Source organism: Nitrospira marina, from assembly GCF_059568365.1.
On the sequence record NZ_JCANTH010000001.1, the window covers coordinates 2,825,903 to 2,883,573 of the forward strand.

The following is a 57,671-nucleotide window of genomic DNA, read 5'->3' on the forward strand; positions in this document are numbered from 1 at the left end:
ACCTGAGGAAATGGACTTTTGACAGGGAGATTGTATTATGGCGTTGCCGACAGAACCTCGTCCTAAAATTGATATCTTCGCGAATTCCCAGACCCCCCATACACCATTTCGCTATACGCGTGGGATGACAAAAAGCTAGTTCGAAGTGATAAAATGGGCCCATTGTGAACAGCATAGGCCTTGTATGAAACCGTGTACGGTGCATTCCTGCTGTCGTATAAACCAGGGATGGAGCTCGAGGATCTCTGCCTCACAAAAGGTCGAAGTCTCTGTGCGCACTGCTGTCACCGTAATGTGGTTCAATTTGACACCTCATGGTCTTATCAATGAAATGACACCGGTCCCTATCCCGGATGAAATAAATGATCGACCCTGGCCCTTGAATCAGATTTTTCCGACAAGATCCAAGCCTGGTTTCAAAGTCTTATTTCCGGGGGACCAGCTGGCGGGACATACTTCGCCTTTTCCTTCTCTGACATGGACAGCAGCCTGGAGTTTACGTAAGAGCTCCCGACCATTTCGTCCAATGCTATTATCGTGTATTTCTCCCACTTTTAGCACACCATCCGGATCGATAAGAAAGCTCCCGCGTAACGAGACCCCTTCCTCCTCCAAGTAGGTTCCGAACTCCCGGCTTAGCCGTCCCGTCGTATCAGCTACCATGGGGAACTGAATATTTTTTATGGCAGGCGAGGTGTCGTGCCAGGCCTTATGCACAAAGACCGAATCGGTGCTGATGCTAAGAACCTCAGCCCCGAGTTTTTGAAATTCCGGATACAACTCCCCCAGTTCTTGTAATTCGGTCGGACAAATAAACGTGAAATCTCCCGGATAAAACACCAGTACCAACCACTTTCCCTGGCATTCCGACAAGGTAAGTGAACGGATTTGTTCTTTGTGGAAGGCCTGGTATGTGCCATCCGTGATCGTCTGTCCAATCTGCTTCATCATGCGTTTCGACCTCCTTTAGGGAACCGGGTTGTAATGGTTAAGCACACGTGTTTCAGAGCAGATAATCGGGCGCGTGTATCTGAACTCCAACTCTCAAGTCACTTAAACAAATCTTATCCCGGAATGCAAAAAGTTGTGACTGCCATGAACCCTTGTGTGAAACTCTCCTATTTCCCATAACAGTTTTTGAAGTTTCTCACCAGGGTTTCTCACAGTGTGGCCTTTTCAATTGATTCGATATGATGAGGAGTTTAGCGTCATATGTTTACCCATTTATTCATCACGAAATTATCCATGAGAAGGAGCGATTCGCATGGCCAAAAAGCAACCCACTAAATCTTCTCCTACTTCCACCCGCAAAACCGCGAAATATGCAGACCAAGCTGTCGAGATCGGCACAGGAGGGGAAGTGCACCAGACCAGCGGAAAAACCAATCCGACATTAACCACTCAGCAAGGTATTCCTGTCGCGGATGACCAAAACTCGTTGAAAATCGGAGCGCGGGGTCCAAGCGCATTGGAAGACTTTCACTTTCGGGAGAAGATGTTTCACTTTGACCATGAACGGATCCCAGAACGGGTTGTGCATGCCCGAGGGTTCGGTGCTCATGGGTATTTTGAAAACTACGAATCTCTGGCAGATATCACCAAGGCCGACCTCTTTCAACGACCACGTGATAAAACTCCTGCGTTCGTCCGCTTTTCTACCGTAGCGGGAAATAAGGGCTCCTTCGATTTGGCAAGAGACGTCCGGGGATTCGCCGTGAAGTTGTATACCAAAGAGGGGAATTGGGATCTCGTGGGCAACAATATGCCCGTGTTCTTTATTCAGGACGCCATGAAATTTCCAGACCTCGTTCACGCAGCCAAAGCGGAACCGGATCGTGGCTTTCCACAGGCGCAAACCGCGCATGATAATTTCTGGGACTTTATCTCTCTGACCCCCGAAAGTATGCATATGATCATGTGGACCATGTCCGACAGGGCTATCCCCCGTTCCTTTCGTTTCATGGAAGGGTTTGGCGTTCACACCTTCCGGCTTATCAATGGTCAGGGAAAATCGACGTTCGTAAAATTTCACTGGAAACCCAAATTGGGGATGCAATCCGTGGTGTGGAACGAAGCCGTGAAAATTAATGGAGCCGATCCGGACTTCCATCGCCGGGATTTATGGAGTGCCATTCAGCAGGGTGATTATCCGGAATGGGAACTGGGTCTCCAGCTTTTTGATGATGATTTTGCTCAACAATTTGATTTTGATGTGCTCGATGCGACCAAACTTATTCCAGAGGAAATTCTACCGATTCGACGCGTGGGCCGGCTCGTTCTGGATCGCTGTGTGGACAATTTCTTTGCTGAGACCGAACAGGTCGCCTTTTGTACGCAAAATATTGTCCCGGGTATGGATTTTTCAAATGATCCCCTGCTGCAAGGGCGGAATTTTTCCTACCTCGACACTCAGGTCAAACGGCTTGGCGGTCCGAATTTCACTCACATCCCCATCAACGCGCCCAAATGCCCGTTCAGCCATTTTCAACAGGACGGCCATATGGCCATGCAGAATCCGAAAGGCCGAGCCAACTATGAACCGAATTCCTGGCCCGGCGAAGCGGGAGGTCCCCGGGAATCCCCGGAGAAGGGATTTACCTCATACCCTGCCGATGAAGAAGGCCCAAAAGTACGAGTTCGGTCCGAAACTTTTGCCGATCATTACAGCCAGGCTCGTCAATTTTATATCAGCCAGACCGAAGTCGAACAAGCACACATCGCGAATGCCTTAGTCTTTGAATTAAGCAAAGTGGAACATCCTGAAATACGGACTCGTATGGTTTCTCATCTGCTGAATATTCACCAGGATTTGGCTAAACAAGTGGCCAAGGGTCTGCGCCTGAAGGACATGCCCAAGCCTGCGGATGCCGCAAAACCAACACGAGAGGATCTTGACCAATCACCCGCGCTCAGCATTCTTCTCAATAGTCCCAATACCTTCAAAGGGCGAAAGCTCGGAGTGCTCATCACCGACGGTGTGGATATAAAATTATTTAAATCACTCAAAGCCGCCGTCAAGTCGGAAGGGGCGATCATGGAGATTGTGGCCCCCGGCGTGGGCGGAGTGGAAGCCAGCGACGGGACGTGGATTGAAGCGGACCAAAAAATTGATGGTGGGCCGTCCGTGCTGTATGACGCCGTGGCACTTTTACCTTCCGAGGAAGGAGGGGTGGCCTTGGCCAAGGTTCCTGCCGCCAGAGATTTTGTGGCTGATGCCTTTGCTCACATGAAGTTTATTGGTTACGTCGAAGCCGTCACCCCCCTTTTTCAGAAGGCCGGAGTGCAGGAAAATCGAGACGCTGGGTTTATTGCGCTTGATAAGGGGAAGGGATCAACTCAATTGCTTGAGGCGTGCCGGAAACTTCGTTTCTGGGATCGCGCAGCGCCCTCTTCATGAATCAGTCGCGTAATGATCGCCAGGAAAAGTTTTGGTAATGACATCCTGGCTGGATAAGCCCTTCATATTTCAGGGTAAACTATGGGCTATTCAGGGGTTTATGCTAGTTAGCTGTCTTCTGAATCTCCTTCATAATTCCCCAAGGGTAACGAAAGTTTTCTAGATTTTCGTGAAGTCATCGCATTTAAAAAAAAGGGGGGAAAATCATGAAGGTATTAAAGACAGTGCTAGGAGTGTTTATGGTGGTCTTGCAACTGTTGGAGGTCATTGGCATGGTAAGCCGATTCGTTTTAGTAATCTGAACCCACAATTGAAAATGGGAACGAAGCTATCCCTCAATTAAGGCTTCGTCCCTTTTTCAATTACAGAAGTAAGAATGTGACATGAACATGTTTGAGAGCACTCCACCGTTCCCGCTATTCATCAAAATCCGGATTTTTTAGGTTATTGCATTTAAATTCCCTAACGACGCCAATACCCCGTCTAGATTCATTGTCCCGATTCCTCCTTCCGTTTAAGGTCTGATGCTGATAGGTAGATGCATTCTTTGATACAGCATGACTATGGTGAGTTGGATGTGCGCCAGGATTAAAAACCGCACTCTTACTACTGAAAATCAGGAAATTGAAAACCCAGACGGCCCTGGGCACAACCAACGTTTGCCACAGGTCAAATCCGCCATTGGACTAACGTAGGTATAAACTTCCAACCCTTCGGCATCCCCCTTTCTTCTCATAATCCGGGTCCCTCTGGACGATCAAATTCGTTTCGGGAGCGGCATGAAAATAGCACAATAAAAATTTGGTCTGACTTTCCACATGATTGGGAATGTCACTCCCCCTCTTTTACTGTGGTGAGTGTGAGATTTTGATTAGGGCATGCGTATACATATCCTCACACTCTGTTGAGAATTTGTCTGTCCACATATTTAACGAAGAGAAGGTAGGATTTAAGACAACAGCGGTTGCCTAAAACATGGGGCCCAGAGCCATCCTTGTTTCACAGGTTTAAAGAGGTTTACACAAAGGCATCCCCCGTTCTTTATTTCAGTTTCACAAGGAGGAAGGTATTTCATCACTTTAAGGAGGAGGTTGCGATCATGAACAATTTCTCGTCAAAATTTTCGGTTCACACATTTTCCAGTGTATTGCTGACGGCAGGTATGATGATTCTGCCCTTAACCGCAATGGCCGGCCAGGGTATGGGATCGACTCCTTCGGAATCGGGGGCACAAGGCTCGGTCCCAGAAGTACAATCAAACCCGAGTTCGGGCGCGGACGTGCAATGGAGTGATCAGTTAAAAAAAGAGCGGGATCAAGCAAAACAAAGCCGGGATCAAGCCCAACAGGATCGTGACACGGCCAAACAGGCACGCGACCAGGCTCTGCAGGCCAACAAGGGCTCCCAGGATTCTGCCTCCGGCATGAAATCCATTCAAGGTCAAAGTAGCAGCGCCTCGACACACGATGGATCAGGAAATCAGGAGACCGATGGTTTCCTGCAAGAACGTGACAAGTACCTACAGGAGCGCGATGCCCTTCAAAAGGAAACCTCCGATCTCAGAAAAGAACGCGATCGCGCCATGCGTTCGATCGCCGGCGGGTCGGCTCTAGATGCCGTTGACCGTACCATGCCTGTGACTCCCGGACATTGAAAACCTCAGTTTTCTAGTCTGAATGCCATTCACCCGGCGCTTGTTGTCGGGCTTCCGCTCAATTTCGTAGCAGGTAGTCCGGCAATCGGTGCTTTGTAAACTATTACTACCCGAAAGGAGGACGTATGTTACTTTCCATAAAACAAGCCCCAGGCTGGAAATCCACTGTGGTTCTCGCATTATTTGTGTACCTCGTGGTGGGGATTGCGGCCGCGTCAGAAGGGGAAAAAGACTCTACCGATACATCCAACCATCAGGCCACAATGAACCACGGCAACAAGGATGGCGAGTCACACCACCAGTTTACCCTGCTTCCCGGGCATCGGGTTATCACCGGTGTGGTGGAAGGAGTGGCAGCAGATCAAGCTAAAGTCAATTCCGGGGATTCCGGAGAAATTAGTCCGAGATATCTCTCCCTTGAACGAGCGAATGAAAAAGGATTCACGCTGAAACAGGGCGATAAGGTCACTATTGTGGTAAACGCCAAGAATCACGTTGTCGATTATCACCTCTCGAAAGAGAAAAGCCAGAGTCACCACAAAGTCATCAAAGGCAGACTTGCGCAGCCGCTGAAGGTCGGGCAGGATCATGCGGTGATTAAAACCGAAGAGGGCAAAGAACAATCATTTCCGGTACGCCCGCTGGCCAGAAGTGAGGTCGCGGCGATTCCATTCGATACGGATGGATTATTTCTCATCGATGAAACCAATAAAATTGCGAGTGCGACGTTGACCAACGATGTGATCGCCGAAGACGATTGGGCGCGCTCCAGCGCTTATAATGTGTACCGCCATATTCAAGGAGTGGTACAGGACGAGCCGAAGAAACATTCATTGACTATTCAAACCAAGGACAAGGAATCTCTCACATTACCTGTCTGGGACTATTTACAAGGAGATATGACAGAAATTGGCAAGGGCACGCCGGTAACAGTATTGGTAGATAGTGATGATAAAATTGTAGATATTGCCCATCTTCCTCAAAGCGGGAAATAATTTCCCGCAGGGCACATGCTTAGAGAATGGAAGCCGAATCTCCGTCCCTTTCCACAATAGCTCCTTATGGCGTTTGGAGAGGTAAGGCGGCGGAGTATTCGTGAGTGATCATAGTCAGATGTTCAGCTCGGATAGACTGCAGGCCTCCGACTTATTTAAGAATCTCAACGGACGTGGTGGGGCCCTCAAACCAATTTAAATTTATCTCGAGGCGCACCCCCACCACGAGGGCATTCCGCACTGTGGGATCGGTTGATGGATTGACAATGTATTGCAAGTCAGGCTGAATGACGAGTTCTGGCCGAACATTGATGGCATAGGACAATTCCAAAGCGATTTCTGCATCTTCGACTGACGATCCCGCTCTCTTCTGAGATTTTTTATAATGACTGCCGTTGACGGCTACAGCGACCCCTACTCCTATCAGGTCTTCATTCCGACCGGGGATTAACCCCTGATAGACCATCCCGCTTCCATAATATTGAGAGAGGCGATGCACACGAGGATCCGCCCAACCGGCACGAGCAAATACCGTCAGTCCCTGCTCACGATCTTCTTTTTCGTGGTAGACAAACTGTTCAGCTAAGCCGTAAACACCCCATGTGGCATCTCGAGTCATGGGTTTTCCTGATGAATCCAACGCGCTGAGATCTTCCTGATTTCTGGTAGAACCCCAGAATCCCACAGCATATTTCCCGAGATACTCGATTGGCGCCGCCCGCCCCACACGTTGAAAAACGAGACGGAGTGGACGTTTCCCAATGACTTTCCGGGCGTCTCTTTTTCGGCGTTCTCGTTGGTCATAATACGCCAGCTCCGTTCCGATAAACACCCCGTCTTGCTTACGTAAGATCACAGCCGTACCGGGATCATCGGGGTCACCAGGGACTCCATCGGCCACCACGGCACGGATGGCGACCGCATCGCCCAGTATCGCTTGACCACGAACTGCCAGGGAGGTGTTGGGGAAAGTGGACAATCCCCCTCCCCCGCTCGCAGCGAATTCTGCTCCGGTTCCGAACGAACTATTCACGAAGAGCTCCGATGAGGACCGGATCACATCAAACTCAGAAGTCACATCATATAACCCCGCGAGCAGTGAGTACCGCTCTTGGGAGGAATTTACTTGGTACCACGCCTCAAACAGTTTCCAGGTATTGGGGGCGGCGATGTTACTGATGCCCTGGATGTCGCCGGCATTACGGCCCGGATCATTTCCATACAGGCCCAATCCGTAGACGAAAAACGTCGAATTTTTCCAATTCAATAGTCGTTCACCGTCCAGGGTGAGCAATAAATCCAAGTCACCAGCCACCCCGGTTTTATGACGAACGCCGCCAGCTACCGTTGACAAAATACCGAGTGTGTTAATGGTTTGGAAGAGGACGCCATGATCGTTCATGGCAGATTGAAAGGATTCCCATTGATCCAGAACCGTCGACTTCGGGATTTGAGAGACCTCTTCGGATCGGACGGATACGGCATTAATCCCTACAAAGCCGAACAGGCAACAAATGGCGAAAAATAACCGGTTCCAGCCGTATCTCCTGAAAAGCCTTGGCCGTTCCATATTAGGAAATCGTAAACTCACTTCCTGCCACGGTACCCTTCCATTAACGCCAAGGGAAATATCAAATACGCTGGCTCTGAGGAGGATTTCTTATCGTAACGGAATAAATAAAAAAAGTGCACCTACTCGTGTTTGACCTATAGAGACTGGGAAACAGGAGGCCATGACCCGGTTAGGTCCTTTTCCAAAATCGTTGTCAGGCGGCAGTGAAGGATCTGGGCCTAATCCGACCGGTGCAAGGCATCATCAGTTGGTACGCGCGGATCAGCGTGATAACTACTGACCGGAACGGGATGGGAGTGCCAGCCCTTTCCACCCCGTTCCATATTTCCACATCAGTGAAGGCAGGTGGGAGATTATCGAACCCAATGGACTCTTCCAAGGCATGACGACTGAAATCCAAGCAAACTGTACGTCTCTGAACAGTCATGTAGAAATTTGTCCATTCCATGAACAAATGATGATGTGTAGCCTGAGAACACGTGCGGAATTCGTGGGATTGGATTAAGGTTCTTGACTATGCCTTACAGAACCCATCCTCGTACGAACTACCTTTCCCCGCATGAAATCGGCCTTCCTCACCAGGGGTGGGTAAATTCCTCACATCTCAACTTTCACACTTGGAGGTTCACAATGGCGTTTTCATCAAAACTTATGGTTTCGACAGGTGCACTTATCATGGGGTTAAGCGGCATGGCGTATGCTGCGGGAGACCACCAACAATCCGGGAATACTCAATCTCAAGCCGGGCAGCAGTCACAGGAGTTTGCGACAATCGAAGGGGAGATTCAGAAAATTGATGGGAATGCGTATACCATTAAGGACGGACATGGGGGGCAAGTGCGTTTGCACATGGAGGAGAGCGCACTTCAAGGAAAGTCCTTAAAGGAGGGAGATAAGGTCAAAGCCAAAATTAAGAAAGGGGACGAAACCTATACGGTCCTTTCTACCAAAAAGGCAGGCCAATCATCCATGCAATCTCAATCCCAGTCCCAGTTGGGGGGGATGCACTCGGACCAACCAACTTCATCTCAAGGTCAAACCCCTCAACAAGACGGGACATTCACGAAAACAGTCCGCGGTGAAGTAAAAAATATTGAGGGAAATGTCTATTACGTTCAAGACCCTTCAGGGAAAGAAGTCCGCCTTCGCATCGATCAATCAACGGAAAACCAAGAGGATATTCAAAAGGGAGATACCATTGAAGCATTGGTGACGATGGAAAAAGAATATCACGTCATTTCCGCCGAGGCATCCGGAAGCAAATAGACCTTGACGCTTTTTTCAGAAGTTTTGCGTAATGTAATGGCGTCGGTTCTCGTTTACCACGTCCAGGAACCTTTAATCATGGATCCAAGCAGTCACCCAGGCCGATGAAATGCACAATAGAGACGTTGATTCATGGAAGTTGAAGAGGACACGTGGGTGATTTTAAAAAGAATGCCATACATTCTCCAAAAATCGATGTCATTTAAGTTGAAGATGATTAATGACCGATTCGACCCCCCTCACACGGCCGGCGGCTCTCTCTGCCGCCTGCCGTTGGGACTCTTTTTCAACGAATCCCCCCAAGGTCACCACGCCCTTGTGGGCTTTGACATCAATAGGAGCGGCGTTCAATCCGGCTTCTTGAAGCAGCGCCACTTTTACCTCAGCGGCCATCTGCTCATTCCGGTCGGAAACCTCTGCGTCTGCACCGAGATGAGTGCCGCATCCGGCCGCAATAAATGTGAAGAACAGCACACACACAAAGGCGATGGAACGCCATCGATCTCGGCAGGAAGGTCGTGACCGGTTCATAAGTGGACACATGGAAGAGATGTTTATCATATTGAACCTTTTAAAGGGCTATAAGGTTGTTCGGGGCCTCTGGCCATCCACGATCATGCATTTTCAGACCATGGGATGAGATCACGAGAACTTTCGGATATTGGTAAACGGTCATACACGGAATCCCCATCATGGTTTTTGTTGCCCTGAGCTCTCTCGGAATCTTACCTTACTTCACAACCTATTCTGAAAGAAATACTGGTGACATCCTGTGAAGTGAGCGGAAAAACAGCCTATGTGGATTCGTAAAATTCTTCTGTCGATTGTTGTCCTGGTTTTCATCCTTGTCATCCTGGTGGCGGTGGGTATTGCCGCGCTGAACTCTCAATGGTTTCTTCATTTCGCTGAAGCCAAGGCAACGGAATTAGCTGGTCGACAGGTCACGATCGGCGCAATTGCCCTGGACTTCGGCCGAATTTCCCGTTTACGAGTCGAGAATCTATCAATCGCAAACCCATCGTGGGCATCAGATCACTCCCTCGCATCCGTTGATCGGTTAGAGGTGGGGATCGACATTCTCCCGCTCTTGAAAGGTGACCTGGTCATTCCTGATGTGCAAGCGACAGCGCCAGTGGTCCATCTGGAACGATCTGGTCGTGGAACAACCAATTGGACAATAGCAGATAAGGGAAATTCCTCCCCCAGTGACCAACCCACTGAAGAGTCGGGCGAAAAGGACCCGGCTCTCAATCTGCCTCGTATTGAATCAGTGACTGTCAATGGCGGGCGCCTCACATATCTGGATCCGCAACAGGATATTTTTCTTGCCCTTTCGATCCTTGCCACCAGGGGGGAATCACAGACGGACCAAGAGCGTGTTGTTGCTAAAGGCGGAGGACATATCGCTGGAGAGCCAGTGACGATCGGACTGTCCGCAGGAACGGAATTCCCACAGCCACACTCACGGGAAAACCCCATCCACGTAGAATTAAAGGTGAACACCGTCGAAACCAATCTGGCCATTGAAGGGACTGTTGATGCGTTGCTCTCACCCGAGACGGCAAATCTGCATTTTCAATTGGAAGGACGCAACCCTTCACGATGGAATGAGGTGTTGGCCATTGAGCTCCCTGCCCTCCCCGAGTATCACCTGACCGGGACGCTTGCCCTGGCGGATGACATCTGGTCGATTGATCCCATGAAAGCGATTGTCGCAAACAGCGATCTTGCGGGGACGATTCGAGTGATATCCGAAGCCGATCTTATTCGCATAGAAGGAGAGGTCTATTCAACACGACTGGATGTGGCACAGTTACAGGGTTTTATACCTCGACAACAAGATCGCGATCCCTTAGCGGTCAAGGCAGGGAATCTTCTGGATGTGATCGCCCATGGCGGCTGGGAGGCCGGCCTCACCTACCGTGCAAATGTGATTGGCACCGGTGAAATTCCAGTTCACCATGTCAACATCGCCATGCGCCTGCAAGATGACATGCTCACAATCGAGTCATTATCCGGAGACGTGGCCGGGACCCATCTCACGATCGGGGCACAGGTGTCCGTGAAAGGGAGGACAGCGGAAAGTCGCCTGTCCCTGCAAGCTGAAAACATGAAATCGCCTGCTAGTGCACCCGACGAAGTGATCCCCGAATCCGGGACGAATGCTACAGAAGCATTTTCTGGAACACTCGGAATGGAACTGGCTCTGAATATTCACACGATTCGTGGATCGGATCAGAAGAACAATTCACGTGAATCTTCCGGCCCGCGAGATTCCATTCATTCCGTTGAATGGAGCACGCTCGATATCGAGAATCTTAATATCCGGTATGATGATCCCTCCTTAAACACGCACGTCCAGATGCAGATCGACGAAAATAGTCCGGAGAGATTGATCGTCAAAGCCAAAGGTCTGTATCGCAAGGAACGCATTGACATGACCGTGACGGGTCCTGCAATAAAATCGTTTTCCGATCTCCCTCCCGACAGTCAATCCCGGAAACATCTGTCGGCCGAAATCAATCTGGCGGAAACCACGGTCTCGCTTTCTGCCATGGTCGAACCCGTCTGGCCGCCAATGTGGCTTGACCTTGCCTTCTCAGTGAGCAGTGAATCTCCGGATACCCTTGCCGCCATATTCGATGTTGAACTCCCTGCTTTAGACACATTGGCCCTCAACGGATCACTCTCCAAACGAACACACCTTTGGAGTCTCCAAAAGTTTGTCGCCATCATCGGTGAGAGCGACATTTCCGGACAAGCCACCATCGATACGGCCGACGAATTGCGCTTTAAGGGAAACCTGCGGTCGAATACCCTGAATATTCCATCGCTGATGCCGGCGAACGGAAAGGACACCCCGACGGCACAAGCCGTGGCATCAATTCCTGAATCCTCGTGGCAGGATACCGACCAAGGCCATTCGCCGGAAAGGCTTCTCCCACCCTGGCTGAACGATCTCCAAGGCCTACTCGGCCTGCAGGTCGAACACCTAGTGTTGCCCGGCGCGACGCTGAAGGATGTGACGGTTCGAACGACCCTCGACAATGGACTCCTTCGCATTTCGCCCCTGAACATTGACCTTGGCGGTGGCACCATCAAAACTACCGCACAACTGAACCTCCGCAAACCATCATGGTCAGGTCATCTTCAGACCGACATCCGGGAAGTTGATCTCAACAAGGCCATGCAGACCCTAGGCCGCGAGGCCGGAGAATTGGGTCAGATCAGTGGCCGTCTCGCTTTGAGTCTTCCCGCGGCCCATCAGACCCCGAAACATCTTCTCAATACCGACGCCTTACTTGATCAATTGCGCATCGATGAAGTGCGTCTGCGTTACGACGATCCAGCCTTACAGGCTAAGACGGATTTGCGCCTCATGGCAGATAGTGTCGCATCCGGAATTCAGGTTACAGGCACGGTTGTATATCGGGAAAACCCTGTAGAGGTGTCCATTACTACGGGTTCCATACGCCAGGCCTTGCAAGACTATGGTGCAATGCCGGTAAATGCGACCTTTACGACACAAGAAACCACTCTTACGCTTGAAGGTAATGTCGGTGAGTTGTTCCCGGTAGCGAAATTTAAGGGGACAGTCGGGATGAAAGGCCCCGATCCCGCTCGTCTGGGCGAAGCTATTGGCATTCCTCTTCCGCACCTTCCCCCGTACCGATTAAGCGCACACGTTCATCGCGAGCAAGAGGCTGAGAGCCAACAGATTTTTAACTTGAGCGACCTAGACGGCACCATCGGCGACAGTGACGTTGCAGGCAAATTACGTGTGACGATCGGCGGCGAGCGTCCGATGATATTTGCGCGATTGAAGTCACGTACACTCGATCTCGATGACCTGGCCGGCCTCATCGGCGCACCACCGGATCCGGACGAGGCCGCTTCGCCAAAACAGGAAGCGCAAGCCGAGGCGGCCGAAAAGCGGAAAACCCTTTTGCCGAACAAACCTATCGACTTCACTCAACTTCGTAAATTGGACGCTGATGTCGAATACCGCGCCAAGGGAGTCATGGCCCCCGATCTCCCCCTGAATGATTTTGTGCTGAATGTGGTTCTTCAGGACGGACACATGCGGATGGATCGCCTGGATTTTGGTGTGGCCAGGGGGACAGTGGCCATGCAACTTGAGGTCAATGCCCATGAATCACCAGCACAAGCCAAGCTTCACACTAATTTCGATCACATCAATTTAAGTCAATTGCTTGCCCGCTTCGAGGTGGCGGATGACTCTTTTGGCGATATTGGAGGACGTGCCACACTTTGGATGCAAGGAGAATCCTTGGCGAATTGGTTCGCCTCGGCCGATGGGGGTCTGTACTTAACGATGACCGGAGGAAAAATCGATGCCTTGTTGGTGGAATTGGCCGGATTAGATTTCACCGAATCAGCAGCAGTCCTTTTAAGCACAGACACAGGTGTCGCCATTGAATGCGCCTATACCGACTTGCAGGCCCGCAGTGGCATCGTGACCATCCACCCCTTCTTACTGGATACCACAGACACCAAATTCAAAGGTCATGGATCGATCGACCTTCGTCAAGAAAAGATGAAGCTGACCATAGAGCCCTATCCTCAGGATTTTACCATCCTGAGTTCCCGCGGCCCCTTGCACGTCACCGGCACATTTTCAAATCCGGAATTTTCAGTCGAACCTTCTTTTCCCTCTCCTGAGTTTGGGATGGCTGACGATAGCGCCCGCTGTACGGGCATGGTGGACGCACTTCGAAAAGCCAGAAAGGATCAATTGGCAGACAACAACTGATGTTTCCGTGGCATTCACCACCTGCAACACCTGCAGGTGAAGTGTGAAATTCCACCATGCCCCACAAACCTAAACGTCAGGTGATGAAGAGAAAAGATTTCAGGGAAATTAACAGGTTTCTACTCAGATTTTACGTGTTACGTTGAAACGTAAATAGATGCAACCGCACCTCTGAGCCATCGAAAGGGTGACCATGTCAATCACAACACAGGATCTACAGGATCTCCTTGAACAGAAAAAAAGTCCATGCGTGTCCTTATTCATGCCGACCCATCCCGCAGGACCGGAAACACGACAGGACCCGATACGCTTGAACAACCTGCTCAAAGAGACTGAACAGCAATTGACGGAACAGGGCATCAGGAGCGCAGACGCTCGAACCTGGCTGGACCCTCTCTCGAAACTCCTGGAGAATGAGCAATTCTGGCAGCATCAGGATCAGGGGCTGGCCATGTACGTGGCGAAGGATTGGCATCGGGTCTTTCGTCTTCCTCTCAGTCTTCCCGAACTCACGATGGTGGAATCCGGGTTTTATCTGAAGCCCATCCTGCCCGTGTTCATGTATGGAGGAACGTTTTATCTTCTCGCGCTCAGTCAGAACCATATCCGGTTTTTTCAGGGTTCACAGGATGGTCTGCAGGAATTGCACATACCGGACATTCCCCGCAGTATGAAGGAAGCCAATCTAGCGGGAGCGGGCGAGCAATCGTTGCAATGGCATACCAAAGCTCCCAATGCAGGCGGCCAGCGGGCCGCCATGTATCATGGACAGGGCGGTGGGGATGACGAAGCAAAATCCCGCATTTCCCAATTTTTCCAACAGGTGGCAAAAGGTCTACACCAGTTCCTGCACGATGTGCAGGCCCCGTTATATCTGACGGGGGTAGAATACTTGATTCCGATTTACAAAGACGTCAATACCTACCCTCATACTAAAGAAGAAGGGGTCACGGGCAATGCTGATGAAAAAAGCCTTCATGAATTGCACCGCCAGGTCTGGCCGGTCGTGAAAGCGGATGCCGATCACGGCATAGAAGAGGCCAAGATCAGGTGTGAAGAGTTTTTGGGTACGTCCAAAGCTTCCCACGATCTGGAAACCGTGATTCTGGCAGCCCATGAGGGAAAAATCGATACACTATTCGTCGCCCGGAACATTCAACAATGGGGGCGTATCGACGTCATGCAAAACCGGGTGGAAACGGAACCCACAAAGTCCGCCGAATCCCTGGAGATTTTAGATGTTGCGGTGGTGCAGACGTTACTTAAAAAAGGCACGGTTTATGCTCTCCCCCAGGAAAAAATGCCAGGCCGTAGGTCATTGGCAGCCATTTTTCGTTATTAATTCCGCCGTTTCATACCCTCAATTTTGTTTTTTGAAACACAAACCACAAGGGTAAGCTGTTGCCTTTGCCCTGCGACCGTATTCTCGCTTAGTCGGCCCCAGTCTTCACAATTCTCCTTCGAGGGTCCTGAGGGCCGCACGCATGACGCAGCCAGATACCCTGGCATGGGTGCCCTTGATATTTCGCGGAAATTAAGGGTTGTTGACAGTTCACGATTTTCTTCCCTTTGTTTATAAGTAATCAGGACGGCTGCAATTGCCAGTTGGAATTCATCATTTGAGAGAACTTTCTATTTAATGGAGGGAGACTCGTATGGCCAATGACATGAGAGAAAAAGCGGAAGAGATCGGAAAACAAGTTCAAGAAAAAGCGAGTGAAGTTGGAGAGCAGGTCCGCCAGCAGGGCTCCGAATTGGCGAAACAGGCACAAGGGAAAGTCAAAAGCACGCTGGAAACCCAGAAAAAAAAGGGGGTCGGAGAACTCAGCGGGCTGGCCGAAGCCGTGCGTCAAACGAGTCAAACTTTGCGGGAACAGGATAAAGAAAGCGTCGCCAACTATGCCGAGCGGGCGGCGGAACAAATGGATCGCATGGTGCAATATTTCGATTCCCGGAATGTTGGGGAATTGCTGAACGAGACTGAAATGTTTGCCCGCCGTCATCCGGAAGCGTTTTTAGGCGGGGCCTTTATGCTGGGGCTTGTGGCCGGAAGATTTTTAAAGAGTTCCAGAGATCGAAAGATAGACGAATCCTCTTCCTATGGACGGCAGGAATCGTACCGGAGGGAAGAACCTACGGCGACAAAGACGCCAGCCGCGCCAACCATGTAACGGGAAATCCTTTTTCATATTAATGTGAACATAGAAGGAGGGTGTTATGAGTGTATATCAGGAAGAACGACCACTAAGTGATCTCTTCCGTGACCTGATGAACGAAGCAAAAATCCTCATTCAGCAGGAAATGCAGCTATTAAAGCTTGAAATGTCCCAAAAGGCTAAACAGGCCGGCAAAGATGTGGGATTTATTGCGGTAGGAGGAGCGCTGGCCTATGCAGGATTGCTGGTTCTCCTGTATGCGGCCATTCTCGCCCTGGCATTAATCATCCCAGCCTGGGCTTCGGCGCTGATTGTCGGACTGGCCGTGGTGGGGATCGGCTACGCATTGATTCAAAAAGGTATCAGTGATTTGAAAACCATGGATCCCGCCCCGCAAAAAACCATTGACAGTTTAAAGGAGACCAAACAGTGGACGACCAACGTACTCAATTAAATGCGCAAGCATCGAAAAATATTGAAGATCCTGCCCGGCTTAGAGAACAAATTCGAGTAACCAGAGCGGAATTGGATGGGACGGTTCATACACTTCAACAACGTCTATCTCCGGATACCATCAAGGAACAGGTCAAAACCGCAGCTATGGATAAAGTCGAAACGGCAAAAGAACATGCCCGTGTGAAAGTGAACCAATGGCAATCTATCCTGGTGGAACGGGTTCTGAACAATCCCCTACCTGCGGCCCTGATTGGCGTGGGTCTCCTATGGATGATGAAGGAGGCCGGCAATTCCTCCTCAGCCCGAGGCAGATTTGGAAGGGACCGATATGGCCATGACTATTCCCTTGATCCCCATGAAGAGTGGCCGGATTATGCTCCCGAAATTGAAGCCGGGCGGATTCCCCGTCAACGATCCCGTCGGGGAAGCTCCCTGGACGCCATAAAGGCAAGAGCACAGGCCTCGGGGCAACAGGCACGAGAACAGATTTCGGAATGGACAGACCAGGCACAAGAATCATTGGAAGATTGGAAAGAAAAGGCGTCGCACCGGTCAGATGAAATCCGAGAGCGCACACGCGAGGGTGGCGAACGCATGAAGGATGAATTATTCCGGTATATGCAGGAGAGCCCGCTGACCATCGGGGCCATAACATTAGCCATTGGAACGGCTATCGGCCTTTCCCTGCCTCGGTCTGAAAAGGAAGATCAATGGATGGGTGAAACCCGCGACCGTTTGCTGGAGGAAGCGAAAGCAACCGCCAAGGAGATCATGCCGAAGGCCAAAGAAGCCGCTGCTGAGGCTCAGCGGGTGGCGGCAGAGACCATCAAAGAACAAGTCGGCATGAATTGAAGAAGTGAAAAAACGCCATAACAGTCGCATGAGCAGGGCCACCAGCTGACAGTTTTGATGATTAGTGTGGATAAGTGAATGACTGGCTAAGATATTCGGCTCCGGTTCTTATCATTAAGGAAGTTTTTCCTGTCGGACAAAAGTTTTACACCTAGAGGATATATTATGCCCCAAAACAACTCAGCTGAAAAGAAGTCCGGCACAAGAGGCCGGAATGCGACTCAGCCCAGTCAAATCCCCCATGCAGGGTGGTGGGATATCCTCCTGCGCGTGAAGGATCAAATTTCACAGGATAACGTTTCGATTGTCGCTGCAGGAGTGGCATTTTATGCCGTCCTCGCGCTTTTTCCGGCGCTGGCCGCCATTGTCTCGCTGTATGGACTGTTTACCGAAGCCTCTGATATCCAGCAACAGATTACTTCGCTCAGTTCCTTTCTCCCGCTAGACACCCAAACCTTGATCCAGGAGCAGCTGACAACTATTTCAACCAGCGGGCAATCGGCTTTAAGTTTTGGAGCGATCGGGGGATTGCTTTTCGCGATCTGGAGCGCGTCCAAAGGTATGTCTGCAATGATCACATCTTTGAACATTGCCTACAATGAAGAAGAGGAACGGAGTTTCATCAAAGTTACCGCGCTGGCCTTAGGATTAACGGTTGGAGGTCTTATTTTTGTCATCCTGACTCTCTTTCTCATTACCCTGCTGCCGGCAGTATTGGAAGCACTGGGATTCGGCCAGAAAATGCAAACGATTCTCTCTCTCAGTCGTTGGCCGCTTTTGGCTATGATTGTCATGGGGGGATTGGCCATTCTGTACCGGTATGCACCCTGCCGGAATTACCCGAGATGGCAATGGGTGTCATGGGGTGCCGGAATCGCCACACTGATGTGGATAGTGGGATCGTCGGCGTTTGCTATCTATGCGAATGATTACAGTAGTTACAACCAGACGTACGGGTCACTCGGCGCGGCAGTCATTTTGCTGATGTGGTTCTGGTTGACCGCATTCATCGTCATGGTCGGAGCCGAAATAAATTCGGAAATGGAACGACAGACGCGGGTAGACACGACGGAGGGTGAGCCCGAACCCATGGGCCAACGCGAAGCCTACTCGGCCGATACACTGGGTCGGACAGCTGAAACCCACCCTCATTCGATAAAAACCTAAGCGCGTTTTGGTTAATGAGGGTTTTTGACAGTTGTGCGTATTCGCGGCTCATTCTATCTTGATAGTTCACTTCGGTTCTTTTTTCTCACACACAAGGAGGTAGTGTTATGAATCCTGTTTGGAAAATGGCCGCACCGACTTTTGTCCTTACCCTGGGTTTCGCCGCCACCCTTCACGCTGCCGGCGATCAGATGCAACAACAATCGCACCGAGCCAGTCAGGACCAAAATCAGATGGCGACGGTGAAAGGCACGGTGGAAAAAGTCGAAGGCGACGTGTTCACCATCAAAAATGATAAAGGTGAGACGATCCGGCTTCACCTTGATGAGAAGGCATTTCAAGGGAAACAACCCAAAGAAGGTGACAAAATTCAAGCCCAGATCCCCCACGGGGAAGAAACGTATGATGTGGTTTCGGTCAAAAAGGAGGGAAGTCCCTCTGCCGCTTCCGCACAAGAAGGTGGAGAATCCATGCATGCGCAATCTTCTTCGCAATCATCATCCTCGCAGGCCGGAGAATTCACAAGAACCATTCAAGGAGAGATTTCCAAAATCGATGGGAATGTATACTACGTTCAGGATACTTCCGGCAAAGAAATTCGTCTCCGGCTGGACCAATCCGCCGAACATTCAGACGAATTAAAGAAGGGCGATAAAATTGAAGCGTTGGTGACACAGAAGAAAGAATTTCACGTCATCTCGGCTGAAACCATACAATAACCTGGTCGGCGCGCCTTCCGGACGGTGATTTCCTAACGCAAATCCCCGTCCGGATATTCGCGTGACGGTGTTCTGTGGCACCATTGACCAACCCCGCAAAACGTATCGATGTTGGCCAATGGTTTCATTATGAAGCCTATCAGGATGTCGAACAGGCCAATAAGCTCATCTGCGAAATGAGCCTCCGCTGCTTTCGGACAGGAATTTCCATACGTATGGCCAGCGCCAGCAGGGTGGCCAGAGCTTCGACAGTGGCATGGGAGGCGCGGCCTCTGTCGCCGGACTCCGCCCAAAAGACCTGCCGTCCGGACACAGAAGGTTATCACCAATGGCAGAAGAATATTTGTGTATCCTGATTCACCACGAAGGGCATCGGTATAACGAGGTTTCCCAGTTTTTCGGAACACACTTTGAGAATTTCTACCCGCTCTCAGTTTCGAGCATACAGGTAAAAAACTGATTTTCTTTTCGGCGCTGTCAAAAACAAGGAGGTCTTCATGCCAAGAGGAGACAAATCCAAATACACCGGAAAACAAAAACGTCAGGCAGAAAAAATTGAGGAAGGATATGAAAAGCGGGGCGTCTCGGAGGACGAAGCGGAACGACGTGCATGGGCTACCGTGAACAAGATGACCGGTGGTGGAAAGAAACCAGGGGGATCCGGCCGAGGAAAAGGGATGAATACAGCTCCTGCTAAAAAGGGCGGGGAAAAAGGCGGAAAAGCCTCGGCCTCCCGGTCGGCATCCGCCAAATCCGCCTCTGCCAAGAAAGCCGCTGAGACTCGTGCTCGAAAGAAAAAATGAACGGCATCGGAGAGGACTCTTCCCGCAAGTGCATGAACCCGTTTTGGTAAAAATCAGACAAGGGATCGGGAGAGTGTCTGCCGAAGATCAAAAAATCCGTTCCAGGGATCTGCCCGAAGAGTGTGGAGTCGTTGAGGAAGGGTGGTCAGCGTAAAGACCTGGGAGCCGGAGATTGAAAAGAGTTCATCCCAACTCACAGGAGTTGAAACAGGCGCTCCGGGGAGGGCTCTGGTGCCATAGGTGGCTATAGAAGTGGCCCCAAAACTGTTACGAAGGTAATCAATAAATATTTTCCCTTTTCGTTTGGCTTTGCTCATTGTGGCCACAAATCCCGAGGGATGCGCTTGGGCGATTTCCATGGCCAGTCTCCGAGTATACTGCTTTAACTGGTCCCAGGTGGCACGGCGAGTCAGGGGGGCCACGACATGTAATCCCTTTCCTCCTGAAGTTTTTACAAAACTTTCTATACCATCTCCCGAGAGCCGATTTTTTAACAGTTGGGCCCCATCAACTAGCTGTTCCCATTTCACACCGGGACCGGGGTCCATGTCGAGGACCAGCCGATCAGGTCGATCCGTCCGATCCTTCCGGCATCCCCACGGATGGATTTCCAATACGCCCATCTGCACCAATGCGATCAGCCCTTTCACGTCGTCAATCACCAGATAGGTGTTCTTTGTTTTCGTTTCTTTTTCCCGGATCAGAATACGGTGCACGGAGTCCGGAAGAGATCCCGAGGCATGTTTTTGGTAGAAACATTTTTGTTGAGATCCATGAGGGCACCGCACCAGCGTCAGCGGCCGGCCAGCCACATGAGGCAACACCCACTTCGCGATCTGTTGATAAAATTCCGCCAGATTCCGTTTCGTGATGCCCTGCTGAGGATACAGGATTTTTTCAGGATGCGTAAGCGCAAGTTCCGGCTGTTCCGTAGAGATATCTGGCGAGGCATTGGATCGCCCGCTGGAAGCTTTAAGTTTTTCGGAAATAATAATGTTCACAGGGTGTGGAGTCTCTTTGATGATTTCTTTTGCCGGTTTATCCTCACGGAGAGCGACAAACGATGGATGGCGCAGTATCCCGTCACGTGTCCATTCAAGAAATTCTACCTCGGCGACAAGGTCGGGATGTACCCAATGCACGTCCCGAATGTTCCTATCGGAAGGCAACCGGGCAAATGGAGGATGGGACCGAGGACGCTTGGCCAAAAGCGCATAAATGCGTGAAAGGCGTTGGTGGGTGAATCCGGTGCCCACCCGGCCCGCATATTGTAAGTGTCCCTGCTTATCATAATAGCCTAATAGCAGTGCTCCGAAAAATTTTCTGGATCCCGAAGGGGTGGTATACCCGCCGATGACAAACTCCTGCCGATCATGACATTTGACTTTGACCCATTGCTTTGACCGAGCCTGGCGATATGGACTCATGGCATATTTGCTGATAATACCTTCCAAAGCCCATCGACAGGCCTGCTCAAATGCACGTTTTCCATAACCGTGAATATGATCGCTATAACGGACGTGAACGGCCGCCCCCTTCGGCATAGATTTGATGTATTCCCATAACAGTTCTTTTCGCCTGAGGAGCGGGGTCCGACACAGATTATACCCTTCGCAGTAGGGCAGATCGAAGACAAAGTAAACCAGGGGATCGGAGGCTTCACCCTTCAAGACATTTTGCAAGGCCTGAAAGTCGGAGGTGCCGTTCGATCGAAGCACGACGACCTCCCCGTCAAGGATGCCCTGTTGAACCGGCAATGCCTTCAGCGCTTCGGCAATGTCGGGGAATTTTTTGGTCCAATTTTTTCCGTTTCTGGTCAACAGGTGAATTATTCCGTTTTTAACAATGCTGACAATACGATACCCATCGAACTTGATCTCGTGCAGCCAATCCTCCCCGTCGGGGGAAGTTTTGACCAAAGTCGCCAACTGGGGATGAAAGGTTGCGGGTTGGGAAGAGGACACGGCAGAAGGAAGGCCTGACGGATCGGGGACGCGGGGAGTTCCAGAGTTGATATTCTTCCGTGAAGGAGTACGGGAGGAACGGCTTTTTGTAAAACTGTTTTTCGACTTCCGTTGGGAAACCGGTTTCTGCCTGCTTCTTTCCTGATTCACCTCGGCAATCTCTTCCAATGATCGTCCGGTGGCAACACTCCCGGGGGCCATGTCAATAATGTCGGAATGTTTCCCTCGGAGGGCTTCCGAATCCTTTTCTTTAATCAGTAACCAGTTTTTTTCTTCTTTGGATTTTGCCCCTCCCATTCGAACCAGGCTCCATCCTCCTTTCAACTTTTGGCCTTTTAACAGAAACTTCAATCGTCCCCGGTCGTAGGAATGCTGCGGATTTCCTTGAGGTACCCATTGACCCCGATCCCATACCATGACCGTCCCACCGCCATATTCTTCTTTGGGGATGGTTCCTTCGAAGGATCCATATTCGACGGGGTGATCCTCAACATGAACGGCCAGACGCTTGAGGGAAGGAAATAAACTGGGACCTTTCGGAACGGCCCAACTTTTTAACACGCCGTCCAGCTCAAGCCTGAAATCGTAATGCAACCGGCTTGCCGCATGCTTATGGACAACAAACGAAGAGCTGTTTTTCCGGAAGGTCGTCCCTCGGGGTTCCGGGGTTTTCCCAAATTGACGTTTACCCTGATATTCCTTTAATCCCATGTTTGTGACTTCCTGCGAGCAGCCTCGAGTGTCTGAGTCCTGAAACAAAGACCCTTCTACTCAGTCAGGCCGGCAAATCACGGTGAATGCTATGTTAACTGGCCTTGCGGGATTTTCGAGGGGAGGTGGATTTGCGTTTTTTGGCTCGGCCGGAGGGTTGGGCCTTTTGAACGCTTTTCTTTAATAAGGACATGATATCAACGACTTTTCCTGAACGGGTTTTCTCTTCTTTTGCGACAGGGGGGACGGATGTTCGTGATCGGGCACTTTTCGATTTCTTTTCGATCCATTTCAACAAAGCATCACGGTAATCATCATGGAAGCGCTGGGGTTCCCACTTGGTGCTCATGGATTCCACTAACTGTTCGGCCAAAGTCAATTCTTTTTCCGAAATTTTGTAGGATTTCACACTCGCTTCAGGCACATCCAATTCTTTCACATTGCGGATTTCTTGATGAAATCGCAGGAGCTCCAGCACCAGAACATGTCCTTGAGGAATCAGAGCGGCTAAATACTGGCGTGTTCGGATGACGACTTTGGCAATCCCGACTTTGCCACTCCGACGAAGCACTTCCCGTAACAGCACATATACTTTATCACCCTTTTTATCGGGAACAAGATAATAGGGCTTATCAAAATACTCGTAGCCGATATCCTTTCCGTTGACAAAGGCTTCGATTTCAACTGATTTATTCACTTCAATGGCAACTTTTTCAAAATCGGCATCATTTAACAGAACATACCGACCCTCTTCATATTCAAACCCTTTGACAATGTCCTGCCATGGAACCTCTTCACCCGTCTCCTCGTTCACACGTTCATACCGGACTCTGGCTTGATTCCGGCTATCCAATAACCGGAAATGTAGGTCAAACTGTTTTTCCGCTGAATGAACGACAACAGGAATGGTGACAAGACCAAAGGTGATGTGCCCTTTCCAAATTGGCCTGGTCATATCACTAAATCCTTTTCTCGTCCCGTCATCGATGGTGAAAAAATAATACGGGAATATTCCCTATCAACCTAAATACCGTTCCTTATGATAGACAAAACCGTTGACCCTAAGCTCATTAGGGTTCTCTGGATATTTGCTCACGGGACACCACTCGGATAATGCTTTCCCGTTGATCGATAAAGGGGCAAATAGGAGTTCTTCTCATGACTCGATCAACCTTCTGACTCATGGAAGTGAGCTACTAATGGGCGATTGGAGGGTCCACTGGTCACGATAATTTTCCCGCCAAAACCTCTGGCACGCGTCTCTTGCAGGAGGGTTTGTCCATTGGAATCGGCAATGAACATGTCCAGAACAATGACCTCCGGGTCATGTTTCTCCCCAACGGGTTTCACATCCTGTCTATGTTCCGGGACTAATCCCCTTCAAGCCTCCTGCTAGGCGGGAGGTCTTTTTCCCGTAAAAAAGCTCAAGGCAAAAATTATCAGAAATACGACAAATAATACCCAGGCAATGTTGGTCGCTGTACCGGCTACGCCGGTTAAGCCGACCACTCCTGCAATGAGAGCAATGACTAAAAATGTAATGGCCCAACTTAACATACGTAATTCTCCTTTGTTCCCTTCCAAGAAGGGCGGAATGGTTTGTTCATCGGGAATGACATAATCTGCACATTAATTGATGGTGCGTGCATTCCCCGTTTCGACTTCCGGATCCATTATGGCGAATAATCTTCGCTTTATTCTTGTAAGGTTGTTGGTAATTTACCACCTTATTTGGGGCCTTAATTTGGATATGACCCGTGTCCCCCACTTTGATTTTTTCCTCTCGGGACTACTTAAATTCAGGTATCGGGGGCTAACTCTCCACCCTCACCCGCATTCACCCGAAACGTATTTTCGTTCACTTCCTCTACCACCCCTTGAATAGGGGGATGACCTTCATCCAATTGAGGGTCTTCCGTCTTCGATTTGTCGCCGAACTCTCATGTTTAGGTACATGGCCTATGAGAGATCGCTACCAAAAGCCAATCCAGTAACCCCCATTAGGACAGTCGTGGATTTCCCGCTCCACCCCATAGAACTACGACCAACGTTTGTCCTTGAAGCATTCGTGCCATTAACCGCCGTGCCCACATCCGGAATGTCCGCATTGACATTTTCCGCCTTTAGAAGGTTGGGAAGATGAGCAATTTTCGGAGCAAAACTCCTTCCCTGGAGGGGCTTCGCATGAACAGGCAGGGTGAGCACATTTTTTAGCATTGGCAGTGGTCATCATTTCTCCTTTCCGTCAGGTTCAAAGAAAAATTTCTGTAGTTCGATTACCTAATGCTTCTCCCAAAGACAATGACCGATTTTCATTTTCAGTGTTGCCCTTTCAAGACGTTTCCCACAATGGACAAAACTTCTTTTTAATGCGGAAAAAAGGAGACAATGGTTCCCTCGTCTGTTAGTAGGAGATTTTTAATTGGCCGAATCCTGTATATTTTCTCCGGCCTGTTCCATCTTTTCTCCTGCTTCTTCCATAGATTCATCTACCCTTTCGCCTGCTCGTTCCGCAGGACCTTCTTGTTCACATCCCAGGGCACCGAATAGAGATCCTGAAAAGCACAGAACTAAAAAAATTCTTTTGGCATAAGAAGTCATAAGTTTCCTTTCGTCCGACTGCATAGGATGTTTCCGTTAAGAAAGATTTCCTGCATTTTCCGATAATACCTTTTCCGCAACTTGACCGGTTTTCTGTTTCACTTCATCCACGGTCGATACCACGCTGGACTTAACCGCCTTCATCACCCTGTCCCGCGAATTTCCCATCCATTGGTCTTCTTGCCGACTTGCCGGTATGGCGGCTGCCACGGCCGTGCCTAACGCCACCATCACGGCTCCCACCGCCAGTGGATTAGTGTTCAAAAGGTGATTGATTTCTCCTCGCACAACTGCCCCTTGCTCTTGAAGATATCCCTTGACATCTTCCATTTTCTGCCCTGCCCCCTCTTTCCATTCTCTAGCCTGTTGACTGGCTTGTTCTTTCAATTCATGAGCCTGGTGACTCGCCTCATCCTTCCACTCCGACACTTGGCCCTGAACGGCATCCTTCGCTGTTCGGAGTTTTTCTGTCACCTGTTCTTCCACTGGAGGTTGAAGTTCTCTGTCACTGTTGCGCCAAGGAGTATTGTCACTTCTATAACGTCTTATAATTTCGTGAGAGGGTTCAGCCCCATCCTTAAACAACCAGTACAATCCCAATCCGATAAGTACGGTGGGAACAGGATTTTGGGTAAGCGTATTCAACATGGACTCCCTCCTTTTGTAAGTGCTCAAAGGCCGATTTATGCAATTCATTTCCCAGTCTGGTAATACGATTGTTTCATCACAATACAATTTTGGTCGTTCCTCTTTGCGATATCTCATAGACAAAGGCGTTCAATAGATATTCAGGGGATGAAGATGATCGACCAGATAATTGCGCCTTTAAAAACAGATTTTTAATTGTCGACTATTTTTCAATCCAATCATGGGGTTTCCCATAAAAATCATACATACGAACTTCATATTCTCTATTTATGGGTTTGTTCGGGTCATACTCAGGACTTCCCTCGATGGTTTCTCGGGTCATGGCAACCTCAACAGTTTGTTTATTCCAATCAACAGTATTGACCCACTTGAAAGAGATAAGAACCTTTTTCCCTGGCAACCAATTGTGGGTATCTACAACCAGATATCGAATGGCCCATGTAGTATCCTCCACAATAAAGTCATCCACATGGCCGATCTCTCCGTCTCGGGCTCTGATGTAATATCCTTGGATTTCATTGGCGGACCGCAAATGTGGATTTCCATTCAATTTGTCAGAGGAGTTCATGCCGTCCTTGAGGGAAAGTTCAATGGCTTCCCCTCCAGGGACACTCATTGGTGTGAACCCGGCAGGCTGGATGAAACCATCCTCGTCCCAATATTCTCTCCATTTGAAGAATAGTCGTAATTGTTTTTCCTTTTGGAGGGAAAATGGCAAGTCGGATTCTATGCCCGGGCTATCTTCGATTTCTGCCGACGTCAGCTTAACGGGAAAGACTTTATTTTCCCCATCAGGCCGTTCCAGGGCTTCTTGTCCGATAAGGACGCTTCTTCCCGGGAGCCAATTTCCGGTATCCGCCACCAAGTAACGGATTCTCCACAACCGGTCGTCAAAATAAAAATCATCCACGCTCCCGAGATCTTTATCAATGGCCCGTAACCCATATCCTCGCATTTCCAATAAAGTTTTCAACATAATCTTCCTTCTAAATTAATGTGTATTAAGGAATGGATCGGTCCCCTGATTTCGAATAAGCATAAGTGGAATTTTTCCTATGGATTCATTAACCACTTTCTGAGGTTTCTAAGACAATGTACAAAAATTTTATCAGCCTCCTTGAAAAGTCAAACACCTCCCTCAGAACGAGCGTTTCCAGTCATGTAATGCTCTGGGTGACAGAGGAGAGAACGTATCCTGGCAACTTTCCAAACTTTACAGAAAAACCATGCAGGGAAATCCGACAGTCTTAATCGACCAATTATGAAGCGGAGGGCTAAAACGGGCCAAATCAATGGTCCCAGGAGCAAAAGTAAAAGGCACCGTTAGGAAAGGATATGCAACATTTTGTCCATCAAAAGGGAACTCCGGCTTTCTCCCATACTTAACGAGGCCATGACCTGGCGGCACCGATCCTCCACGCCCTCTAAATCATTTTTTTCTTGAATGGATTCCCGGCTCCCTCTTTGGACCATTTCGACATGACGAAGGATTGCCCCACGATCCTCATTTCGATTTACGTTTTCACCTATTCTCCCCAAACCTTCCAACAGACAGATCAGCACCGCCACATTGCCTTTTGCGTGTTGTCGGATTTGATTAAAAGCCGCATTCATGACGCCTTCAAAGTTGACAGACGGAGCAATCACACGAAGGACTCCCTCAGGATCGTACCGGAAAGGTGAAGGAAACTCTCTTCGCGCAAGCTGGCATAAAATCGCGCTGAGATGATCAATACAATTTATGCAAGTGAAGGGGTCATTAATTCCTGGCGAAAGTGCCCTCACGGCCACTTCCACAAGTTGAAGCACGGAAAACTCAATATCTTGTTCCTGAGTGCGGTTGGTTCCACAGATCAATTGCTTATTGATCTGTGGGGATACGACATCTGCCATAGGCCCAAGTGCGAGTACTTTGGCTAATGATGCTCCCTTGGCGATAAAGTGCCCTGGCCGATAATGAAGAAATATCACTAAATTCTGGTCACGGGCGATTTCCATAAGTGCATCATTTTCAATTGCCTGAAGGTAACCCCCAATTTCGGCCTTAATTGCCATTCCCTCTTTTTCTATCCTGGACATAATAGGAGGAATTTGGGTTTTGTTTGCCTCATTCTCATCGGCCAGTCCCAAACGCTCTGGAAAAAGTCGGGTCAGGTCTTCCTCCAATTCCTCATATACCGCAGCGATCAAATTAGGGGCTTGTATGGAAACAGCAATATGATGCATGAAATAAATCAATACCCCTAGGCTGCACACGGCCAAAATAAGGCCCACCAAAGTTCCCCAATAGGGCGTAGAGCCATTAGGATCCACATGGATGGTTCGCAAGACGAGCAGACAATAAAGGAATGTCGCCACAAACGTTCCCAGTACTATTTGATTACCTCGATCCCGCAGAAAATTTCCTAACAGACGTGGGCCGAATTGTCCCGAAGCCAGGGTGAGGGCCACGATCGTAATGGAAAACACGACACCGGCAATAGTAATCATGGAACCGGCAATGGTCGAAAGGAGAGTCATCGCTCCTTCCGGTCCCATATTGCTTAGCCATTGAAGAAAATCAATATTCCCGGGAGAAAAAAATTTATCAAGATACGGTACGGCCAACGAGAGGAGAATGGCGGCAATGGTCATGCAAGTGGGTATGAGCCAGAGACTCGCACGGAGTTTATTCAACCAATTTGATACCCAAGCCGGCATGAGTTACTTACCTTGCAGCGAGATCATTGAAATTATCATTCCGCCTGAACCCGAGTAGACAGAAGGTTTGCCCTACCCATTGTAAACTTAACGACTTAAAAATTCTCCAATGGAATTGAATGGTTCAATTTGATCACAGATAATCTTAAGAGACGCGACAAAAGGGACCGCCAGCAAGGCCCCAACGGCACCCCATAACCAGCCCCAGAATAAGACACTCACTAATATTATGACGGGATTCAATGTCAGCTTTCGTCCTAATAAATGGGGTGTAATAAAATTCCCTTCCATAGCGGTCAAAAACAAATACGTTCCGGACACCAAGGCCACCATGTTCATATGTTCAAATGTGATAGCCGCAGCCAACGTCACCGCTCCCAAACCAATAATGCTTCCCACATAAGGAATAAAATTTAGAATACCCGCCATGGCGCCCCATAAAAACGGGTTCGGCATGCCGAGCAGGTACATGGCAAGACTGGTTGCCAGCGCAAGGCCGACATTCACACTGGTCACCGTGACGAGGTAACTGGAGATGTTATTTTCTATTCCACGGACAATTTCCACTGCCCGTCGTTTATCCGAAAATCGTGGAAGGACTTTCACAAGTTTTTCCAAAAACAAATCCCCGGAGGCAAGAAAAAAATAGAGTAAAATCATCGTTGAGACCAGCCCCAGAATAAATTCCGTGGTCCAACCGATCAACAGGCCTCCTAAACTATCTGTTTTCACTTCGATTCTTCGCGCTTTACGAGATTCCGAAAGACTCGCCACATGCTCCAGAGCCTGGGTCGCTTTCCCCATTTCAAGGACCGAACTTTTGATGGTCCGGATTTTACGTTCTACCTGTTGTAAAGCTTCCGGGGCCCGGTCCAGCCAGAGAGAAGCGGGATTAGACAGCTGAACAATTCCAAAAGTAAAGGTACTGATCAAAACGAGAAGAATCCCCCCGGCCGCAAGCGGGGGGGGAATATGAATTTTTTCAACTCCCCGGACAAGAGGAGCTAACAGGAGATTCAAGAATAGGGCCACGAACACAGGAAGCATGATGGCTTTGGCGACATACATCACCATGAGAGATGCATAAATAAACAGTCCAGTGAGGGCAATGGACCGGATATTGATGGGCCCCTGAAATAATTGAGATAGATAACCAGCTTCGAGTTGGGATGAAGGAGGTGAAGAGGAAGCCTCACGTTCGAATTCTGAGGTATCCTTCTGGTGAATTTCAGGCATCGGAGGGAGCCATGCTCGGCAAAAGAAATGGGGGCACCGAACTTACGCATGTATTACAGGAACCATTAACACACCTCCTGATCCTTTCGTTCTGTAAGATTAGATAACTATACTTCAGCATGAGCTACCTCGTAAAAGTTTCCCTCACCACTACCGGACCGGTTGGAGAATGGCCCTTGCCGGAGCACCATTTCCGTTCGGAATTTTTAAGGGTAAACAGATGAGCATATACTCACCCGGTTTCACTCGGGAAAATTCGAGTCCTTCAATAATGACAATTCCGGCTTGAATAAGCATGCGAGCAATCTCTTTTCCATTTTCGTGCTTCCCTCCAATCAACAGTGCATCAATTCCGACGGTGCTCACCCGCCGTTCAGCAAGCCATGCCGCGGCAGTTCGATCAAGAAAAATAGTTTCTTCAGGACGGTGTGTAGAGTACGGGTCAGAAGCGGAATTCCGTGTTTTCAGGAGAATCCGATCATGCGAATAGATGCGGTGTTTTTTTAATTCTTCCGCTTTTACAGAATTCCTATCTTGGATCTCAATCACTTTAGCCAGACCTATTGTCGCTGAAAACTCTGTTTGTTCATTGTCTTGATAAGGACTTCCACATTTCACCGGAGCGCCGATGTGCGTTCCGGCATGAGAACTCATTGATATTTTGGAGACATGAACCTTATCCCCATTTTTTCTATCCGTCACCGGTTCCATCTGAAATGGTGGGTCATCTGGTCTTTGAACCATTCCCGGATATAGAGGCATTGATATGTCAATCCAATTAGATATCATGACCTGGTTCATCACTTCTCAATCGTTACTCTTCAAAAACCACGAGGTAGGCCAGGCCAGCTTTTCCTAGGACGCCTTGTTCCGGACCCCGGCATTTGGATGATACCATCGAAAGATTATGGTTACTTCATTCCTTCGCTCAATAGACCTTTTTTCAAGGGCCTCTTGCGATTTGTCTACACCCTGTGTCCGAACACACGGTCTAAACTGTCAACAGTGAAGGTCCTAATTTGAGAGGTGCACTGTTCATCCATAAACCATTAGATGAAATTGATTTAAATGAAGGTGAATTCTACATGCCACTGAATTTGGCCATCATTTACGGATCGGTGAGAAGCGACCGGCAGGGTATCAAGGCCGCCCGTTTTATGCTGAACACCTGCCATTCCCGCGGCCATGCCGCAACACTCATCGATCCTCTTCTTTACCCCCTTCCCCTGTTGGATAAAATGTATAAGGAATTCAAGCCCGGTCAGGCACCTCGGACTCTCCAAGAGGTGGCTGAGCTGATTATTCCGGCTGACGGCTACATTATTGTGTCGGGCGAGTATAATCACACCATTCCTCCTGCCCTTTCGAACGTATTAGACCATTTCCTTGAGGAATACTTTCGAAAACCTTCCGCAATCGTATGTTATTCGGCAGGTGGGTTTGGCGGAGTTCGTGCGGCAATGACCCTCAGGGCCATGTTAGCTGAACTGGGAATGTCCAGTATTCCATCTCTGTTCCCCATCTCTCATGTACAGGACGTCTTCCAGGAAGATGGCACGCCTACCGATCAAAATATCCATCAAAAGGCCCTAGAGTTTTTTGAAGAACTGGAATGGTATGCGTATGCCCTGAAGCAGGCCAGGACCCATCCTTGTCCTCGAAGTGAGAGTTCAACACGATCGCATACCTGAGTGTGCCAGGCTTGATCGAACATAGCATTTCCAGAACTTTTTGAGAGAAGAGTTTGAGAGACTACTCAGAAGAAGACTGACGCGCGAGCATCTCTGATGCTCCTGATAGTGACTTGATTGAGCTGCATTATTATTTGGTTGCAGCCGATATGGCTCCGCCACACATGATGACAGGGGAAGTTTCCCTCAATTGGCACCGGAAATCAGATTCTCTTAAGCTGGCCAAATGATTGAAGGGTACACCCTCAGTAAAAACAGGCAGGGAGAATTCAGCCGATACTCCATAGGATTCATTTTTCACATGGTTGTTTGAATTATCCCATTAGTGGTGGACCTTCGTGATCTTCTCCGGTCAGAACTTCCGCTTCTGTTTCTTCCAAGCTTTCCATTTCACTGACCATTCCCAATAACACCTGTCGTCTTTGCTGGAGAGACTTTTGTAAAAGATCACGGGAGGTCGGTTCTTGAGCAGACTCAGGAAGATTGACCAAAGCTTCGGCTTCTGCCATGGTGGCAAAATTATAGGCAGCCATTTTCCCTTCTCTTCCGTCTACCCGTTTCAATATCTCCTCAGTTTCACGATCAAACTGGTCCAACGCTTTGGGATTTACCTGTGTGGTACTCAGGTTCTCCAACTTTTCCAATTGCTGTTTCAGTTGATCTACCCGGGAAAAGGCCGAAAATGATGCATTGGTGTTAGGCATAACAACATACTCCCTTCGATTAGACCCGATTTTTTACAATATGAATTTTTTTCGTCCTCAAGTCCTACGTTTAAAAGTTTTCTGCCTCATGACCAGGACTCTCCCTGCCTGTGTGCCGAGGAATAACACAGATCCATATTCAGATGCTCTTGGGCAATTCGGATAGCGCCCACTACCCGATTGACGGCCAGAGGACGACCGGCGGTTTGAATCGCACCAAATCGAGAGACCTCAGGAACGAAGGGTGTAGAAGATCCGTCTCCCAACACAATAGTTTGGCCTTTATACCCCGAGGCTTTAAGATCCTTTAAAATTTCTATCGCATCAATATGAGGACAATTCCCATCCAGAATGATGATATCGGGAGAGGTTTGCCGGAGGCGCATCCACAAATCTTTACTATGGGTAATTCCCATCGCACTTTTTCCCATCTTTCGCAATCGGCCCGTCATCGATTCCAAAAATTTTTGATTCTCTGTCACAAGGAAAATCATTTGCGCCTCCCTTATGCATTTATTTTGACGGATTCAACCTAGGGCTTTTTAGCGAACTTCGATGGTATCCGCCACTATCAAAAACCCTTGAATGTGCAAATTTCGTGATGCCTTCATAATCCATCTGTCTAAGGGTGAGGGGGTCTTGAGAAAAACGGTAGACAAAATGCTGATGGACTATTCCAATTTATCTATTTTAGAGAGTGAGATAGAGAACTACATTGAAGAAATCAGCTCTCCCGTAAGTGAATTTTAGTAGGAAGGCAATATGAATCAACGGCAATATGGAGATCTATATGCCACGACCCTTTCTAAGGATGTTTTTCGGTTTCATCCTGTTCCTGGCGCCCTGTTCAGAGACTGTAGCCATTTCTCCAATCCAGGGCTCCTACAAGGCCAGTGAGCTGGTTGGAAAATCCGTCAAGAATTTGCAAGGCGAAGATATTGGGCAGATTGAGGAATTGGTTATTGGAAGCAATGGTGAAGTCGGGTATGCCGTTTTATCCTTTGGAGGATTTTTAGGTGTGGGAGATAAGCTCTTTGCTGTGCCCTGGGCCTCGCTGGCCCACCAACCGGATCGCGAATATTTGACTTTGGATATTCAGCCGAAAAAATTAGAAAAGGCACCCGGCTTTGATAAAAATGATTGGCCGGACATGAAGGATGAAAAGTGGAAACTCCTCATAAGGGAATTCTACTCAACGCCGGACCAAATCCCTCAGATTTTCAAGGCCCGGTAGGCCTGTGTGAGCAATGGACCGACGAGGAAAGAATGAAGGGGCATCAACCATAAATCACTCAACGTACTCACACTTGGACAAGAATGAAGTCTGGAAGAATAAGGGGAGTCATCTTGGCGTTGGTAGCTGCGGGTGTTGCCATAGGGATCGGTGCACTGTATTCCATCGGAAGTGCCGACCTGCCTGTTCAAGATCAGCAACCTGTACGTTTTAGTCATCAACAACATGCGGGAACTTTGAATATTCATTGTCAATTTTGTCATCGGTATGCCACGCAATCTTCAGTGGCCGGTGTGCCATCCATGGCCTTGTGCCAGACGTGCCATGCGTCGCTTCCTGAAACGACACCGGATATGAAAATACTGCAGATCTATTGGAAAGAAAAACGGCCGGTCCCATGGGTCAGACTGCAGCGTCTTCCGGATCATGTCTACTTCACGCATGAAATGCATCTGTTCGCGGGCCTGTCCTGCACTTCATGCCATGGAAATGTTGCCCGCATGTCGAGCACCCCGAGAGCGCCCACCTATGAAATGGGCTGGTGTTTAACCTGCCATGAACAACGGGGAGCCTCTCACGATTGTTGGACCTGTCACAAGTAAAAGGACACGGCCATGGACCTAAATCGCCGGACCCTATTGAAGATTCTTGGACTGACAGCAGCCGGATCATCCCTGCCGGGATGTGAGCGAGAGGTGCATAACCTCGTGCCCTATCTGTTGCCAGACGACCATATCGTTCCCGGAGTAGCGAATTGGTATGCGTCCACATGTCAGGAATGCGAAGCCGGTTGCGGGACCATAGTTCGTGTCATGGAAGGGCGGGCCAAAAAAATTGAAGGCAATCCCAGACATCCGGTTAATGAGGGGAAACTCTGTGCCCGGGGACAAGCCGCTCTTCAAGGTCTGTACAATCCCGACCGCCTTCAAGGTCCTCTAAGACGTGAAGGTCAAAGAGGCCAAGGCCGATTCCGGCCGATTACCTGGGAAGAAGGACTGGCAGAATGGGTGGAGCAACTACGAACGCATGCCGGAAAGTCGGCCATGGTTACCCGTCCGGTGTCAGGCACATTATGCAGCCTGTTGACAACATTGATGGATTCCCTATCCGGTCGTCTCGTGATGTACGAATCCACGGGAGAACAGACTCTCAGAACAGCCAACCATCTCAGCTTTGGAACCCATGACCTTCCTTTCTATGACCTGGCAAATGCCGATTACCTCTTGTCATTCGGTGCGCCATTCCTTGAACACTGGCTCTCACCGGTGTCCTTTGGTGTGGCCTATGGAAAATTCCGTCAGGGCCGCCCGTTGGTTCGAGGTCGTTTTATTCAGGTGGAGCCGCGCCTGTCCCTCACCGCCTCGAATGCGGATCAATGGATTCCTCTTAAGCCGGGAACAGAAGGATTACTGGCGATGGGTATTGGACAGGTCTTATTACGGGATGGCCTGACTGGGCTTTCTTCTTCTCACCGGACATCTTTTCACCAAACCTTTTCTGCTTTCTCATTGGAAGATATTTCGGCCAATACCGAAGTCTCGGAAGAGGTGATCACCCAACTGGCGCATGAACTGACATCAGCGAATGCTCCGCTAATTCTGGGTGGGGGTCCGGCTGCGGCCCAGACCAACGGGACAACGACTCTTATCCTCATTAATGCACTCAACGTGATGATCGGCGCTATCGGGCGGCGCGGCGGACTCCAGTGGATGGAACCTCAAAGCTCCCCGGTGGATCTTGCTCGACCCGGGTTGGCCAGTGAGCGGACGCTCATGGATTTGGTCCGGGAATTTGAACAAGGATCCCGCACGCTGCTTCATTTGTATCGCGCCGATCCTCTGTTCACCCTTCCACCGTCACTGGAATTTGAGCGGGTGTTCGACCATGCGCAGTTCATCGTGAGCTTCAGTTCCTTCCTTGATGACTCGACTATGATGGCTGATCTGATTCTGCCGGATCATGACCCGCTGGAATCATGGGGGGAGGTTGTTCAACAGGATACGAACCCCGTGCCGGTCTGGAGTGTATCGCAACCTGTGGTGCGTGTTCTCTATGACACAAGGCCCATTGGTGATGTGTGGTTGGACGCGGCTCATCGATTGGGGGAACCTCTCCGTGAACAGGTTCCCTGGAACACCCTTCACGATATGTTGAAGAGCCGATGGCAGACTCTCCTAAGGAAGGATGACTCTCCACAATCATTTGAGACCCGCTGGAGAGAGACTCTGCAGGAGGGCGGGTTGTGGCCTTCCAACATCCCCATGCGCCAGATGAACCCGGTCATACCCTCCGTCACCTATGAACCGCCGCAATTCCTGGGGAACTCCTCCGACTACCCTCTGTATTGTTATCCCTATCTGTCCCTGGGGTTGCATGATGGGCGTGGGGCCAATCGTCCCTGGCTCCAAGAATTACCGGATCCTCTGACCACCGGCATGTGGGGAAGTTGGATTGAACTCAATCCAACCACGGCCCAGGCATTAGGAATACATCCTGGCGACCGGGTTCGAGTCACGTCGGATTATGGGTCGATCGAAGCGTCAGCCATGGTGTTTCCCGGCCTGCATCCCGACATGATTGCCGTTCCCATAGGCCAGGGGCACCGTGCGTACGGACGATATGCCAAGGGGCGTGGAGTGAATCCCATGGTCTTGCTCGGTCCAAGTTTTGATGGTCAATCGGGTTCTCTGGCCACAGGAGGGACGCGGGTTCGTGTTGAGCGTATCAAAAGCGGATCGCGGTTGCCGATGTTGGAGCAATCCGGAAAAAACCCTGCCTTCGGGCGTATACAGGAAACGGGAGGTTTGTAATGAGTCAAGATCCTCAAGCAACGGAAGAGTATTCAAAAACGGCCGCATCACCCTATAAATGGGAAATGGTCGTCGATCTGGACCGGTGCTCCGGATGTGAAGCCTGTGTCGTGGCGTGTCATGCCGAAAATAATATTCGCATTTCCGGGGAGGAGGAAGCAGCCGAAGGGCGAGCGATCAATTGGATTCGCATTGAGCGATATTGGGAAGGAGACTATCCCAACGTCAAAGCCAAATTCCTTCCGGTCATGTGCCAGCATTGTGACGATGCTCCCTGTGAACCCGTCTGCCCCGTCTATGCTTCGTATCACACCCCGGAGGGGTTGAATGCTCAGGTCTATAATCGTTGTATCGGTGTTCGATACTGCGGGAATAACTGTCCCTATGTCGCCCGTCAATTTAATTGGTTCGATCCCCATTGGGACGAGCCGTTGGCGGAGCAGTTGAATCCGGATGTGTCCGTCCGATCCGGCGGTGTGATGGAAAAATGCACATTTTGCGTGCAGCGAATTCGAAGTGGAAAGGAAGCAGCTCACAAAGAAGGTCGGCGGGTCAGAGATGGAGAAATCACACCCGCCTGTGTGCAATCCTGTCCCACATCCGCCCTGATTTTTGGTGATCGGAATGATCCCGACAGCCGGGTGTCTCACTTGAAGAAGAGCCGGAGAGGATTTCATCTTATGGAATCTCTGGGTACGCATCCGGCCGTGACGTATTTGCGGAGGCTGTCGGAATGACCGACCGGCCAACGGTTTGGGAGGAAATGCCCAAGATCAATCGGGACCTTCTCTCGCCGCTCCAGACGACCACCTGGACGTATTATCTCTGGGTAGGCGTGTTGTCCTGCTTTGTCGCAGCGGGTGCGGGAGCGTGGACTTACCAAATTCAAACCGGGATCGGACAAACCAATTTGCATCATCCCATTTTCTGGGGGTCCTATATTGCCTCGTTCGTTTTCTGGATCGGCGTCAGCCATTCCGGAACGTTTATTTCCGGTGTTTTGCGGTTAACGAATGCCGAATGGCGTCGACCTGTCACGCGGATAGCTGAGCTCATGACCGTTGTGGCCCTTCTCGTCACCGCATTATTCGTCTTCTATCACCTGGGTCGGGTCTGGCGGTTTTATTACCTGATTCCATACCCCAATCAACGGGAACTCTGGCCGAACTTTCGTTCTCCGCTGATGTGGGATGCTACAGCCATTTTCACGTATGCGACCGCAAGCACCATCTATATTTACCTGCCCCTAATTCCCGATTTTGCGCTGGCCCGGGATCGAATCCAGGGATGGAGAAAAACCGTGTATCGCTGGCTGGCGATAGGATGGCATGGATCTCAAGCGCAGTGGCGCACATTGGAAATGGCCATACGCATTATCACACCCTTGATCGTGATGGTCATGATCTCGGTGCATTCCATTGTCGGATTTGATTTCAGCATGGCTCTTGTGCCGGCATGGCATTCGACTATTTTCGCTCCCTATTTTGTGGTCGGCGCGGTGCACTCAGGCTTAGGGATGGTGATGATTGGTCTCTACGTTCTGCGTAAGGTGTATCAGTTGCAAAATTATGTTCGAACTGAACACTTTGAGAAACTCGGAAAATTGTTGCTGGTCACGACCCTGCTCCTGGCCTATCTGTATTTTGCTGAGCAATTAACTGTCTGGTATGGCAAGGTGCCCGATCATATTGCCGTGCAGAATTCTCTTCTCTACGGAGCGTATGCCGTGCCCTTCTGGTTCATGGTGAGTTGTATTTATGTCATTCCCCTGATGACGCTGATATGGCCTCGTTTTCGACAATGGCCCGTAGGACTCATGATGGTAGGGCTGATCATCAATATCGGCATGTATATCGAGCGCATGCTGATCATTGTCCCTCCCCTTGCCCATCCGAGGCTCTCATTTCAGTGGGATGAGTATTTCCCTTCGCTGATAGAGTTCGCCATTCTGGTAGGCACGTTGGCCTTGGCTCTCTTGCTGTATTCGCTTGCCGTGAAATTCGTACCGGTGATTTCGATCTGGGAAGAAAAACTGGGGAAAAAACATGCCCAAGAACACTGAGACGATGGACAGACACGTGGTGCTGGGATTATTCAATCCGGCGACTTCTCTCCCTCCTGTGATTGATCAAATACGAAACCAGGGCATTCCCGATATCCTTATGGAAATTCTCTCCCCTCTCCCGCTGGAAACCTCTTTGCTCAATAAACCGGTTCGCATCCCGCTCCATCGCCTGACCATTATCGGAGGGATCGTCGGAATTGGGGTCGGGATATTTTTTGCCGCAGGAACTGCGCTCCTGTTTCCCTTAGTGACGGGAGGGAAACCCATTGTGAGTATTCCGGTGGTGGGAATCATCTCCTATGAAACCATGATGCTGATGGCGATTGTCGTGACCTTTTTGGCGACAGCAATCAAAATTGCCTTCGTGCAACAATCCGGCCTCCGCAATGATCCGCGCATTGATGAGGGATCGGTAGGTTTATCGATTCAGGTTGGAAATGACATTGCCAAGGCTCACTCCATTTCCCGCCTGCTTCAAAATGCCGGGGCTTCTGAAGTGGAAATACGGAACATAGCCAGCGACCCATGAGGACCGGGGATGATACTAAACCATTTTGTTTTGAACCGCTCGTACCGTATCCTGGGTTGGATCATATTGGCTGGACAGTTTCTGTGGGGATGCTCGGAAGATATGAAAGAACAGCCTTCCGTTGCGTATCAAGAAGCTCCCCGGTTGCAGTCACCGCCGGAAAGCTCTCCGAATATGTCGCCATTTTCCCTTGCGACATCTCCGCTGGAGCAAACAAAAAATCCGACCGATGGCGCACGGCTCTTTGCCATTCATTGTGCCCATTGTCATGGACAACAGGGAATGGGTGACGGACCGGTGGCCGGGTATCTGCCGGACCTGCCGCCCAATCTTCACGCTTCGGCGGTGCAACAGAAACCTGATGAGGTGCTGTATACTATTGTTACCCATGGAAAAAATGTGATGCCCGCGTTTGAACCCTTTCTTTCTCAGGAAGAAAGATGGGCCTTGGTGACATTTCTTCGGACTTTTTCGGAGCATGCGCCATCCGCCAGTCTTTTGATGCACAAACCGAATACACCGAGTTAGTTAACGCGTCTGTGGTAACCATGATGACGAGTTCAAGCTTTTGGATCGGCTTTTTCAGTTTGGCCCATATTACCCTCGCGAGTCTTGGGGTGGGATTCATGGTTCTGGCTCCCATCGCGGAAGGATTGGGACGCAGCCGTCCCTATTTTACGGATTTTGCCTATCTGGCCACACGATTTACGCTGGTGACGTATACCACCAGCATCGTGTTGGCTGTCTTTATGCTGGAATTATTTATCGGACTTTTCCCTCTCACGAATACCTATCTGTTTAACCACTTCCGCTATCCTTTGCATCTGGCTTTGATCGTGTTTTTCATTCAAGTGTTGTGCCTGTATCCCTATTATCACTTTTGGGATCAGCTTCGTTCGAAAAGTATCACCTGGCATATCACGTTGGGTACGGTAGCCGCCGTCTTAATTCTGATATGGGGAGGAATTCTGGACGGGATCGGTTCTTATATGATGACTCCTGTTGAAGGCGATAGCGGATGGGCAAGGCTTTGGAACCCGACATGGGTGCCCTTGATGGTCCATCGATTCTTTGGAAATTTGGTCATCGCCGGATACGTCATGGCGGCGTATGCCGGATGGCGCCTTTGGAAACAATCGGGTCAAAAGAAGGAAGATGCCTATTACCTCACGCTCATAAAAACAGGCATGGCCGTCGGCATTGTGAGCCTGATGATTCAGCCGGTCTCCGGCTTCGTATTCGCGCAACACATACAGCATGCCCAGCCGGATATTTTGCAGAACCTCTATGAAGGCCAAACGGTCTTGTTGGTGATATGGCAATTTACTCTCCTGGCTCTACTCCTGTTAGGCAGTCATCTCATTTTTCGCTCGGTGCATCTGGAGCGGGGACATTCCTACCGGGCGGAAATATTTTATGTGTTGACGGTCGTGTTGATGGTCGTTCTGGCGCCATACCCTGTGTATCGGCGTATCGTGAATCTTATCGTGCTTCTTCAAACGGGTTGGTACCTTTTGTATGTGTTTCCTGTTTGGATGCGTGGCTCACCGCCCTCACTCAACAAGCCGTTCATTCATTTCATCGCCATGGCCCTTGGTCTAACCGCGCTGGTCCTCTATTTGACAATGGGAACCATCCGTGAAGTGGCCAGAGGGCCGGATACCATTCATGGAATTCTCAACAGTCAGACGGAATCCACGTTTAGAGATAAGACATTCCCATGACTCTTGAACCCCTGGAAACTTCTATGTCCGTCGGGCGTGTGGCGATTGCCGGCTCCGCCCTGACGCATAGCTTATTTGCCACGTTCATTGTGGGATCATCCTTAATCGGTGCGGTAACAGCAACCTGTAGCTATGTAACGGAAAAAGAATGGTTCCACCGGTTGGCCAAGCTGATTGCATTTGCATTGGTGCTTTCCACTGCAACCGTTTCATTTTTTGGTGTCGTGCTGGTGTTTGCTCTGAACATCTACTGGCCTCAATTCTGGCATCGTCTGTTTCACGTGATGTTTTGGCCGTTTTTGGGAGAGGCGGCATTATTTTTGGGAGAAGCGATCTTTGCGTATGCCTGGTATTACCTTTGGGAATGGGGACGGCATGGGTGGAGACAAACGGTGCATTTGGCCTTTATCTGGCTTGCCGCAGGCTGCGCCTTAAGTGCCATGTTTATGATCGATATCACCGCTTCCTATATGCTGACCCCGGATCCCATTCATTCGGCATGGGAGAATGTGTTCAATCCCACGATGATTCATTTGGATCTTCACCGGTGGTTTGGCAATCTGACTTGGGCAGGTTTTGCCCTCGGTGGAATCTGTGCCGTCCGTTATCTGAAATCTACAATTGATACAGATCGAAACTTTTTTCATAAAGGAGGAAGTTACTGTTTTGTAATTGGCTACGGAGCTCTGCTGGTCATGCCGGTGGTGGGATATCAATATTTGCTTCATTTGCGATATGGACAACCCCAGGCCTTTTATACCGTGATGCTAGGAGAACGTTCGTGGCTTTTTGATGTCGTGGCGTTATTGTACGGATTATTAATACTGGTCGGTTCTTTGTGTGTTAGGCAGATGGTTCGGTCGCAGTCACAACCACCTCCCTCTTTCATGGGGTTCTCCCCCTTGTCTCTCGCTGTCATCGTGATCGCCGCTCTGATTTTGGCGATGCCCTATCAATTGCAGCATATCCCTCTTCTCAATCGGTTGACCGATCAGGAAATTAATTCTTTGGGGAAGATGCAACCGTATAAATATTTTGCGCTTTCAAGCCTTGTAGTCTTTGGATTTGGACATTGGCTCTACTCCTTGCGGGTATTTGGGCGAATGCCACCAGTCGCCGTTTCGAGAGCCGTCTCCGAAGCTCGGAGAAGGATGGCGGGTATGTTGATAACGTTGGCAGGGTTGACGGTGATCATTCTCTTAGCCATGGGATGGGTTCGCGAATCCGCTCGTGCAGTCAACGGGTACCTCATTTATGATGAGATGCGGTTGGAGGACGAAAAATCAACCTATCAAGCCTCTCCTTCGGAAAATGGTATTGTCTCCCAAGAGATTCCTTACGACTCCTCTGAGCGATGATCCATATCCTCCATTTTCCACGGTAAGGGCAGAGTTTTCGCCGCCTGCAAGTCTGACATGGGCGTGCCAAGAGACTTCAAAGACCCCCAATATCAATTTGCAAGGCTTCGTGAGGTCCCAACCCCCCGGAGTATTTTCTATATCAATGGCGTGGTTAGCGAGCATTCCAACGATCCGGTTGTGGTCGACTATAGCCAGACGGCTTAGGCCTCGTCGTTTCATAGTCAGGACGGCCTGATAAAACTATTCATAGCCGCTGAGAACCTCTGCCACAGGGCTCATAATATCTTTGACGATCATCCTACCCTCCTTTCCCTCCTTTGTATGTTACAAGCGGGCTTTCTTATTTCTTACTTCGTTCTCTGACCATCAACGGTCACCGATGAACCTTACCACGACATGACAGGACGACCCGAACCTGGTTTACTTTGTTCTCTATATTCACCAAACAAAAAACGCCATGTCGTATCTCTGGGCACTGACCGTAAGGTTTTTGGAGAAATGATGTGTTCCCTTTATGTTGAAAATTGTCGAATACGTTAACCTCGTCAGTCATTTGCTAGACCGGCTGGAAGGAGTCGTCCATGGAGACATCTACGGTAGAAGAGTTGATTGCACAAGAAAAATGGGCGGAATTGCGAGAGCTGTTGAACGGCCTTCCGCTTCCCGAAGCAGCTGAGACCCTGTCAAATATCCCCAAAGCGGCCCGCGTCCTCATTTTCAATATTCTTTCTCGTTCTGATTCCGGTGAACTGTTTTCATACCTGACGCCGGAAATTCAATCTTCGTTATTGACTGAACTCACCGACAGGGAAGCGGGTGAATTGTTGGCAAGGCTGAGGCCTGACGATCGGACAGGAATATTAGAGGAATTCCCCCCCCACGCCATCAGCCACTTACTCACCCTTTTAGGGCCGGAAGACCGGCAGGAAGCACAACAACTCCTAGGATATCCCGATGAAAGTGTCGGTCGACTCATGACTCCCGACTATGTGTCTGTGCTTCCCGCCTGGACCATCCAACGAGCTCTGACCCATATACGTTGGAAAGGCAGTGATTGCGAGACAATTTCTACCATCTATATCACCGATGAAAATGAGAAATTATTAGATGCTTTGGAGTTACAACGTTTTGTTTTGGCCGACCCCCTGGAGAAGGTGGAGAGCATCATGGACCAATCTTTTATCTCCCTCTCAGCCGGGGACGATCGGGAGGAAGCCGTCCGCATGATGCAAAAATATGATCTGTTTGCACTTCCTGTCGTTGATACCAATGGCATCCTACTTGGAATTGTGACGGCCGATGATGTGTTGGATGTGGCTGAGGAAGAAGCGACGGAAGACATGCAAAAAGGAGCAGCAGTCGAACCGTTGAAAACCAGTTATCGGGAATCGGGCATATGGATGTTATATCGCAAACGTATTCCCTGGCTGATGGCCTTAATTCTGGTCAATCTGACTGCTTCCAGTGTCATCGCCGTGTATGAAGAAACGCTCGCTTCCACACTCGTCTTAACATTCTTTATTCCCATGTTAATGGGAAGCGGAGGAAACACCGGCGCACAAGCCGCCATGCTGATGGTTCGAGCCCTGGCCATTGAGGACGTGAAAGTCTCACAATGGTTGAAGACAGCCTGGAAAGAGCTGGCCGTAGGGAGCACCCTGGGCTTAACCATGGGAATCGGTGCTGGTTGTATCGGTTATGCATGGGGAGGGATAGTTGTGGGCGTGGGTGTGGGATTAGCCATGATTGCAGTCGTTGTGGTCTCCAATCTTATCGGTGTATTATTTCCTGTCCTCTTGACCAAATTAGGTTTAGACCCTGCTGTCGCCAGTAGCCCCATGGTCACATCCACGACGGATGTAACGAGCCTTATCCTGTATTTTTCTATTATCCGTTTAGTAATCGATAGTCTTCATGGAGGGGGCCTCTAATGGGCACTCCGACGCAGAGCAAAAGCCAGAACGCCTTGTGGCTCTTGAACGTCCGGCCCTGGACGTTCTTGATAAAGGGTTTCCGAATTTGTCCAGTTTTGAGTCATAAGGACCCTAGAGTAAAGTAAAGGCAACGAATTTTTTATTTTGGACAACAAAACACGGGTTAAGGGAGAATGCCTACATGCTGACAATTTTCTGGAACGTTCTATTCTTTTCGGCTCTGATCGTCTCTTCGAGTCATGCGGAGGAAATCGGAAGTGTGGATACAAAATTCAATTTTTTGGGTCCTGATCACAAAATTGTGATTGAAGCGTTTGATGATCCCAAGATTGAAGGAGTCACCTGCCATCTGAGTCGAGCGAAAACAGGGGGATTGAAAGGCATGGTTGGTGTCGCTGAGGACACTTCAGATGCCTCAATTGCCTGCCGCCAAGTCGGTCCCATTCGCATTATTGATGAGCTTGAAGAAGGAGAGAAAGTGTTTCACGAGAGTCGATCACTGATATTTAAAAAACTGCAGGTGGTCCGATTCTTTGACAAGAAGCGTCAGACATTCATCTATCTCGTATACAGCGATAAAGTGATCGAAGGCTCACCCAAAAATTCGATTTCGACGGTGCCGATCAGATCGTGGTCAAATTCACAACAACGATAAGAGAATTTATCCCAATTGTTCTAAATTTTCGTGTATCGTAGTTTTGGCCCCGCTGCTCTGAGCATGCGCTTGTGATTGAAATTGCCGTTGAATTGATGTGCACTCCCAAAATGACTTTCCTATATCCTCTCCAGCATGAGGCATTTAGCCTAAAACCATCTTTGGCATCCCGAACATCCAGGGTTTCGCATAGGACACATATTCTCCTTTTTCGTCAGACGGACAAATTCATTCAGTTCAGTCTAATCTTTTCACGAGTGGAGTTACGCCGGCTTTTAACAACCTGAAAGGTCACTGCTTGCCTAAAAGAACATGCAGGGACGATTCAAGACCAGATGAGCAGATGAAAAACATTTTTCGACACTCCCTAATATTGGATCTTTAATGGGTGATGATATTTATGGTCACCCTACCATCCGTTGGTTTGGCCAAAGTGGACCAACATACCATTACGGATAAAGATATTACCGTGGCAATTGAAAGTCGTTTCCTGGTCGATCAGATGGTCCCCGCAAATGGAATTGATGTCCATACAGATAATTCCATACAGATAATGGAGTCGTCATGCTGTCGGGAGAGGTCCCTACGCTGCTGGCCAGGGAGCGTGCAGGAAAAATCGTGGCCAGCATTCGAGGGGTTCAAGCGCTTATAAATACCATCGCCGTGAACCCTACCGGCCGGATTGGCGATAAAGAACTGCGAAGCAAGGTGTTTGCCGCATTAGCCGTAGATCCGGCATCAGACTCTTATGAAATCACCGTACATGTTAATCAGGGTCGCGTCATGCTGACTGGAACAGTAGAAAGTTGGCAGGAAAAGCAATTGACTGAGGAGGTAGCCAAATCGGTAAAAGGTTTTCAATCTCTCCGAAGCCGGATCACCGTTTAACCGATGGCTTCTCGCCCCGACTCAGAAATCAAGGCAGAAATTTTCCGTCGCCTAGAATCCAACGTATGGGTCCATGAAAGGCTAATCGGCATCATGGTCGACCAGGGACATGTGACGTTAACCGGTACATTGGGGGAGCCTGGCTGAAAAGAATAGTGCCTATACAAATGCCTGGGTGGGTGGAGTCAAGGAGGTAAATGTGGCCCCACTCAAGGTTGAATGGTGGGCACGGGACACCATGCTTCGTCATCGCAAAGACATATTCACATCAAACACCCATACAGCTGAGGCGATACGAGCATCCTTCACATATGAACCCCGGCTGACTGAAATATGCGCTTGAGTGGCAGGATAAGTCCGACCCTGAGCTTCGACAGGATATCAAAGACCAACTCTGATGGAGCCCGTTTTTATCCGATCACTCCATCTCCGTCAGTGTTGAAGATGGCGCTGCGACGCTCATAAACTTTGTGCAGAGTTGGCAACAACGATCCCTCGTCGAAGAACATGCTCTGTAGCCGGAGCCTGATTTGTTCACAATCGATTATAGGTGGCCCCTTCAGACAAGATTTCCCAATCATCGCCGTAAAAAGGACCCGAGGCCAACCCCTCTCCTTTCCAACGACACAAATGTCAAGCGGAGTTTAACAATTTCAGGAAAGGAAAAGAATCGTGATCCCTCCCAAATAGACAAGCAAAATACAGAAACTTTCGAATCCGATATTGGCGATGCCATGTTCCTCCCGACGCAGCAATCCAAGCAGTAGAATACCGTTCATGAGCATCGTTAAGGCGATCAGATAGACTTGCTGATTCGTCGTAGCATGATAAATCGAACCTTCCTGATACGCGAAATCGGAAAACGCGACCAGGAGCGTGTCAAAGGTATTGCCTCCTATTATGCCTCCTACGGCAAGCGTCAACGCTCCCCTACGCACCGCGGCAAGTGAGGTGATCAATTCAGGCATAGAAGTACTCATGGTCGTGAAGACTCCCCCTACAAGCGTTTCAGAAAGTCCGGTATGAGTCACAAGAGAGACGGCTGAACCGGCAAGAATCCACCCGGCCGTTCCAATGAGCACGGCAGAAGCAGTGAACGCCATCAATAATTTCTGAAGATTTTCATGACAGCTGCCCGCCTCCGGTTCATCGGGTTTCGTGTGGGGCGTTAATTTGGGACTCCAGAGTGGCTCAACATGGGAATGATGCACCAGCCGAAGACCAAAAATGTATATGGCGACGACACATGGGGTGACCGGATGCATATTCCACAGGCTGAATTCAGGACCCACGATGGCGAGTAAAATGAGCGAGAGCATGCTCATGAGGAGCACCCCGTTCATGAGATTGGCCGGGGAGGCTGCGGCATGCTCCAGATTGGCATGCCGATAAGTCATATCGGCAATGGCAAGAAATGCCGTTTGTATGGCAATGCCTCCAAGGGCATGACTCACCGCAAATTCGGCATGACCGCCCCATGCGGTTGTCACCGAAGTGACTATGCCCGGCAGGGATGTACTGGCCCCCAAAAAAACGGCGCCCGCAAGCGCCTCGCCAATCCCTGTTCGATCAGCCAGCCGGTCTACCAATTGAGTAAGCTTCCAGCCGACCAGTCCGATGACCGCTGTGGATATGAAAAAAAGAGCCAGGCTGACAGTGAGAGACCAACCTTCATGTTCCAGGAAAAAGATCCTATCCGCTTCTATGCTTGGAATTGACCCGTTTATCGTTTACAGCGTAGAAGCTTATGTTTTTTAAATGATTAACATTTGAAACCTGAGAAAGGGCCCGAAAATAAATCTCCTCATTATCACTGGGCATGATTCCGGCAAGAATATGCGTTTTGCTTTTGTGAGGAGCGAAAGATGCAGTTTGATCTTAAGGCTTCATCCATCGAGCTTTGAATCCCCGAACATCAACATGAACGAAGGGACCTCGATGAGGTTTGGGCCCATAAATGCCTAATCCTCCCAGAAAAGGTTGATACCAGGTTTCACGAGCTTTCTTCTTCACGACATCCGCCAGTTCGACGGCATCCTCTATGGTGATTTTACCGTCTTGATTTATATCATCCATCTTATTATTTTCATCCACGTCCACAAAAATATCGGCGGCACCTCCATACAGATGTCGGCTGTATTTTGTGCGGTTGCCGATCGAATGATTATAAAATGGCGTGCGAAAGCCGCTCATGATATGTAGAGTGCGCGCTTTAATCCCTTCTTGATTGACCGCTTCCAGAATCATTTCCAATTTGAGTATCAGTCGTTCTCTTAAGACCAGGTACTTGGGATATCCGCTCGGCTGTTTGCCGACAAATTGGCCAAGCGTAAAATGCGGCGAGACAAGCACATTGCGATTATTCTGGGTTACCTCGATAAAGCCCTGGGGCCGATTGTACACAGGATTATTTTTTAAGGGTTGTTCTTGATAGCGACCGATCCGATAACCGTTTAACTTTTCCCCGTGATGAGCAAACGGCACCATAACAAACACATTAAGTATCATGGTAGAATTGGTGGTCGTGTCCGTAATGGTTATGGGATATAATCCTTTCTGGTTGGGAGCCTTCCATTTCCATCGCTCTTTTGTGTGACGTTCAAGGTTGCCCCCCAGAGCAGAGACGGTGAAAGAGCTGGAAGGATTGGTAAACACGCATTCAAGCTCAATTGTTCGGGAAGGCATGACATAGATGCCTAAGACCCGATACGGATTGACTTCGTCCTTTATTTTGACAGTAAAAGGCACGAGTTCCGGATCATAGGGTGAACTGGGTGCGGCGACAGCATGGTGAATCCATACCACCATCACAAAAATTCCTATTCCGCACCATGCGACCATGAAAGAACTGCTGAACCGCCAAAACATGAAATTACTCTGTAGGATTCGGATTAAATAGAATGATTGGAACGAACACCAGCTGTAGATAAGACTGGCTGCAACGCTGTCCATAATTGCTGGTCGTGACCATAAAGATCTTCACGGAATTGCAGGGTCCCGTCCTCAGCCACCCAGGCCGTCAGATACAGAATATAAACCGGTATCGCTTGTGAAAGTTGAATCGCACGGCGCTCCGAACTTTCAATCGTATGCACAATTTCCTCCCGGGACCACTTTTCGTTCAAAAGAAATGCAGCTAAATCCGTCGGCCGTTCAACGCGGATACAGCCATGACTGAAATCGCGTTCGGAGGCATCGAACAAATGATCGGCAGGTGTATCGTGAAGATAAATGGCATGATCATTGGGAAACATGAACTTAACCAGTCCTAGCGCATTATTCGGGCCGGGTTTCTGTCGAATACGAATCGTTCCGGCTTCAATGTTTTCTAAGGTAAGTTGAGAGATTTCCATGGGCTGTTCATCCCAGTCCACCAATTCAAAATTGCTTTCCTCGAGATAAGCCGGATCCTCCTGAAATTTTGGGAAAATTTCATCTATGACAATGCTTCTTGGGACGTTCCAGTATGGATTAAGTACCAGGTATTCCAGAATGTCACTAAAAATAGGAGTCTGGCTCATTGGCTTCCCCACAATGACGGGCATTCCCATTTGTGGTTTCCCATCTTGATAGGCCGTGAGTTGAAAATCTGGGATGTTCACCAATAAATAGTCCCGACCCAATGTCCGCGGCATCCAACGGCGCCGCTCCAAATTCACCAGCACCTGACGAATACGAAAATCGATCGGAGTATTCAAGGTTTCCAAAGTTCTCGGTCCGACTATTCCGTCAACCGTTAGTCCATGCCGTGCTTGGAATTTTTCTACGCCCTCCATCACTTTCTGGTCAAATAGCGAACTATTCGGCCCATCGTTCATATCTCCCGTAGCCGCTAACCGCCGGCGTAAAACTTTCACGCGTGGACTGTTTGTCCCTTTCGCGAGAAGAGGTCCGCCTGATATGACCGGCCACCCTCCTTCCTCCTTTACCTGGAGATATCGCTTCAACGCCTTTAGTAAAGGCTCATACCCTTCATGCCCGCCGGCCAGCGATTCCAGAGTAACCACAATTCCGTTATCAATGACTTGTGTGACTATTTGTGTCAGTGATGGTCTCTCATCTTGCAGATACCACTTTCCATTGACTTGATCCGGCGATAAGCGTCCTGATGTGACGTGATTCAAAAGCTTGACAAGGTTGTTCGTCAGAACAACTTCGATTCTGGCGAGGACATTGGTACGGAATAAGGGGCGGTCTTCGGAGAATAACTGATCGGTACGTTGTAACCAGTGAAGCTCGGAATACGCATAGTCCCTGGAGTTTAAACCTAGCTGTTCGGCTTCGCTCAAGATTTTATATAAGGCCTGTCCTTCGGCATTCAGATGATCAGATGGTGATACCCACAAGGGCTCATACTGTCGATCACCATATATCTCAATTAACTCCTTCCGGTAGGTTACCGGCGATTCATCAATAAGCTCCTGGAGCACCTGGGGGATGGCTCGTTCCTGACCGTGGGCGCTTCCCACCACTCCTGCCCCAAGGAACACATAAGAACATATGCATAAAAAAACATGAACTTTTCTAACCTTCATCTTACCACTTTAAGGCAATACTCGAACCCCACATACTGGCATTAACCCTGGAGGATATATTCTTGATCCCTGGATTTTGCATCCCTCCAGGGTCTAGGCCCCAACTTACATACTACTCAGAAACCCACTGCCCGGCGATCCCCGATAATTTGTCAACCTCAATACGCTCAGCTTCACTTTTATGGCCTTTTCCAGGGTTTTTGAGGGTTTGCTATCGTACATTTGAGAGTTATTTTTCAACCAACACACAGCGGTGGGAATCCTCATCGCATTCACAATTTACATAATCACGTTCAAGAAAGGAGGGTTTGTAATGAACCGGTCTTATGCACGACCAATTCTAGTTGCAGGAGCACTATCTTTGTTGGGTATGCCATGGGGAAGCAGCGACCATAAGATATCAACAGTCCATGCAGCCCCCTGGATCGCGCCTGCCCCGCAACAGGAATTGTCCGCAAATTGGGTTCAGGATGTCGCCCGTGAGTTCAGGAAACCTAACTTACGTAACATTTTCATGAACATACCGGGAGGATCCCCTCAATCAACAATTTTGAATTTATTAAATGAAGCGGCTGTGGGATTGGAGAATGGGGAGCCCGGCTATGCACGTCACCTCGTTCGCAAAGCGGTCAACGTTCTAGATCGGGGTGCCGGACGTGGGTGGTATACGGAATCGGATATCCAACCTATCCAGGCCATAATTTTAAAATATGCCAAACAGGGATTTTCTGAGGCCGAGCAAAATTGGAAATCCGGAAATAGAAATAATCCGAGAAATAAAGAGATGTCTTCCAATCGATCACAGGATAATGGCGTCAGTTTATTTAATCCGGATGAACCGAATCTTTCCCACAACCGGTGGGATGGGTACACCAGCGATCATTGGCAGGGAAGCGGAGATAGCGACGGGAGAGTTCAAAAACGGAATATCCGGCAACACACGGAGAATTTTGATCGTTCCCGAAATCGCACATCGAAAGGGTCTTTCCGGGAGAGGGAACAAAATGTCAGGAACCGAGATGAAAATCTCAGGATGGAACACGGAGGCACCCAGCGATATTATTCTGACGATTTTTATTATTCTGATGACCCTTGGGAGGATCGTGGGAGAAGGATCGAATCATCAAGACGTGACCGTGATTCCTATAAAGACCAGATGCCTTGGTCAATGGAACAGGATCGACGTCTCCATGCCCGTGGAAAGGAGAAGTTTTACAGCGGACAGTCTATGGGCCGCGGACAACAGAGGCCATATGACCGTGGACCCGGCCAGGATGACTATTTTGAATCGACCACCAGAACCCAGTCCAGGGGATTCCATCGCTAACCTATATCACTTTAATTTAGTCAATCGCTAACCTATATCACCTTATTTTAGTCAAGGAGGAACCCCAAGATGAATTTGTTACATGCTTTCCACCGAACATCTATAGCCATTGCATTTCTGATGGGTGTAAGCGCAGCACCAGGTCTCGCACAAAGCCAAGTCGGCTATGACGATTACGACATGAACCCGTACCATGAGTATGACCCGTATTATGAGTATGATCCATATCTCGATGATCGTTTGGGGTACGATTATGATTCCGGATACGATTATGATGACTACGTTTTGACGGATTCGGAGCTTCGTCAACGTATCAAGTTAAATTTTGCCATGAGCCCTTTTGTTGATGACGACAATGTTCGCATATCCGTTGATCATGGGGTCGTTACCCTTTCCGGCTCTGTGGAAGACCGGAGCGCCATGATCGATGCCCAGGAAATTGCGTATGATTCCGGAGCCTGGAAGGTTCGTAATAAACTTTCTCAACGTGAGACTGAAGAACGCCCATGGGCCGACATGGGAGATAGAGAACTCAAAAAGGAGATTGAGGATGAGCTGTGGAGCAGTCCATTTGTCAATTCCGACAACATCTCGGTCGGAGTAAGAAACGGAGTAGCCACACTGTATGGTGGGGTCGAGAATAAAGGTGAGATTGCGGACGCGGTAGAAAATGCGTATGAAGCCGGCGCCAAGCGAGTCAAAAGCCGTTTGTGGGTTGATCCGGACCTTTCGTAAGAGGTAATTCTTTACTCTGGAAAAAGACAAATTCACCGTTGTGGGGCAAGGCTTCTGCTAAACGCCTTGTCCCACAATGGGGATGATTAACACATTTCCGGGAGCGGTGCCAGGTAAAGAACAAGTTAAACAGAAAAGAAGGAAAACGAATGAGCGAATTAATCGTGGTGGCTTTTGCCGATGAGACAAGAGCGGAAGAAGTACGGAAACTGCTTTTTACCATGCAGAAACAATACCTTCTTGATTTAGAAGATGCAGTCGTTGTCGTGAAAAATCAGGAAGGAAAAGTTACCATCAATCAGACCTACAATTTGGTAGCCTCCGGGACGGTAGGAGGAGTGCTCTATGGAGGTTTATGGGGTCTATTAATTGGCGTACTGTTTTTTAACCCCATTCTCGGGTGGGCCGCGGGAGGACTGGCAGGCGCCACAGCAGGAAGTATTACCGGATGGTTAACGGACATTGGCATTGACGATGTTTTTATCAAAGAACTAGGAAACACTATTCAACCGGGACATTCCGCCTTATTCCTTCTCCTAAAAAAAGTGACACGGGATAAAGTGATTAACGAATTGAAACGGAAAGGCGTGGAGGGAACGATTTTGCAGACGTCATTATCCACCGAAGACGAAGCCCAATTACAAAGTTTCCTTACGTCAAAAATTCACCGTGTGGAGCATGAGGGCCAATAACACGCAATAACACATCGATTGTGGCATTTTTGGTATTGACCTCAGGGGTAACTCATTTAAAAGCCATCACCAATCGCGATTCACCAGGAATTCTTATTTTGGCACACTTCTATGAAACCCCTTTCAGGAGTCCAGGTTGAACCCGGCGTATCTTCGTACACATGACCTGTACGGGTATCTGAACCTAAACCCGCAGACACATCCTGACGAGGCCGCAATTGAATTATTCAAGTGCCTTTATAGGTAGTGGGCCAAACCTTTTTCAAGAATCGAGGTTACGTATTTCTTTCCATTACAATGATTGCACAACCATGGAACCAATTGAAGATAGGATCAAAGCAGGAATTTCCGGATTTTACAGGGGTGTGCCCCCTCAATTTTCAGAGACGGGGTTTTTCTTTACCTTTCTCGAGATTGGCGTTAAACAGGAATTCCCCTCCTGGGCTGAAAAACCGAAAGAAAACAGAGAAGTATCCTTCATCACTCCTACCGTCGTAGGGAAGATTTCAAAGTCAGCACGCAGTCCGGTCTAAAAAGTTTTCCCCTTCAACCCCGTTAAGAAAATCACATCATTTCCAGGGTTTTCAACAGTTTCGCTAGTCCTGACTTATTACCCATACTATGAAAAATCACAAGACTTTCAGGTTTTTGAGCGCTTCGAATCACATCTTAATAACAAACTGATCCGAAAAGCTCTCCTTAATTCATTCGGGTTTTAATACAATTAAAGGAGGAATAACAAATGAGACGACCCCACATGAACCCACAACAGTCTGCTATAAATTTCCGGTGGTGTGTGCCGTTACTTTTTTTGGCTATCGTTGGCTGTCAGGATGAAACCGCCCCTGTAAATAATCCACCGGTTGAACCCACGGTTTCCGGCAGCTCGCAGGAAATTCCCTCTCCGCCCGTGAATTCTAATACTCCGAACCCCATCCCCCCCGACCAACCTTCTGATCATGCCAGATTAATTATAGGCGAAGTCATGTCTATTAATGACAAAAGCTATATGATTAAGGACTCCGATAATAAGGAAATCCGTGTAGAGACAAACTCCATGACGTTGGTAGATGAAGGAATTGAAGTCGGCGATACAGCGGAAATCCGTTTTTCGGCTGAGGAAAAACCCACCGCTATTCGAAAGATACGGGGGACCTCATAAATTTACCCAGGTAAAGTTAAATCCTGTGAATATGCAAGGATAGGCGGCATACTTGGATTGAGGAACAAGCTGCCTCAGATGGATAACAACAGTGGCCTTCTTGATGGTGACATAAAAAAATTCCGGCGCACCGGGATAGTCCCTCTCGCGCCGGAATCAATTTGGTCCTGTGACTTCTTATAATTAATTCTTTTGTTCCCGGGCATCATAAGGATGATTTTCCAACCATTCATCCACCCATGCCCTGACTTCTTCTTTTCGTTCCCCATATCGCTCCTGAAGTTTTCCTTCGAAACGGTCTGTACGCCCTTCAATTGCCAGCAGATCATCATCCGTAAACTCTCCCCAGTTTTCCTTAAGCGCCCCCTTGAGTTGTTTCCAATTACCATTGAATTGGTCCTCATTATACACCTTATGAATATACCCTTTTTGAACTTCCTCTTCCGCGGGAACGGAATAAATCATTCCGTTTGCCCCCCAAGCAGGAGCACTCATGAAAAGAACGGCCGCCACGGTTGAGGCTACTCTAAATTTCAGCATATGTTGCGTCATGTTCATAATTTTGCTCCTTCCGCGTATCTTGCGTAAATCATGTAAGCGGAACATTCCGAGGATGAATAATTGAGGCACTTAATATCCCTGAACGCATTTGCCCCCACACCCAGGAGCGGGTATATAATTTCCCTTCTCCTGGGAATGATGGGTAGATTTCACCAGAAGTGAAATGGAAATTATCGGACTGGTTGGTTTTTCGCCTGCCAATCCTCGGTCCATTTATTTAATTCGTCTTTTTGATCTCCATAGAGTTCTTGAGCCCTTCCCTTAAATTTATCGTAATCACCTTCGATTTGGGTTAATTCATCGTCGGTAAACTTACCCCACTTTTTTTTCACTTCGCCCTTAAACTGGTTCCAATTTCCTTTGAATTGTTCCTTGTTCATGTTGTTCTCCTTGAAATGTTGTGTAAGTATGGAAATCTTTCACATTACCTTTAAAACCTTTTCCTTCGTTTTTTTATCCACCTCCTTTGATGGGGTTTCTTAAACGTGATTAAATGTCCTGTGAGTAAATTACCCACTTCTTGTTCCCTTAATTACTATTTAATATCAAGACAAACCCCGCTTCACCAACGTATAAATTCGTTTTCTCCTCGCTCTTTTTTATCCAGATATTTTTAATTATTGAGGCCATGCCCATTCGTTTCCATATGGTTAACGTGAGATGCGGAAAGGCATCCAAGGCAAGTGCTAAAGCAGAATTTCCTCAGGTTGGTAGGCTTTGGAGGGGGAAGAAATTTCCGAGAGAAGAAGGCGGAATTTCCCAATTTGGGATTAAGAAATTCCGCCTTTCATTTTAGGGAGGGTTTTTAATCGGCTGCCTTTTCAATTGTTTTCCCTGCTTTTTGTACATCCTCGCCGGCACCCTCCATAGTATTGCACCCGGTTATCGCCAGCAAAGCGATCAAAAGCACTCCCCACACATAATGATTGATCTTCATTTTCGCCTCCTTTGTGTTTTGTGTTTAAGAACATCCGAGGAACCATACTTTGCCACCCTAATACCCCAGACTGGTTTTCTCTATTTATTTGGTTGGTTTTACATTCCTAATCATTCTTTCCAAGTTTTTTTAAGTTTTCGAAGGAGGGTGTCATGGCATCAACAAATGCATTCCTGAAAAGGTTCCAAATCATTTGCCATGTCCCAATATTTAAATTTTCCATATCCCCGGTAATATCCGTTTTTGTCGCCACCTCATCCCTTGGAGCATTTTCCAGAAGGGAAGCAATTCCACCCACAACCCCCTCATAGAGCTGTTTAAAGATATTGTCGGTTTTGTCCTGTGAAAGATCGTAAATTACCGGTTGGTCGAAAAATGGCTTAATGTACCCCTGGACACGGCCACCATCAGCATGCAGTTCGGAAATCAAAGAAAACTTTCCGCTTTTTACATCAAATCCACCGTAGGCTTTAAATACATCGTTTAGGGTGGTCATATCTGTTTTTTCAATTTTCATCTTTACATCAAAATCAGGATGTTTTACTTCCGGCCGGAATCCTCCTTCAATTGATGTCTTTCCCTTTCCCATAAATTTTCCGGAAAGTTTCAATTCTCCTATCTGTGTGATCCTTGGAGCGCCCACCCCGGTTATCAGCAGATCCACCTGGTTAAAAAATAGTTTATATGGGGGATTCGTTGTTTGGTTCTTATAACCAAATTCGCCATTTTTTACTGATGCCGAGTCCACCACCACCTTGAACGGATTTTGGGATTTTTTTGAATCGCCTCCGTCTTGTGGTTTGGCATCCTGTGTGGCTTTTTGTGCTTTCTTTTGAGCATGTTTCTCCACATAATTAAAATGTGGATTTTCTATTTTCAACATGGCAATTTGAACAATATTTATCCAAGGCGCATATTCGACATGTCCCCGCCCGTTCAGCGTTCCGGAATGAATTTCCATATTGAGTAGGGAGGATAAAGGTATAAACGGTTTAAGCTGGACATTGTTCACATCGAAATCTACTGATACTCCCGGAAACGGTTGGGCTAAAAAATTCGCTTCCCCTGAGATACTCACAAATCCGGATTGGGGAATGGATCCCTCCACGTAAATGCCTGAGGGGTACTCGCCATCCTGGGAGCGGATATTCTGGATATTATCCACCTTCAGTTGGAGATTTGTCAGTTCAAGTGGAGAATCGTCGGCTTGTCCCTGATAGGAAATGACACTATCTTCGATTCGAAAGGTGTTAATGGTGACAGGGTACAATGCATAGAAGGCCTCTTGCCAACCTTTGTCTTCTACGTCTGTTTTATCCTTTACCTCTTTTTCGGCTTGAGGGGAAGCAATGACGACTTTGGCATTTTTAATAAGGTGATCACTGACAATCTTCATCTTAAACAATTGCGTCCACTGGATACTCGCGCTCCAGAATGGAATGTTGACTAGAGGAGGCTCAGGATTTGCCTCTTGTCTTAATGTCAAATTTTCAAAGTCAATGGAGAAACCAAGTGGATGAAAATCAACCGTCTCTAATTCAACCGTATAGCCTTGGAGATGTTTATTGAGATTGGTTTCAAGGTATGCCCGCAACGATTCATCAATAAAAAATGACGTGACCCCCAGGAGTAGTAGGAAGAACCCCATGATCCCCGACGTAAGGATAAGAGCACGGATCCACCATGGTCGTTTTTTCTGAGACCCCATTTTTTATCGCCCTACTCGTCATTCCCATCGTTGAATATGTAATGTCAGGCAACATTTCTGAATTCGAAATTTCAGGGGAAGTTTTTTATTGGACTGAACCTTCCGTTTCCGTTCTTTCGATCAAAAATCCCCGCCTCGCCCCTGAGGCGGGGATTTTTAGATCATGGCGGGGCAGACTAAGGAGATTGAACCGTCAGATCATTGTCGACTCGCTTGACACCTTTGACTTGCCTGGTCAGACGGCCCGCTTCCGATTTGTCCTCTTCAGTCTTAGCTACACCCATAAGATGAACGACGCCCTTTACGGTTTCAACCTCCACTCGAGACACTGAAGAAGGTTGCTGATTTGCGAGTTTGGTTTTCACGGCGGCCGTTACACTGGCATCATCAACATAATCTCCAGTGGCCTGTCCGGTCGTAGATTGGCACCCCACCAACAATCCCACTACCACCGCCATACTTAAAAAAGTTTGAATGGCCTTTAACATAGTCTGCCTCCTCTAATAATTGTTGCCATAAAATGAACATTCCAAGGTGTCCTCACATGATGAATATCGCTCATCCTACTAGATTGGAGTAGATCCGCCTCAAGAGACAAAACAGCCTCCTAATCATAATTTTTTGTCTTAGATTTCCTTTTGGCTGCGCTGTATCATAACCATGATTGCGGATTGAACCTTGATAATCCTCAAGGTTCACATCCGGGATGTTATGCATCGCCTCATCCGATCTTGGGACAAGGGCACT

The 57,671-nt window shown here is 48.8% G+C and carries 54 protein-coding genes and 1 pseudogene; 32 read left to right on the plus strand and 23 right to left on the minus strand.

Annotated elements, in window-relative coordinates; translation table 11 throughout:
• Positions 1 to 384: 384 nt before the first annotated feature.
• Positions 385 to 948, minus strand: a complete 564-nt coding sequence (locus tag LX98_RS11905; RefSeq protein ID WP_496430599.1) for a redoxin domain-containing protein — start codon at positions 946 to 948, stop codon at positions 385 to 387.
• A gap of 316 nt (positions 949 to 1,264) precedes the next feature.
• Between LX98_RS11905 and katE the strand changes: the two genes are divergently transcribed.
• The 3 genes from katE (at position 1,265) to LX98_RS11920 (ending at position 6,046) form a co-directional block, all read left to right on the plus strand.
• Positions 1,265 to 3,397, plus strand: a complete 2,133-nt coding sequence (gene katE, locus LX98_RS11910) for a catalase (RefSeq protein ID WP_496429109.1) — start codon at positions 1,265 to 1,267, stop codon at positions 3,395 to 3,397.
• Between the two features lie 1,099 nt (positions 3,398 to 4,496).
• On the plus strand, positions 4,497 to 5,051 hold the full coding sequence (locus tag LX98_RS11915; RefSeq protein WP_496429110.1) for a hypothetical protein: 555 nt from the start codon (positions 4,497 to 4,499) through the stop codon (positions 5,049 to 5,051).
• 125 nt (positions 5,052 to 5,176) lie between these two features.
• Positions 5,177 to 6,046 carry a hypothetical protein gene (locus LX98_RS11920; protein ID WP_496429111.1) on the plus strand — a complete coding sequence of 290 codons (870 nt, stop codon included), beginning with the start codon at positions 5,177 to 5,179 and terminating at the stop codon, positions 6,044 to 6,046.
• A gap of 151 nt (positions 6,047 to 6,197) precedes the next feature.
• Here LX98_RS11920 and LX98_RS11925 read toward each other — a convergent pair whose 3' ends face one another.
• Positions 6,198 to 7,616 carry a carbohydrate porin gene (locus tag LX98_RS11925; protein ID WP_496429112.1) on the minus strand — a complete coding sequence of 473 codons (1,419 nt, stop codon included), beginning with the start codon at positions 7,614 to 7,616 and terminating at the stop codon, positions 6,198 to 6,200.
• Between the two features lie 633 nt (positions 7,617 to 8,249).
• On the opposite strand from LX98_RS11925, the gene LX98_RS11930 reads away from it, so the two are divergent.
• Positions 8,250 to 8,885: a hypothetical protein gene (locus LX98_RS11930; protein WP_496429113.1), complete on the plus strand. Its 636-nt coding sequence runs from the start codon at positions 8,250 to 8,252 to the stop codon at positions 8,883 to 8,885.
• Positions 8,886 to 9,083: 198 nt separating this feature from the next.
• Here LX98_RS11930 and LX98_RS11935 read toward each other — a convergent pair whose 3' ends face one another.
• The gene (locus LX98_RS11935) at positions 9,084 to 9,416 is read right to left on the minus strand and encodes a BON domain-containing protein (protein WP_496429114.1); all 333 of its coding nucleotides are present in this window, start codon (positions 9,414 to 9,416) and stop codon (positions 9,084 to 9,086) included.
• Positions 9,417 to 9,681: 265 nt separating this feature from the next.
• Here LX98_RS11935 and LX98_RS11940 point away from each other — a divergent pair, with 265 nt between their 5' ends.
• From LX98_RS11940 to LX98_RS11980, 9 genes are all read left to right on the plus strand, one after another.
• Entirely contained in the window at positions 9,682 to 13,659 is a 3,978-nt protein-coding gene (locus tag LX98_RS11940) for an AsmA family protein (RefSeq protein ID WP_496429115.1), read from the plus strand.
• A 193-nt stretch (positions 13,660 to 13,852) separates the two neighbouring features.
• The gene (locus LX98_RS11945; protein ID WP_496429116.1) at positions 13,853 to 15,001 is read left to right on the plus strand and encodes a baeRF7 domain-containing protein; all 1,149 of its coding nucleotides are present in this window, start codon (positions 13,853 to 13,855) and stop codon (positions 14,999 to 15,001) included.
• Positions 15,002 to 15,314: 313 nt separating this feature from the next.
• The gene (locus LX98_RS11950; RefSeq protein WP_496429117.1) at positions 15,315 to 15,830 is read left to right on the plus strand and encodes a hypothetical protein; all 516 of its coding nucleotides are present in this window, start codon (positions 15,315 to 15,317) and stop codon (positions 15,828 to 15,830) included.
• Positions 15,831 to 15,876: 46 nt separating this feature from the next.
• Entirely contained in the window at positions 15,877 to 16,269 is a 393-nt protein-coding gene (locus LX98_RS11955) for a phage holin family protein (protein ID WP_496429118.1), read from the plus strand.
• The gene (locus LX98_RS11960; protein ID WP_496429119.1) at positions 16,245 to 17,123 is read left to right on the plus strand and encodes a DUF3618 domain-containing protein; all 879 of its coding nucleotides are present in this window, start codon (positions 16,245 to 16,247) and stop codon (positions 17,121 to 17,123) included. The genes LX98_RS11955 and LX98_RS11960 overlap by 25 nt, the downstream gene beginning before the upstream one ends.
• Positions 17,124 to 17,288: 165 nt before the next feature.
• Positions 17,289 to 18,290 (plus strand): YhjD/YihY/BrkB family envelope integrity protein, encoded by a 1,002-nt coding sequence (locus tag LX98_RS11965; protein ID WP_496429120.1) that lies wholly within the window; start codon positions 17,289 to 17,291, stop codon positions 18,288 to 18,290.
• Positions 18,291 to 18,397: 107 nt separating this feature from the next.
• Positions 18,398 to 19,009, plus strand: coding sequence for a hypothetical protein (locus tag LX98_RS11970; RefSeq protein ID WP_496429121.1), 612 nt, complete (start codon positions 18,398 to 18,400; stop codon positions 19,007 to 19,009).
• Between the two features lie 74 nt (positions 19,010 to 19,083).
• Positions 19,084 to 19,365, plus strand: coding sequence for a hypothetical protein (locus LX98_RS11975; RefSeq protein ID WP_496429122.1), 282 nt, complete (start codon positions 19,084 to 19,086; stop codon positions 19,363 to 19,365).
• Between the two features lie 141 nt (positions 19,366 to 19,506).
• The gene (locus LX98_RS11980) at positions 19,507 to 19,812 is read left to right on the plus strand and encodes a plasmid stabilization protein (protein ID WP_496429123.1); all 306 of its coding nucleotides are present in this window, start codon (positions 19,507 to 19,509) and stop codon (positions 19,810 to 19,812) included.
• 53 nt (positions 19,813 to 19,865) lie between these two features.
• Here LX98_RS11980 and ligD read toward each other — a convergent pair whose 3' ends face one another.
• From ligD to LX98_RS12030, 10 genes are all read right to left on the minus strand, one after another.
• Entirely contained in the window at positions 19,866 to 22,487 is a 2,622-nt protein-coding gene (gene ligD / locus LX98_RS11985) for a DNA ligase D (protein ID WP_496429124.1), read from the minus strand.
• Positions 22,488 to 22,581: 94 nt separating this feature from the next.
• Positions 22,582 to 23,442 carry a non-homologous end joining protein Ku gene (gene ku, locus LX98_RS11990; RefSeq protein ID WP_496429125.1) on the minus strand — a complete coding sequence of 287 codons (861 nt, stop codon included), beginning with the start codon at positions 23,440 to 23,442 and terminating at the stop codon, positions 22,582 to 22,584.
• Positions 23,443 to 23,654: 212 nt separating this feature from the next.
• Positions 23,655 to 23,837: a hypothetical protein gene (locus tag LX98_RS11995; RefSeq protein ID WP_496429126.1), complete on the minus strand. Its 183-nt coding sequence runs from the start codon at positions 23,835 to 23,837 to the stop codon at positions 23,655 to 23,657.
• 42 nt (positions 23,838 to 23,879) lie between these two features.
• Positions 23,880 to 24,044 carry a DUF1328 domain-containing protein gene (locus tag LX98_RS12000; RefSeq protein ID WP_496429127.1) on the minus strand — a complete coding sequence of 55 codons (165 nt, stop codon included), beginning with the start codon at positions 24,042 to 24,044 and terminating at the stop codon, positions 23,880 to 23,882.
• A gap of 402 nt (positions 24,045 to 24,446) precedes the next feature.
• Positions 24,447 to 24,704 carry a hypothetical protein gene (locus LX98_RS12005; protein WP_496429128.1) on the minus strand — a complete coding sequence of 86 codons (258 nt, stop codon included), beginning with the start codon at positions 24,702 to 24,704 and terminating at the stop codon, positions 24,447 to 24,449.
• 420 nt (positions 24,705 to 25,124) lie between these two features.
• On the minus strand, positions 25,125 to 25,736 hold the full coding sequence (locus LX98_RS12010) for a hypothetical protein (RefSeq protein ID WP_496429129.1): 612 nt from the start codon (positions 25,734 to 25,736) through the stop codon (positions 25,125 to 25,127).
• A gap of 202 nt (positions 25,737 to 25,938) precedes the next feature.
• Entirely contained in the window at positions 25,939 to 26,712 is a 774-nt protein-coding gene (locus LX98_RS12015; protein ID WP_496429130.1) for a PRC-barrel domain-containing protein, read from the minus strand.
• A gap of 347 nt (positions 26,713 to 27,059) precedes the next feature.
• Positions 27,060 to 28,436 (minus strand): DUF2254 family protein, encoded by a 1,377-nt coding sequence (locus LX98_RS12020; RefSeq protein WP_496429131.1) that lies wholly within the window; start codon positions 28,434 to 28,436, stop codon positions 27,060 to 27,062.
• A gap of 87 nt (positions 28,437 to 28,523) precedes the next feature.
• Complete coding sequence (locus LX98_RS12025) at positions 28,524 to 29,672, minus strand: AI-2E family transporter (RefSeq protein ID WP_496429132.1); 1,149 nt, start codon at positions 29,670 to 29,672, stop codon at positions 28,524 to 28,526.
• Positions 29,673 to 29,822: 150 nt separating this feature from the next.
• Complete coding sequence (locus LX98_RS12030) at positions 29,823 to 30,434, minus strand: cyclase family protein (RefSeq protein WP_496429133.1); 612 nt, start codon at positions 30,432 to 30,434, stop codon at positions 29,823 to 29,825.
• Between the two features lie 323 nt (positions 30,435 to 30,757).
• Between LX98_RS12030 and LX98_RS12035 the strand changes: the two genes are divergently transcribed.
• The gene (locus LX98_RS12035; protein ID WP_496429134.1) at positions 30,758 to 31,363 is read left to right on the plus strand and encodes an NAD(P)H-dependent oxidoreductase; all 606 of its coding nucleotides are present in this window, start codon (positions 30,758 to 30,760) and stop codon (positions 31,361 to 31,363) included.
• A 314-nt stretch (positions 31,364 to 31,677) separates the two neighbouring features.
• Here the strand turns inward: LX98_RS12035 and LX98_RS12040 are convergent, their stop codons facing one another.
• Both LX98_RS12040 and LX98_RS12045 read right to left on the minus strand, forming a co-directional pair.
• Positions 31,678 to 32,067, minus strand: a complete 390-nt coding sequence (locus tag LX98_RS12040; RefSeq protein WP_496429135.1) for a hypothetical protein — start codon at positions 32,065 to 32,067, stop codon at positions 31,678 to 31,680.
• An 86-nt stretch (positions 32,068 to 32,153) separates the two neighbouring features.
• Positions 32,154 to 32,561, minus strand: coding sequence for a response regulator (locus LX98_RS12045; RefSeq protein ID WP_496429136.1), 408 nt, complete (start codon positions 32,559 to 32,561; stop codon positions 32,154 to 32,156).
• A gap of 296 nt (positions 32,562 to 32,857) precedes the next feature.
• On the opposite strand from LX98_RS12045, the gene LX98_RS12050 reads away from it, so the two are divergent.
• The 14 genes and pseudogenes from LX98_RS12050 to LX98_RS12115 all read left to right on the plus strand — a co-directional run bounded on the left by LX98_RS12050 (position 32,858) and on the right by LX98_RS12115 (position 45,267).
• Positions 32,858 to 33,301, plus strand: a complete 444-nt coding sequence (locus LX98_RS12050) for a PRC-barrel domain-containing protein (protein ID WP_496429137.1) — start codon at positions 32,858 to 32,860, stop codon at positions 33,299 to 33,301.
• 113 nt (positions 33,302 to 33,414) lie between these two features.
• A complete protein-coding gene (locus LX98_RS12055) occupies positions 33,415 to 33,903 on the plus strand; it encodes a cytochrome c3 family protein (RefSeq protein WP_496429138.1) in 489 nt (162 codons plus the stop codon).
• A 12-nt stretch (positions 33,904 to 33,915) separates the two neighbouring features.
• Positions 33,916 to 36,111: a molybdopterin-dependent oxidoreductase gene (locus tag LX98_RS12060; RefSeq protein ID WP_496429139.1), complete on the plus strand. Its 2,196-nt coding sequence runs from the start codon at positions 33,916 to 33,918 to the stop codon at positions 36,109 to 36,111.
• Entirely contained in the window at positions 36,111 to 36,848 is a 738-nt protein-coding gene (locus tag LX98_RS12065) for a 4Fe-4S dicluster domain-containing protein (RefSeq protein WP_496429140.1), read from the plus strand. The genes LX98_RS12060 and LX98_RS12065 overlap by 1 nt, the downstream gene beginning before the upstream one ends.
• A complete protein-coding gene (gene nrfD, locus LX98_RS12070; protein ID WP_496429141.1) occupies positions 36,845 to 38,173 on the plus strand; it encodes an NrfD/PsrC family molybdoenzyme membrane anchor subunit in 1,329 nt (442 codons plus the stop codon). The genes LX98_RS12065 and nrfD overlap by 4 nt, the downstream gene beginning before the upstream one ends.
• The gene (locus tag LX98_RS12075) at positions 38,157 to 38,705 is read left to right on the plus strand and encodes a quinol:electron acceptor oxidoreductase subunit ActD (RefSeq protein ID WP_496429142.1); all 549 of its coding nucleotides are present in this window, start codon (positions 38,157 to 38,159) and stop codon (positions 38,703 to 38,705) included. Before nrfD ends, LX98_RS12075 begins: the two co-directional genes overlap by 17 nt.
• Positions 38,706 to 38,807: 102 nt before the next feature.
• Positions 38,808 to 39,233 carry a c-type cytochrome gene (locus tag LX98_RS12080; RefSeq protein WP_496429143.1) on the plus strand — a complete coding sequence of 142 codons (426 nt, stop codon included), beginning with the start codon at positions 38,808 to 38,810 and terminating at the stop codon, positions 39,231 to 39,233.
• 20 nt (positions 39,234 to 39,253) lie between these two features.
• Positions 39,254 to 40,429, plus strand: coding sequence for a cytochrome ubiquinol oxidase subunit I (locus tag LX98_RS12085; protein WP_496429144.1), 1,176 nt, complete (start codon positions 39,254 to 39,256; stop codon positions 40,427 to 40,429).
• Positions 40,426 to 41,787 (plus strand): cytochrome ubiquinol oxidase subunit I, encoded by a 1,362-nt coding sequence (locus LX98_RS12090; RefSeq protein ID WP_496429145.1) that lies wholly within the window; start codon positions 40,426 to 40,428, stop codon positions 41,785 to 41,787. Before LX98_RS12085 ends, LX98_RS12090 begins: the two co-directional genes overlap by 4 nt.
• A gap of 57 nt (positions 41,788 to 41,844) precedes the next feature.
• Complete coding sequence (locus LX98_RS12095) at positions 41,845 to 41,994, plus strand: hypothetical protein (RefSeq protein ID WP_496429146.1); 150 nt, start codon at positions 41,845 to 41,847, stop codon at positions 41,992 to 41,994.
• A 377-nt stretch (positions 41,995 to 42,371) separates the two neighbouring features.
• Positions 42,372 to 43,721, plus strand: coding sequence for a magnesium transporter (gene mgtE / locus LX98_RS12100; RefSeq protein ID WP_496429147.1), 1,350 nt, complete (start codon positions 42,372 to 42,374; stop codon positions 43,719 to 43,721).
• 184 nt (positions 43,722 to 43,905) lie between these two features.
• On the plus strand, positions 43,906 to 44,379 hold the full coding sequence (locus LX98_RS12105; RefSeq protein WP_496429148.1) for a CreA family protein: 474 nt from the start codon (positions 43,906 to 43,908) through the stop codon (positions 44,377 to 44,379).
• Between the two features lie 558 nt (positions 44,380 to 44,937).
• Positions 44,938 to 45,039: pseudogene (locus LX98_RS12110) on the plus strand (BON domain-containing protein); the annotation flags it as partial.
• Between the two features lie 3 nt (positions 45,040 to 45,042).
• The gene (locus LX98_RS12115; RefSeq protein ID WP_496430600.1) at positions 45,043 to 45,267 is read left to right on the plus strand and encodes a BON domain-containing protein; all 225 of its coding nucleotides are present in this window, start codon (positions 45,043 to 45,045) and stop codon (positions 45,265 to 45,267) included.
• 653 nt (positions 45,268 to 45,920) lie between these two features.
• Here LX98_RS12115 and LX98_RS12120 read toward each other — a convergent pair.
• From LX98_RS12120 to LX98_RS12130, 3 genes are all read right to left on the minus strand, one after another.
• Positions 45,921 to 46,994 (minus strand): calcium:cation antiporter family protein, encoded by a 1,074-nt coding sequence (locus tag LX98_RS12120; protein ID WP_496430601.1) that lies wholly within the window; start codon positions 46,992 to 46,994, stop codon positions 45,921 to 45,923.
• Between the two features lie 151 nt (positions 46,995 to 47,145).
• Entirely contained in the window at positions 47,146 to 48,075 is a 930-nt protein-coding gene (locus tag LX98_RS12125) for a hypothetical protein (protein ID WP_496429149.1), read from the minus strand.
• Between the two features lie 83 nt (positions 48,076 to 48,158).
• Positions 48,159 to 49,736, minus strand: coding sequence for a L,D-transpeptidase family protein (locus LX98_RS12130; RefSeq protein ID WP_496429150.1), 1,578 nt, complete (start codon positions 49,734 to 49,736; stop codon positions 48,159 to 48,161).
• A 379-nt stretch (positions 49,737 to 50,115) separates the two neighbouring features.
• On the opposite strand from LX98_RS12130, the gene LX98_RS12135 reads away from it, so the two are divergent.
• From LX98_RS12135 to LX98_RS12150, 4 genes are all read left to right on the plus strand, one after another.
• Positions 50,116 to 51,129: a hypothetical protein gene (locus tag LX98_RS12135; protein WP_496429151.1), complete on the plus strand. Its 1,014-nt coding sequence runs from the start codon at positions 50,116 to 50,118 to the stop codon at positions 51,127 to 51,129.
• A gap of 69 nt (positions 51,130 to 51,198) precedes the next feature.
• Positions 51,199 to 51,864, plus strand: coding sequence for a BON domain-containing protein (locus LX98_RS12140; protein ID WP_496429152.1), 666 nt, complete (start codon positions 51,199 to 51,201; stop codon positions 51,862 to 51,864).
• A 149-nt stretch (positions 51,865 to 52,013) separates the two neighbouring features.
• Positions 52,014 to 52,556: a DUF1269 domain-containing protein gene (locus LX98_RS12145; protein WP_496429153.1), complete on the plus strand. Its 543-nt coding sequence runs from the start codon at positions 52,014 to 52,016 to the stop codon at positions 52,554 to 52,556.
• A gap of 742 nt (positions 52,557 to 53,298) precedes the next feature.
• The gene (locus LX98_RS12150) at positions 53,299 to 53,718 is read left to right on the plus strand and encodes a hypothetical protein (protein ID WP_496429154.1); all 420 of its coding nucleotides are present in this window, start codon (positions 53,299 to 53,301) and stop codon (positions 53,716 to 53,718) included.
• 183 nt (positions 53,719 to 53,901) lie between these two features.
• On the opposite strand, the gene LX98_RS12155 is transcribed toward LX98_RS12150, so the two are convergent.
• The 5 genes from LX98_RS12155 to LX98_RS12175 all read right to left on the minus strand — a co-directional run bounded on the left by LX98_RS12155 (position 53,902) and on the right by LX98_RS12175 (position 57,412).
• A complete protein-coding gene (locus LX98_RS12155; protein WP_496430602.1) occupies positions 53,902 to 54,129 on the minus strand; it encodes a CsbD family protein in 228 nt (75 codons plus the stop codon).
• 320 nt (positions 54,130 to 54,449) lie between these two features.
• Positions 54,450 to 54,659 (minus strand): CsbD family protein, encoded by a 210-nt coding sequence (locus LX98_RS12160; protein ID WP_496429155.1) that lies wholly within the window; start codon positions 54,657 to 54,659, stop codon positions 54,450 to 54,452.
• Between the two features lie 425 nt (positions 54,660 to 55,084).
• Positions 55,085 to 55,216, minus strand: a complete 132-nt coding sequence (locus tag LX98_RS12165) for an entericidin A/B family lipoprotein (protein WP_496429156.1) — start codon at positions 55,214 to 55,216, stop codon at positions 55,085 to 55,087.
• A gap of 106 nt (positions 55,217 to 55,322) precedes the next feature.
• Entirely contained in the window at positions 55,323 to 56,924 is a 1,602-nt protein-coding gene (locus tag LX98_RS12170) for a DUF748 domain-containing protein (protein ID WP_496429157.1), read from the minus strand.
• Between the two features lie 176 nt (positions 56,925 to 57,100).
• The gene (locus tag LX98_RS12175) at positions 57,101 to 57,412 is read right to left on the minus strand and encodes a BON domain-containing protein (RefSeq protein WP_496429158.1); all 312 of its coding nucleotides are present in this window, start codon (positions 57,410 to 57,412) and stop codon (positions 57,101 to 57,103) included.
• Positions 57,413 to 57,671: the final 259 nt, after the last annotated feature.

Coding starts and splice junctions, on each gene's coding strand:
- LX98_RS11905 (WP_496430599.1), bottom strand. CDS start 948: ATGAAGCAGATTGGACAGACGATCACGGATGGCACATACCAGGCCTTC.
- katE (WP_496429109.1), top strand. CDS start 1,265: ATGGCCAAAAAGCAACCCACTAAATCTTCTCCTACTTCCACCCGCAAA.
- LX98_RS11915 (WP_496429110.1), top strand. CDS start 4,497: ATGAACAATTTCTCGTCAAAATTTTCGGTTCACACATTTTCCAGTGTA.
- LX98_RS11920 (WP_496429111.1), top strand. CDS start 5,177: ATGTTACTTTCCATAAAACAAGCCCCAGGCTGGAAATCCACTGTGGTT.
- LX98_RS11925 (WP_496429112.1), bottom strand. CDS start 7,616: ATGGAACGGCCAAGGCTTTTCAGGAGATACGGCTGGAACCGGTTATTT.
- LX98_RS11930 (WP_496429113.1), top strand. CDS start 8,250: ATGGCGTTTTCATCAAAACTTATGGTTTCGACAGGTGCACTTATCATG.
- LX98_RS11935 (WP_496429114.1), bottom strand. CDS start 9,416: ATGAACCGGTCACGACCTTCCTGCCGAGATCGATGGCGTTCCATCGCC.
- LX98_RS11940 (WP_496429115.1), top strand. CDS start 9,682: ATGTGGATTCGTAAAATTCTTCTGTCGATTGTTGTCCTGGTTTTCATC.
- LX98_RS11945 (WP_496429116.1), top strand. CDS start 13,853: ATGTCAATCACAACACAGGATCTACAGGATCTCCTTGAACAGAAAAAA.
- LX98_RS11950 (WP_496429117.1), top strand. CDS start 15,315: ATGGCCAATGACATGAGAGAAAAAGCGGAAGAGATCGGAAAACAAGTT.
- LX98_RS11955 (WP_496429118.1), top strand. CDS start 15,877: ATGAGTGTATATCAGGAAGAACGACCACTAAGTGATCTCTTCCGTGAC.
- LX98_RS11965 (WP_496429120.1), top strand. CDS start 17,289: ATGCCCCAAAACAACTCAGCTGAAAAGAAGTCCGGCACAAGAGGCCGG.
- LX98_RS11970 (WP_496429121.1), top strand. CDS start 18,398: ATGAATCCTGTTTGGAAAATGGCCGCACCGACTTTTGTCCTTACCCTG.
- LX98_RS11980 (WP_496429123.1), top strand. CDS start 19,507: ATGCCAAGAGGAGACAAATCCAAATACACCGGAAAACAAAAACGTCAG.
- ligD (WP_496429124.1), bottom strand. CDS start 22,487: ATGGGATTAAAGGAATATCAGGGTAAACGTCAATTTGGGAAAACCCCG.
- ku (WP_496429125.1), bottom strand. CDS start 23,442: ATGACCAGGCCAATTTGGAAAGGGCACATCACCTTTGGTCTTGTCACC.
- LX98_RS12000 (WP_496429127.1), bottom strand. CDS start 24,044: ATGTTAAGTTGGGCCATTACATTTTTAGTCATTGCTCTCATTGCAGGA.
- LX98_RS12005 (WP_496429128.1), bottom strand. CDS start 24,704: ATGCTAAAAAATGTGCTCACCCTGCCTGTTCATGCGAAGCCCCTCCAG.
- LX98_RS12010 (WP_496429129.1), bottom strand. CDS start 25,736: ATGTTGAATACGCTTACCCAAAATCCTGTTCCCACCGTACTTATCGGA.
- LX98_RS12015 (WP_496429130.1), bottom strand. CDS start 26,712: ATGTTGAAAACTTTATTGGAAATGCGAGGATATGGGTTACGGGCCATT.
- LX98_RS12020 (WP_496429131.1), bottom strand. CDS start 28,436: ATGCCGGCTTGGGTATCAAATTGGTTGAATAAACTCCGTGCGAGTCTC.
- LX98_RS12025 (WP_496429132.1), bottom strand. CDS start 29,672: ATGCCTGAAATTCACCAGAAGGATACCTCAGAATTCGAACGTGAGGCT.
- LX98_RS12030 (WP_496429133.1), bottom strand. CDS start 30,434: ATGCCTCTATATCCGGGAATGGTTCAAAGACCAGATGACCCACCATTT.
- LX98_RS12035 (WP_496429134.1), top strand. CDS start 30,758: ATGCCACTGAATTTGGCCATCATTTACGGATCGGTGAGAAGCGACCGG.
- LX98_RS12040 (WP_496429135.1), bottom strand. CDS start 32,067: ATGCCTAACACCAATGCATCATTTTCGGCCTTTTCCCGGGTAGATCAA.
- LX98_RS12045 (WP_496429136.1), bottom strand. CDS start 32,561: ATGATTTTCCTTGTGACAGAGAATCAAAAATTTTTGGAATCGATGACG.
- LX98_RS12050 (WP_496429137.1), top strand. CDS start 32,858: ATGCCACGACCCTTTCTAAGGATGTTTTTCGGTTTCATCCTGTTCCTG.
- LX98_RS12060 (WP_496429139.1), top strand. CDS start 33,916: ATGGACCTAAATCGCCGGACCCTATTGAAGATTCTTGGACTGACAGCA.
- LX98_RS12065 (WP_496429140.1), top strand. CDS start 36,111: ATGAGTCAAGATCCTCAAGCAACGGAAGAGTATTCAAAAACGGCCGCA.
- nrfD (WP_496429141.1), top strand. CDS start 36,845: ATGACCGACCGGCCAACGGTTTGGGAGGAAATGCCCAAGATCAATCGG.
- LX98_RS12075 (WP_496429142.1), top strand. CDS start 38,157: ATGCCCAAGAACACTGAGACGATGGACAGACACGTGGTGCTGGGATTA.
- LX98_RS12080 (WP_496429143.1), top strand. CDS start 38,808: ATGAAAGAACAGCCTTCCGTTGCGTATCAAGAAGCTCCCCGGTTGCAG.
- LX98_RS12085 (WP_496429144.1), top strand. CDS start 39,254: ATGATGACGAGTTCAAGCTTTTGGATCGGCTTTTTCAGTTTGGCCCAT.
- LX98_RS12090 (WP_496429145.1), top strand. CDS start 40,426: ATGACTCTTGAACCCCTGGAAACTTCTATGTCCGTCGGGCGTGTGGCG.
- LX98_RS12095 (WP_496429146.1), top strand. CDS start 41,845: ATGGGCGTGCCAAGAGACTTCAAAGACCCCCAATATCAATTTGCAAGG.
- mgtE (WP_496429147.1), top strand. CDS start 42,372: ATGGAGACATCTACGGTAGAAGAGTTGATTGCACAAGAAAAATGGGCG.
- LX98_RS12105 (WP_496429148.1), top strand. CDS start 43,906: ATGCTGACAATTTTCTGGAACGTTCTATTCTTTTCGGCTCTGATCGTC.
- LX98_RS12125 (WP_496429149.1), bottom strand. CDS start 48,075: ATGGTGGTATGGATTCACCATGCTGTCGCCGCACCCAGTTCACCCTAT.
- LX98_RS12135 (WP_496429151.1), top strand. CDS start 50,116: ATGAACCGGTCTTATGCACGACCAATTCTAGTTGCAGGAGCACTATCT.
- LX98_RS12140 (WP_496429152.1), top strand. CDS start 51,199: ATGAATTTGTTACATGCTTTCCACCGAACATCTATAGCCATTGCATTT.
- LX98_RS12145 (WP_496429153.1), top strand. CDS start 52,014: ATGAGCGAATTAATCGTGGTGGCTTTTGCCGATGAGACAAGAGCGGAA.
- LX98_RS12150 (WP_496429154.1), top strand. CDS start 53,299: ATGAGACGACCCCACATGAACCCACAACAGTCTGCTATAAATTTCCGG.
- LX98_RS12160 (WP_496429155.1), bottom strand. CDS start 54,659: ATGAACAAGGAACAATTCAAAGGAAATTGGAACCAGTTTAAGGGCGAA.
- LX98_RS12165 (WP_496429156.1), bottom strand. CDS start 55,216: ATGAAGATCAATCATTATGTGTGGGGAGTGCTTTTGATCGCTTTGCTG.
- LX98_RS12170 (WP_496429157.1), bottom strand. CDS start 56,924: ATGGGGTCTCAGAAAAAACGACCATGGTGGATCCGTGCTCTTATCCTT.
- LX98_RS12175 (WP_496429158.1), bottom strand. CDS start 57,412: ATGTTAAAGGCCATTCAAACTTTTTTAAGTATGGCGGTGGTAGTGGGA.